Consider the following 57104-nt stretch of genomic DNA (forward strand, 5'->3'; position numbering starts at 1 on the left):
ACGCCGCCGCCCGAGAAAGAGCGTTTGCAATCGCCGGTCGAACGCGATGAGCTCGATGGCTTGTACGAGTGCATTCTGTGCGCAAGCTGCTCGACGTCGTGCCCGAGCTTCTGGTGGAACCCGGACAAGTTCGTGGGACCGGCGGGCTTGCTGCAAGCGTATCGCTTCATTGCGGATAGCCGCGACGAAGCGACAGGCGAGCGACTGGACAACCTGGAAGATCCGTATCGTCTGTTCCGTTGCCATACGATCATGAATTGCGTCGACGTGTGCCCGAAGGGGCTCAATCCGACCAAGGCGATCGGCAAGATCAAGGAATTGATGGTGCGCCGGGCGGTTTAATTTTCGCCCTTAACGAAAAAATGGCGCAGTCTCGAAAGGGACTGCGCCATTTTTTTGTGCTGTGATGAAGTGATTGCATAGCTAAGTGCCGTCCTGTCGATCCGACATTTCAATCTTGTAATGAGACTGTTGTCTCACTAGAATGAAACTGGCAGGCATGACGCAAGGAGGCAATCATGACGCTGACCCCTGTGGAGATGGACCGAAAGATCGATGAGCATTTCGGCTTCGAGCGCCGCGACGATGTCGAAGGCGTGCTCGCCACGCTGACGGAAGATGTGGAGCACGATATCGTCGGCTGGCCCGCCGGCCCCGCGCATGGACGCGAGCGCGTGCGGCCGTTTTACGAAGCGTTGTTCGCGGATTTGTCGGAGAGCCGTGTCGAATGTCTGCGGCGTCTCTATGGCGATGGCTTCGTCATCGACGAATCGATGTGGCAGGGCAAGGCGCCTGGCACGCCGTTCGGACTCGAAGGGCGCGGACGTCCGCTGCAATTTCGCATGCTGCATATCGTCGAATTCAGCGAGAGCGGGCAGATCAGTCGCGAGAACGTGTGGGTCGATCTTGCGGCGATCATCGGTCAGTTGCCGCAGGCCTGATATGGCCGTTTCCGTCACGACAACGCGCGGCAATCAGAAGCAGCGCACGCGCAAGGATCTGCTGCAGGCAGCATCGCGGCTCATGAAGCAGGGGCACAAACCGAGTCTCGAAGAGATCGCCGGTGAAGCGCTCGTGTCGCGCGCGACGGCGTACCGGCATTTCCCGAGCATCGATACGCTATTGCTGGAAGCGTCGCTCGATGTCGATACGCCGGATGCCGGCACGCTCTTTTCCGCGCGTGCATCGGACGATCCTGTCGCGCGATTGCTGCGTGTCGATGCCGCGCTCCACGACATGATTCTCGCGAACGAAGCGCCGCTGCGCATGATGCTCGCGCATTCGCTCGAACGCGTGGCGAAGGGCGAACCGGAAGACGAAGTGCCGCTGCGGCAGAACCGGCGCACGCCGTTGATCGAAGCGGCACTCGCGCCCGCGCGCGATCGGTTCAAGCCCGCCGCGTTCGATACGTTGACTCAGGCGCTGGCGCTCGTCATCGGCACGGAGGCGATGATCGTCTGCAAGGACGTGCTGCAACTCGACGAAGCGCGTGCGCGCAAGGTCCGGCGCTGGGCGATTCGGGCGCTGGTGGATGCGGCGAGGCGAGCCGGAATGGACGAAGCAGATAACTAGGTATGGGATAATCCCAAAATTCGCGCCGCTTCGACCCAAGTCCGACCCAAAAGGTCGCTCAGACGCGCGCGCAAGGGCCGTTACCCTCGTGGCCCGTGTCTATCCCGCGATATTCCAACAGCAACCACGATGCCCACATACCGTTCCAAAACCTCCACCGCCGGCCGCAACATGGCGGGCGCGCGCTCGCTCTGGCGCGCGACCGGCATGAAAGACGAAGATTTCTCGAAGCCGATCATCGCCGTCGTCAATTCGTTCACCCAGTTCGTTCCGGGCCACGTCCATCTGAAGGACCTCGGTCAGCTCGTCGCGCGCGAGATCGAAGCCGCGGGCGGCGTTGCGAAAGAGTTCAACACGATCGCCGTCGATGACGGCATCGCGATGGGTCACGACGGCATGCTGTATTCGCTGCCGAGCCGCGACATCATCGCGGATTCGGTCGAATACATGGTCAACGCGCACTGCGCCGACGCCATGGTCTGCATCTCGAACTGCGACAAGATCACGCCCGGCATGCTGATGGCCGCGATGCGCCTGAACATCCCCGTGATCTTCGTCTCGGGCGGTCCGATGGAAGCGGGCAAGACGCGCCTCGCGAATCCCGTCACGAAGGCGATGGAGTTCAAGAAGCTCGATCTCGTCGACGCCATGGTGATCGCCGCGGACCAGAAGTATTCCGACGCCGAAGTGGCCGAAGTGGAACGCTCCGCGTGCCCGACATGCGGCTCGTGCTCGGGCATGTTCACGGCCAACTCGATGAACTGCCTCACCGAAGCGCTCGGCCTCTCGCTGCCCGGCAACGGCACCGTCGTCGCGACGCACGCGGATCGCGAGCAGCTCTTCAAGCGCGCGGGACGCGGCATCGTCGAGCTGGCGCGACGTTACTACGAGCAGGAAGAGGCGCGCGTGCTGCCGCGCTCGGTCGGCTTCAAGGCGTTCGAAAATGCGATGACGCTCGATATCGCGATGGGCGGCTCGACCAACACGATCCTGCACTTGCTCGCGATCGCGCGCGAAGCGGAGATCGACTTCACGATGAAGGACATCGATCGTCTTTCGCGCACCGTGCCGCAACTGTGCAAGGTCGCGCCAAACACGAACAAGTATCACATCGAGGACGTGCATCGCGCGGGCGGCATCATGGCGATCCTCGGCGAGCTGGATCGCGCGGGCAAGCTGCACACGGATGCGCCGACCGTGCATGCGCCCACGCTGAAGGACGCGCTCGCGCAGTGGGACGTCAAGCTCACCGACGACGAAGCCGTGAAGACCTTCTACATGGCCGGTCCCGCCGGCGTGCCGACGCAAGTCGCGTTCAGCCAGAACACGCGCTGGCCGAGCCTCGACACGGACCGCGCCGAAGGCTGCATCCGTTCCTACGAGCATGCGTTCTCGAAGGAAGGCGGCCTTGCGGTGCTGACGGGCAACATCGCGCTGGACGGCTGCGTGGTGAAGACCGCGGGCGTCGATGAGAGCATTCTCGTGTTCGAAGGCACCGCGCACGTCACCGAGTCGCAGGACGAAGCGGTCGAGAACATCCTCAACGACAAGGTGAAGGCGGGCGATGTCGTCATCGTCCGGTACGAAGGTCCGAAGGGCGGCCCTGGCATGCAGGAAATGCTGTATCCGACGAGCTATATCAAGTCGAAGGGTCTCGGCAAGGCGTGCGCGCTGCTGACGGACGGCCGCTTCTCGGGTGGCACGTCGGGACTGTCGATTGGCCACTGCTCGCCGGAAGCGGCGGCGGGCGGCGCGATCGGTCTCGTGCGCGACGGCGACAAGATCCGCATCGACATTCCGAATCGCACGATCGACGTGCTGCTGTCCGACGAGGAACTCGCACGCCGTCGCGAGGAGCAGAACGCGAAGGGCTGGAAGCCGGCGAAGGCGCGTCCGCGCAAGGTGTCGGCGGCGCTGAAGGCGTACGCGAAGCTGGTGATGTCAGCGGACAAGGGCGCGGTGCGCGACCTTTCCTTGCTCGACGACTGAAGCCGCGTTCACAGCGCGACTCGAAAGCCGCTCTTCGGAGCGGCTTTTTTTATCGCGACGTCAATCGCCCAGCAAATTCGGCAGTTCCAGGAGCGTCCGATGCGCACCGCCTTGCTCGACCGCGCCCGCATACGTCGCTTGCACGGCGGCGGCGATCGCATCGACGGCGTTCGTGTCGCCGGCCATCGTCACGTAATAGCCGAGGTCTTTCAGCGCGTTGGACATGTGAAACGGCATGCCCGACGGATCGCCATCCACGAGCGACGGACGCAGCCGCTCAAGCGCCGCACCGCCGCCACCGCCTTTCGCGAGCACATCGACGAACGTCTGCGCATCGACGCCCGCGCGTTTCGCGCAGGCCGCCGCTTCGGAGATCAGCGCGATCGTTCCGAGCGACACGAAGTTGTGCAGCAGCTTCATGCTGTGCCCCGCGCCCGTGCCGCCGACCAGCGTCACGTTCTCCGCATACGTGCGCAACAGCGGCTCGATGCGCGCGAACAGTTCGGCTGATGCGCCGACCAGCAGGTTCAGGCGTCCTTCGTACGCTTCCTTCGCGGTGCGCGTCATCGGCGCATCGACGAAAAGGCCGCCCGCCTCCGTGACGAGCGCGGCCATGCGCTGCGTCGATGCGGGCACCGCCGTCGAGCAATCGATCACGATCGCGCCCGGCTGCAAGCCCGCGAGCACACCATCGGGCGCGGTCAACACGGCTTCGACTTCGGGCGAACCCGTCACGCACAGAATGACGATGTCCGACTCGCGCGCGAGTGCCTCGCCGTTCGCGGCGGTCGCAACACCGCCCACGCGCAGTTCGTCGAGCGGCTGATTGCCGGGATGCTCGACCACCGTCAGCGGATAGCCGTGCTTCATGATATTGCGTGCGATGCCATGTCCCATCAGGCCGATGCCGATCATGCCGATACGCTCTTTCATGCTTTGTCTCTTCCTTTTTATGCGGTAAAAAGCTCAGCGGTTCACGAGCCGCTTAGGCAGCAGCATCGTCAGAACGATGCCGAGCACGAGGCAGCCGACCATCGAGAAAATCGGCAGCGTCATGCCGCCCGACGTCTGCTTCAGAAAGCCGACCGCATACGGGCCGAAGAAGCCGCCGAGATTGCCGAACGCGCTGATCCATGCGATGCCGACCGCAGCCGCCGCCTGGCCGAGCACGGCCGTGGGCATGCTCCAGAACAGCGGCGGAAACGACAGCAAGCCCGCATTCGCGATGCACAGCGCGAACATGCCGAGCCACAGATTGTCATGCCAGAGCACGGAGAGCGACAAGCCGACCGCGCCCATCAGCAGCAGCGCCGCGACGTGCAGGCGCCGCTCGCCGCGCTTGTCCGCGCTGCGGCCGAACAGCACCATCACGACGACCGCGACCGCGTTGGGCAAGGCCGCGAGCGCGCCGATCGCGAAGTCGCCGGTGATGCCCATCGACTTGATCATCGTCGGGGCCCAGAACGTGTAGCCGTAGATGGCGAAGACATCGAGAAAATAGATGAAGCAGAACGCCCACACGAGCAAGCTCGAGAACAGGCCCTTGTGATTCGATTGCGCCGTCACCGCGCGATCTTCGGCCAGCACGCGCGCGAGGAACGCGCGATCGGCTTCGCTGTAGCGCGGGCTTTTCGTGACGTCGTCGTCGAGGCCCTTCCAGGTGTAGAACGCCGCGAGAAACGCGGGCAATGCCTCGACGATGAAGATCCACTTCCAGCCGGGCAACTGCATGAGGCCGTCGAAGTACTGCATGATGAAGCCGGTCAGCGGCGAGCCGATCAGCCCGGCAAGCGCGAGCGCCGCATAGAACATGCTCAGGATGCGCGCGCGACGGTCACGCGGAAACGACCGGCCGATATAGAACACGATCGCCGGAATGAAGCCGGCTTCCGCGACGCCGAGCAGGCAGCGCATCACGTAGAACTGCATCGGCGTGGAGACGAAAGCCGTCAGCCCGGACACGATGCCCCACGACAGAATGATCCGCGTGATCCAGCGCCGCGCGCCGACGCGTTGCAGGATCATGTTGCTCGGCACTTCGAAAATCACATAGCCGAGAAAGAAGATGCCCGCGCCGAAGCCGAACACGGCATCGGAAAAGCCGAGCTGCTGCGCCATCTGCAACTTCGCGAAGCTCACGTTCACGCGATCGATGTACGACGTGACGTACGCGAACATCAATATCGGCAGGATGTGCAGCGCGAGACGGCGGAAGAGGCGGTCGGCGGTGGCCGCATCGTGTGACGGGGCGGGCGATGCCGCGCCTCCGGCCAAACTGGTCGCATCGATTTCCACGTCTGTCTCCATGTCTGTTTTTTGGCCTCTGCTCGCAAAAGACGCGGCGGGACAGGGGAAATGTAGCGGCTGCTGAGCGCAGGTGATATGCGAAATCCGTGAAGCGGGCTTTCGAATAGTTCGAATGCCTTGCGTGCACGCGGATCAGGGTTTTCCTGTACCGCCCCCTGAAGCAGCGCGCCCGAGCCAATGCCATACTGCGCGGCATGATCTTTTTCGGAGCGTTGCGTTTTGTTCGATCTCACGTCGCTGGCTCTTTTTCTGCGCGCCGTCGAAATGGGCAGCCTGTCCAAGGCGGCGCAGCAATCGCATATGTCGCTGTCGACGGCGAGCCGGCGCATCGCGCTACTGGAACATCACTTTCGCGTCGGCTTGCTGAACCGCACGTCCGCGGGCGTCGAGCCCACGCCGGCGGGGGAAGCGCTCGCGCGTCATGCCACCGAACTGCTGCTCAAGACCGACGCCATCTACAGCGAGCTCTCCGATTACACCAAAGGCTCGGTCGGCCGCGTGCGCGTGTTCGCCAACATCTCCGCGATCAGCCAGGACTTGCCCGATCATCTGCGCGCGTTCTCGCAGCGTTATCAGGACATCAAGCTGCATATCAGCGAACTGCGCAGCATGGACATTCTTCAGGCGCTGCGCGAAGGGCGCGCGGATGTCGGCGTGGTGACGTCGCAGGTCGGGATGGAAGGCATTCGCCTCGCGCCGTATTGCACGGACCGCATCAGCGTCGTCGTGCCGGAAGACCACGTTTTGCAAGGCGATGAGATCGAGTTCAAGGCGCTGCTGGAACACGATATCGTCGGCCTCGACGATAAAGCCGAGGTCACGCGCATGCTCGTCAAGGAAGCGGCGCTCGCGGGCCGCACGATCCGCTTTCGCGTGCAGGTGCAAAGCTTCGAGGCGATGTGCCGTCTGATCGCGGCAGGGCAGGGCATCGGCGTATTGCCGGAGGGCGCGGTGCGGCTTTTTCGCGAGCCGATGCATCTGCGCTTCATCCGCCTGACCAATCCGTGGGCCGAGCGCGTGATGTCGGTCGGGATTCGCTCAGGCGCCGCCCCGCTGCCCGCGCGCAGGCTCTTCGATTTTCTGACCGCCTTCGCGCCTGCGTCGCTCGTCGCGCCCGGCGCCGAACGTCCGGCCGGCTGAGCCCTTGCGGATATTCGAAGACTCCCGTTCCCGGATTCGCACTTCCTTCACGCGAAAGCGTCCGCTAGATTTCCCTCCTGTATGACGGGCGGTTCCACGTCGAATAACAGGAGACAAAGCGCAATGGCAACAACGCATCACATCGCCGTCATTCCGGGCGACGGCATCGGCAAGGAAGTCATGGTCGAAGGCCTGCGCGTGCTGAAGGCCGCCGCCGCGCGTTACGACATCGCGCTCGATTTCGACGAATTCGCGTCATGGTGCACCGAGCACTACGTGCAGCACGGCACGATGATGCCCGCCGACTGGGACAAGCAGATCGGCAGGCACGACGCGATTTTCTTCGGCGCGGTCGGCACGCCCGACGTCGTACCGGATCACACGGCCGTGTGGGAATCGATCATCCGGATTCGCCGCGAGTTCGATCAGTACGTGAACCTGCGCCCCGTGCGCCTGATGCCCGGCGTTCCTTCGCCGCTCGCGAACCGCAAGCCCGGCGAGATCGACTTTCTCGTCGTGCGCGAGAACACCGAAGGCGAATACTCGTCGGTCGGCGGACGCATGTTTGAAGGCACCGAGCGCGAGTTCGCGACGCAGCAGTCCGTGTTCACGCGCACGGGCGTCGACCGCATTCTCGACTTCGCATTCCAGCTCGCGCAAGGCCGCCCGAAAAAGCAGCTCACGGCGGCGACGAAATCGAACGGCATCTCGATCACGATGCCTTACTGGGACGAACGTCTGGCCGAAGCGGCGAAGCGCTATCCGGAGATCGCGACGAACAAGTTCCACATCGACATTCTGTGCGCTCATTTCGTGCAGCATCCGGATCGCTTCGATGTGGTCGTCGCGTCGAATCTCTTCGGCGACATTCTTTCGGATCTCGGGCCGGCATGCACCGGCACCATCGGCATCGCGCCTTCGGCGAACCTGAATCCGGAGCGGCGCTTTCCGTCGCTCTTCGAGCCGGTGCACGGCTCGGCGCCGGATATCGCGGGCAAGGGCATCGCGAATCCGATCGGGCAGATCTGGTCGGCCGCGCTGATGCTGCAGCATCTCGGCCGTGGCGAAGCGCGCTACGAAGCGGCCGCGAAGACCATCGTTGCCGCCATCGAATCCGTGCTCGAAAACGGCCCGCGCACGCCGGACATGGGCGGCGCGGCGAACACCATCGAAGTCGGCACGGCGATCGCCGCAGCCGTCACGGAACACGCACTGATTACGGAGTAAGCATGGAATATCGTCATTTCATCGGCAACGCGTGGAAAGCGGCGGATAACGGCGAATCGCTCGATGTCATCGATCCGGGCAACGGCGAGCCGTTCGCAGCGATCGCACGCGGCAATGCCGCCGATATCGACGTCGCCGTGACGGCCGCACGCGGCGCGATGGGCGAAGCGCTCGACGGCCCGTGGGCGAAGCTCTCGCCGGTCGAGCGCGCGAACCTGCTGTTCGCGTATGCCGCAGCCGTGCTCGAAAACGCCGACGAGCTCGCGCAACTCGAAGCGCGCGACACCGGCAAGGCGCTCAAGACCGCGCGCACCGACGCCGCCGTGCTCGCGCGTTACCTCCAGTACTACGCCGGCTGCGTCGACAAGCTGCACGGCGAGACGCTGCCCTATACGACGGGCTTCACGGTGATGACGGTGCGCGAGCCGATCGGCGTGACGGGGCACATCATCCCGTGGAATTACCCGATGCAGATTTACGGGCGCAGCGTCGGCGCGTCGCTGGCGGCGGGCAATGCGTGCGTCGTGAAGCCTGCGGAGGACGCGAGCCTGTCGATTCTGCGGCTCGCCGAAATCGCCGCCGACGTCGGCTTTCCGGCGGGCGCGATCAACGTCGTCACCGGCCTGGGAAGCGAAGCGGGCGCGGCGTTGTCGGCGAACGAGGGCATCGGCCATATTTCTTTCACCGGCTCGACGGCGACCGGCGCGCTCGTCGGTCGCACGGCTGCGGAACGTCATTGCCCGAGCGTGCTGGAACTCGGCGGCAAGTCGCCGCAACTCGTCTTCGATGACGCCGATCTCGACGAAGCGCTGCCCGTCATCCTCAACGCGATCGTGCAGAACGCCGGACAGACGTGCTCCGCGGGCAGCCGTCTGCTGGTTCAGCGCGGCATCTACGAAACGGTGATCGAGCGTCTGACCGAACGCTTCGAAGCGCTGCGCACCGGGCCTTCATCGATGGATCTCGACATGGGACCGCTCGTCAACGCGAAGCAGCACGCGCGTGTACGCGGCATCGTCGAGCAGGCGGAAGGCGAGGGCATTCGCGTCGCGGCGCGCGGCAAGATCGCGGTGGAAGCATCGCGCAACGGCTTCTTCCAGGAGGCCGTGCTGTTCCGCGACGTGCCGCCGCAAAGCAAGCTCGCACAGGAAGAAGTCTTCGGCCCAGTGCTCGCCGTGATGCCGTTCGATGACGAAGCGCAAGCCGTGAAGCTCGCGAACGGCACGAACTACGGTCTGGTCGCGGGCGTGTGGACGCGCGACGGCTCGCGCGGCCTGCGTCTTGCGCGCAAGCTGCAGGCGGGTCAGGTCTTCGTGAACAACTATGGCGCGGGCGGCGGCGTCGAGTTGCCTTTCGGCGGCGTGAAGGCGAGCGGCCACGGACGCGAAAAAGGCTTCGAAGCGCTGTACGGCTTCACGAGCCTGAAGACCATCGCGATCAAGCACGGCTGATGGCGATTCTCAACATCATCGGCGCGGGGCGCGTGGGCGCGACGCTCGGCAATCTGATCGTCGCGAACCGCGTGCTCGAAATCGGCGACGTGTGCGATACGGATCTCGCACACGCGCGCGATGCGGTCGATTTCATCGGCGCGGGCCGCGCGCTCGACGATATCGCCGCGATGCGTCCCGCCGATATCTGGCTGCTGTCGGTGCCCGACATGCGCATCGCCGACGTGGCGCAGGCGCTCGCGTCTCATCGCAAGGACGAAGCGCCCGCGGTCGCCGTGCATTGCAGCGGCGCGCTCGATACGGACACGCTCGCGCCCTTGCGCGCGATCGGCTGGAGCGTCGCGAGCGCGCATCCGATGCTGAGCTTCGCGAATCCCGGCACGGCCGTGTTCCAGTTCGAAGGCACGCCGTGCGGGCTCGAAGGCGACGGCGCCGCGCGCGATGCGTGGAGCGAGGTGCTCGCGGCCATCGGCGCGCGCTGCTTCGATATCGAGCCGGGCAGCAAGCAGCTCTATCACGCGGCGGCGGTCGTCGCGTCGAACTTTCTGCCGGTGCTCGCGGCGATGTCGGTCGAGATGTGGCAGGCGGCGGGCATTCCGCACCCGCTCATCGACGACATGATGCACACGCTGTCGCGCAATGCCGTCGATAACGTGCTCGCGCTCGGCCCGAAGGATGCGCTGACTGGTCCCGCCGCGCGCGGCGACCGCGCGGTGGTCGAGTCGCAGGCGCAGGCGATCGGCGCATGGGATGCGGTATCGCGCGAGGCCTACGACGCGCTCTCGGCGCTCGCGACGCGCCTCGCGCTCACGGGCAAAGTGCGCGACGCGTGACGCGCACGCCCGTTCAGCTCGCGAAGTCCGTCGAGCTGGCCAACGCTTTCCAGCTTTCCGTTTCCGCTGCGACATACGCGTTTTTCTCCGCGATCGCCTTCAGCGTGTCCGTACCGAGCGGCAGGCGCACCGGCGGCGTGGGCGCATCGGCGAGTGCGACGAGCGCGGTCGCGAGCTTGTCCGGATCGCCCGGCTGATTGTGATTCATGCCGACCGCGATGCGCCGCACGTTGCCCGAGGTCGCATCGTAATCGCCGATGATCTCCTCGCTGACCACGAGCGACGACGCATCCAGAAAGTCCGTGCGGAAATAGCCCGGCTCGACGACCGTCGCGTGAATGCCGAGCGGCTTCAGCTCGTCGTGCAGCGCCTCGGTGATGCCTTCGACGGCGAATTTCGTCGAGCAGTAGACGCCGAATCCCGCCGCCGAGCGATACCCGCCGACCGACGACATGTTCACGACATGACCGCTCTTGTGCTTGCGCATGACGGGCAGCACGGCGCGCGTCACGTTGAGCAGGCCGAAGACGTTGGTGTCGTACATGCGGCGCACGTCGGCGTCGCTGGATTCCTCGACCGCCGCGAGCAGGCCGAAACCCGCGTTGTTGACCAGCACGTCGATGCGGCCGAACTTCGCGACGGCGGCTTCGACCGCCGCTTTGGCCTGCGCTTCGTTCGTGACGTCGAGCGCTACGGCCAAGAGCGCCGGCGATTCGCCGAGACGCTCGACGATCGCCGCCGCGTTGCGGCCCGCGGCCACGACGGCGTTGCCGTCGGCGAGCGCCGCGCGGGCGATCAGTGCGCCGAGGCCGCGCGATGCGCCCGTGATGAACCAGACGCGCTTGAATTGCTGTTGGGTGACGTTGCTCATGATGTGCTCCGTTTGTTTCGGTGGTGAAGGTGAAACGAAGCTTAGGCCGTCCGATTCGCATGAACTAGCCGTCGAACGCTAGACTGATAATCAACCTTTATTTGCGAATCGGAGCGCTTCATGAACGAAGTCCGCGCGATTTCGATCTTCGTGCGCGCCGCCACGCTCGGCAATCTGCGGCGTGCGGCCATTGATCAGGGGATTTCGCCGCAGGCCGCGAGTCATGCGGTCATGCAGCTCGAAAAGGCCCTCGGCGTGCGCCTCTTTCATCGCACGACGCGCAAGCTGAGCCTCACCGAAGAAGGGCAGCGGCTGTTGCAGAACGTCGAGCCGGCGCTCGCGATGCTGTCGTCGGCCATTGCGGATGCGAAGAGCGCGAAGGAGCACATCGCGGGTCCGTTGCGCGTCAGCGCGCCGAAAGCGCTGCGGCGCGCGCTGTGGCCGGCGGTGCTGGAGTTCGCCGCGCTGTATCCCGATGTCATGCTCGATGTGCGTTTCGACGACCATTTCACCGATCTCGTCGAGGAACGCGCCGATGTCGGCCTGCGTGGCGGATCGCCGCCCGCGGGCGGCGCGATCGCGCGGCGGCTCGTGCCGATCCAGCTGATCGTGTGCGCGTCGCCGGGTTACATCGAACGATACGGCGCGCCGCAAACTGTCGACGATCTCGCGTCGCACCGCTGCACCGGCTACCGGCGCGCGAACACCGGCAAGGAAGCGCCGTGGGAATTCATGATCGGCGACGAAATCGTGTACCGCGAGATCTCGGCGGCGCTCTGCACGAACGATATCGACGCCGAAGCCGACGCGGTGCTCGCCGGTCTCGCGATCGGCCAGCTCGGGAGCTTCTCCGCGGCCGCGGCCATCCGCGAGGGACGGCTCGTGCCTTTGCTGACGCGACATCTGACGCAGCGCGAATCGGTTTATATCTACTACCGGCATCGGACGGAGCAGCCGCTGCGCGTACGAACGTTCATTGATTTCATGATCGGAAAGCTCGCGGACAACGGCGATTTCTTCCTTTCGGCGGCGGAATTGCGCGCTTTTGCCGCCGCGTGAATCGTGTGGCTCTCCTGATGAATGAAACTATCCCTTGGATGTGGCGCATCGCCGACTAGAATTCATCGTGCCGTTGTGACCTTCAAGCCACCCTGGAGCCAAGCGATGAAAACGATCAATGCGCTCAAACTCGCCGCCGTCGCGTCGGCGGTCGTGTTTTCCGTCAACGTGTGGCCGCAAACCACCGATGCGGCGTCCGACACGACCGCGCCGTCCGCGAGTGCCAAGCCCTCGAAATCCCAGATCCGCAAGGCCAACCGTGCGCTCAGCAAGAAGGTGCAGCAGGCGCTGCAAAAGGGCGGCGTCGAGACGGCCGGCATGAACGTGATCGCGAAGAACGGCGCCATCACGCTCGCCGGGCACACCGCCGACGCGACGCAGATCGACAAGGCCGCGCAGATCGCGAAGGGCGTCGACGGCGTCACGTCCGTGAAGAATGTCCTGACGATTCAGGAAGGCGGGCAGTAAGCGCGCGACGCGGGCGCGTCGATCACGTGCTCGCGCGCGGCGGGAGCACGGCATGAGTGCGTTCATCGACGTTCACGATCCCGAGCGGCAACGCCTGCCGTTTCGCGAATCGCTGCTCGCGATGCTTGGCATCGCCCTCGTGACGATGCTGGTCGCGCTCGACCAGACCATCGTCGGCACGGCGATGCCGCGCATCGTCGCGGAGCTGAAAGGCTTCGACCTGTATGCGTGGGTCGCGACGTCGTACATGCTCGCGTCGGTCATCACGATTCCGATTTTCGGACGCCTGGGCGACCTGTACGGGCGCAAGCCGTTTCTGCTGGCCGCCGTCGTGTTGTTCACGTCGGCTTCCGTGCTGTGCGGGCTCGCGAACGGCATGCTGTTTCTCGTCATTGCGCGCGGCGTGCAGGGCATTGGCGGCGGCATTCTGCTGGGCACGGTGTTCGCGACCGTCGCCGATCTTTTCCCCGATCCAAAGCTGCGCCTGCGCTGGCTCGTGATCGTCACGTCGACGTTCGGCATCGCGAACGTGATCGGCCCGACGCTCGGCGGCATGCTCACGCAGATGCACGGCTGGCGGCTCGTGTTCTTCATCAACGTGCCGATCGGCCTCGTCTCGCTGATGTTCGTGCAACTGTTCGTGCCGAACCTGCATCGTCTGAAACGGCGCGAGCGGATTCAGCTCGACTGGCTCGGCGCATGCGTTGTCGCGGTGACGCTGGGCGCGCTGCAACTGCTGATCGAAATGCTGCCGAAGGAAGGCCTGAGCGCCACGACGATCGTGCTTTCGCTTGTCACGCTCGTGTTCGGCGCGACGCTGTATTTCTGGGAAAAGCGCATGGGCTATCCCGTCGTGCCCGTCGACGTGCTGCTCGACCGCAAGCTTGCCGCGCTGTTCGCGATCTCGGTGCTCGGCGGCTTCGCGCTCTTCTCGATGGCCTTCTACATTCCGCTGCTGTTTCAGGGCGGCTACGGCATGTCGCCGCACGATTCCGGCATGCTGATCACGCCGCTGCTGCTCGGCACGACGGTCGGCAGCATGCTCAACAATCGCATCGTCACGCGCATCCGCCGCGCGAACATGCTGCTGTACGCAGGCTTCGCGCTATGCGTGGCGGGCTGTCTCGCGCTCGTATCGCTGAATGGCCATGAGCCGCATGCCGTCTGGATGGCTTGCATGGGCGCGAGCGGCCTCGGCCTCGGGCTCGTCGCGACGAATCTCACCATCTGCTCGCAGCAGATCGTCGCGCGCGAGCAACTCGGCGCGGTCACCGCCTTGCTGCAATCGCTGCGCATTTTCGGGGGCATGCTGGGCACGGCGATCACGGGCGCGCTGCTCGGGCATCTCTATGCGAACAACGTGCATCGTCCGCTCGATGCGTATCAGGCGACGCAATGGCTCAAATCGTTCGCGAGCCCGGATTTGCTGATCGATCGTGCGGAACAGTCCGCGCTGATCGAGCGTCTCGTCGCCGCAGGCCAGTCGCACGACGCGATGACGATGATGCACTCGGCGCGCATGGCGCTCGTCGAGTCGATTCATATCGGGCTCGCCGTGGCCGCGCTTGCTGCGTTTGTCGGCTTGTGTCTCGCGTGGTTTGTGCCCGCGGTGCGCGTCGTGTATGGCGATGCGCAGGAGCAGCGCGCGTGACGGCTGACTGAATCTCAACGCTTGCCGCGATTTCCGTTGAGCGCTTTGACGATCAGCTTGGTCGGTTCGCTGGCGGCAAGACGCGGGATATCCGAAACGTGAACCCAGCGGCATCGGTCGATTTCGCTGCTGGCGCGCGGCTTCGCGCTCTTCGGGACATCGCAGACGAACACGTGATGATGCTTCTGTCTTCCGCGATGCTGAAACAGAAACTTCGCCGACTTGCCGGAAAGACGCGTTTCCTCCTTGAGTTCGCGCAGCGCAGCGTCGGACAGTTGTTCGCCACGCTTGAGCATGCCGCCGGGCAGCGCCCATTTGGTGCGCCGCCGCGCGACCAGCAGTATGTGGTTCCCTCGTCGACAGATGACCGTAGCTCGCTTTTTCAAACCGACTCCGATAGCTCTTTTGGTTCGTCTTCGATGTGCAGGGGCGTCCTGCGGGCGGGTGAATTCTATCGAACGCGCATATCGCTGTGGGGCACGCACAAATAGTGGCATTTCCGGTGTTGCGCATTGCGCAAAACCTGTTCCTCGGTCCAGAAAATGCGGTGCACGTCGTCGCCGGGCAGGTACGCATGTTGCATTACAAAGGGCATTCACGAGGAGGACGATCATGACCCTGAACGACGACAGACGCGAGGGTAGCCGCGACGACAAGCGCGCCAGGCCCGAAACGGCGCAATCGAGATTCGGCGATCTGGCTTCACCGCTGATCGACGAAGCGACGCACCAAGCGGCCGCGCTCAACGCGAATTCGAACCCGGAAGAACTGCACAAGCTGCGGGTCGCGCTGCGCCGGTTGCGAACGTTGTTCTGGGCATACCGGCCCTTGCTGGACGAGGAATTCGACACGCGCCAGCGCGCAGTCTTCAAATATCTGGCGACCTCGGCGGGCAGCGCGCGCGACTGGGACATTCTGCTCGAATTGATGAAGGAGCTCGACGTCGAAGGGCTCGACGAGCCGGCAAAAGAGCGTCGTGCGGCGGTGCTCGCGACGAGCATCGAGACCATCGCGAATGCCGACGTCAAGCATGTGTTGTGGACGGGGCTCAAGGAAGCGAATCAGGAGCTCAACACGGGACGCAAGCGCGTGGCGGTCGAACGGTTCGCGAAGAAGCGCATCGACGCGGCGCGCAGTCAGTTGAAGAGGCGCATCAAGCGGGCGCTGCATGCGAAGCAGTCGGACTATGCGGCTTATCACGAAGTGCGCAAGGCCGGTAAGAAGGTGCGTTATCTGCTCGAATTCTTCGATCCGGATATCAAGCCGAAACTGCGCTCGAAGGTGAAGAGCCTGAAGCGCCTTCAAAAGCGCTTCGGCGCATTGAACGATGTCGTCGCGAGCCACGATCTGCTATTGCAAGGCACGCTTCCCATCGGCGACAACGTGACGAAGCATGCGTTGCGCGCGCTCGACGCCGAACAGAAGCAGCGCATCAAGGCTGCGAGAAAGGCCATTCGCTGATAAAGGCATGGCTGCGGGCTTCATCACGCGTCGAACGGAAGGATGTCACACTTGCCGCATCAAATGATCGCTCACTTCACGGAGCAGCATCATGGCGCGCAACGAATACGTTTGTTTCAAAGGCAAGGTGAGGCTCGGCGTTCCCTTTCTCGAAGGTTACAAGGGCGACCCGCACTATGTGATCGTCAGTGACGACGCGAACGGCAAGGAATTCCGTATCGTCACCAATGTGAAATCGGATAGCTCGCTGACGGGGCCGGCGGGCTATCTCGTGCTCTATCTGTGGAACCAGTACTTCGATCATCCGATGATCGCCGATCTCGCGAAGCTGCCCGCGGGCGTTTCGATGTCGGGATTCCCGAAGCTCGATTACGTGCACGACACGCGTCTCGTCGATCTGAGCGCGATGCGTCCGATCCCGCTCGACACCGAGCACGAGCAGAACGATATCAACGCGCTGCTCGACGAGATGCTGCAACTCGACATGTCCGTCGATGGCGTCGACTTCGTTTATCCGACGCCGAATTACAAGGACCATCGCCTCGGCTGGAAGCCCACGAAGGACGTGACCGTGTACGGCTTCGGCTTTCTCTTCGAACCGGGAAAGGACGGGCTTCACGAAACGCATATGAACCAGGGCAATCCGAAGCCGGGAAAAGGCAGCCCCGTGAAGGATCATTCGAACGAAAACGGTGTGTTCCAGGACGGCGCGGTGATGATCGAAGTCGACGGCAAGTTTCAGGCGCTCTTCGTCGCGTTTCAGACGCAGCTCGTTCCGACCGATAATCGCGGACGTCCGATACCGGGGCAATCGGATCCCATTCTGGATGGCAAGGCATGATCGTCACACGGGCAGCCTGATCACTGCGCGCAACGTGGCCTTTCCGGCGATGCGCGCGTTCGACAGGCACAATACGATGATTCCGCCATCCGGGCCGGCCCGAAGACGCAGCCGCGCCCCGCTCAGTCATCGTTGTCATGAACCACGCTCCTGCGAAGAATTCCCCGCGTTTCCTGCTGTTTCTGGTGTGCCTGTTCGCTTCGGCGGGACAGCTCGCCATCGACATCTACGTGCCGGCGCTGCCCGCGATGGCGCGTTATTTCGCGACGTCACCGCAGGCGATCCAGTCGAGCGTCTCCGGTTACATGGCGGCGTATGCGATCGGCCAGCTCGTGCTGGGCCCCGTCGCCGATGCGTACGGCCGCAAACGGGTGCTGGCGTTCGGGCTCGTCGTGTTCACGCTGGGCTGCCTGCTCTCGCTGGCCGCGACGAGCCTCGAAACCTTTCTGCTCGCGCGCTGCCTGCAAGGCTTCGGCATCGCCGCGACGAACCTGCTCGCGAAGACCATCATCACGGATTCGTTCTCGGGTCAGGCGCTGATGCACGTGTTCACCTACATGTCGATCGCGTGGGGACTTGCGCCAATCGTCGCGCCCGTCATCGGCGCGCATTTGCAGACGTGGTTCGGCTGGAAGGCCTGTCTGGTGTTCCTCCTGATCTATGCGATCGTCATGTCGACGTTCGTGTGGCGCTATCGCGAGACCTTGCAGAAGCCCGTGCATCTCGCGCCGCGCACGCTGATCTCGAACGCGGGCAAGGTGTTGTCGAGCCGTGTGTTTCAGAGCTGCTTTCTCGCGCAAGGCCTGTGCTACAGCATTCTGCTAGTGTTCAACATCGTCGGCCCGTTCATGGTGCAGAACACGCTGCACAAGCCGCCGACTTACTTTGGCTATCTCGCGCTCGCCATCGGCATGATGTACTTCCTCGGCGGCTTGTCGAACCGCGTGCAGGGCTCGCGTCTGCCGGGCGCCGAGCAACGGCTGCGCATCGGCGCGCGCGTGATGGCGGGCGCGTCGGTCGTCATGCTGCTGCTGTCGCTGACGATCGGCCTCACCGTCTGGACGCTCTGCGCGCCCGTTCTCGTGATGGGCTTCTGCGCGGGCGCGATGTACCCGACGTTTATGGCGAAGGGCAATTCGCTGTTTCCGCATATCGCGGGGCTGACGGCGGCGATCCTCGGCTGCGCGCTGTTGCTCGTTTCGTCGGCGATGATGGGCCTGGCGGGCTTCGTCTCGGTGCAGATTCTCACGCCGCTAGCGGTGTTCTTCGTGATTCTCGCGTTCACCGTCGTTGCGATGGTGACGCTGCTTCTGCGGCATCTGGAGCAGGCGCAGGCCGGGCGCGCGGTGCGGGGCGAAGCCGACGCGGCCTGATCGCGGTTCTATTTGCGAAACAGCTAGTTTGCGTTGGAGCAACTTGACTTCGGAGACCTCCTAGAAAGCCATCCAACGTAAGAACCTATACTCGGACGCTTCAGACTCCCTTTGGCCGGACAGCGCCGCAATCGTCCGGGCCTCTTCATGCCCGAGATAGCCTTGTCATCCTCTCCTCTCGTCACTGTCGTCATTCCGGCCTTCAACGCCGAATCATTCATCGGCGAAGCGATCGCCTCGATCCAGCATCAGACGCTCGATGACTGGCAGCTCATCGTCGTGAACGACGGCTCGACCGACCAGACCCTGGCTGCCGCCCGGCAGGCCGCCGGCGAAGACCCGCGCATCCGTCTCATACACTTCGACCGCAACCAGGGCATCAGCATTGCGTCGAACGCCGGCTTCGATGCGGCTCGCGGCGAGTTTATCGCGCGTCTCGACTCCGACGATATCGCGCTCCCGCAAAGGCTCGCCGTCCAGATCGCCGCGTTCAGGGACAACGACCGCCTGGCCGCCGCGGGATCGCACGCGCGCGTGTTCGGCGATGTTCCCGATGGCATCGCGTATTGCGCGCTCGGCGACGGCGACATCAAGGCGCACTTGTTCGACGGCCTCAACACGATAAGCGGCGGCACGCTGATGGTGCGAGGTTCGTTCGTCCGGAGGCATCGCATCCGCTTCGACGAGTGTGCCGCAAGCGCCGAAGATCTCGATTATCTGACCTCGGTCATGGCCGCCGGCGGCAAGCTCGCCAATGTCGACGAAGTGCTCACCGAACACAGGTCGCATGGGGGCAGCTTCACCAACAGCCGGCACGACGTGGCCCGCGAGTACCTGCAAATCGCCCGGCGCCGCCTTCTGGCGCTGTGGTATCCCGGTCTCGATCCAAAAGACATCGAGCGCATAGTAGCCATGTACTCCAGCCTTCTCGAGGCTCATGCGGACGCCTTCATCAACACCGTGCGCGCGGTCGACAGACTCGTCACGGCCAATGCGCGGGACTATGGGCAAGACACGTCCATCGTTCACCGCATCGTGCTCGATCGACTGGTGAAAGTAGCGGGCGTCTATCGCGACAACAACTTCCTCGATGACTCGCACGTGCAGGCGATGCGCTGCTTCGTTTCGCCGGCCGTCAGCGCCGTCTTCGACCGGATCGAGTTCGGCGCGCACGCAGCCTGATGCCTCACGGCGGCGCGGCCTGCAATGCATTTCAGAAAAGCTTGTTTGTCCAGGCGTTCTTTACGACCTAGATTTGAGCTATTCATGCATTCGGAGCCGATCCATGCCGCACTTTCTGACTCGATACGTGCGTAAGCACTTCACGAAAGACGACGCGGCGCAGACCGCGCCAACGCAGAACGACACCACGCGCGCGGAACAGCTCGAGCACATCTCCGCCTACGCGCGCGCGGGATATTTCAACATGGGCTATACCGTCGACGCATTCCAGTTGCCGGGCGAGTCGGCGCTGCACTGAAACGGAAAGCTGCGCGCGATGCGCAGCATCATCGTTCGACATTCAATCCTGCGCAAGCGCGACGCGTCGTTCCACCGCGTGATGTTCGTCCGCGCGCGCCGCGCCGAACGCGAGCGCAAAGGTCGAAGCCTGCCGCCCCACGGTGCGAAGCTGCTCGACCACTTTCGGATCGGAACACGTATCGGCGGATTGGAAGCGCGTTTCCAGCGTATTGACCGCGGCGCCGAAAGGCGTCGGCCATCCGCGCAGCGCGTGCACGATCGAGCGCAATGACGTGAGCACCGTGCCCGCCGCCTGCCATCCATATGCCGTGACGATGCTGCCGACCGCGCGGCCGTCGAGATAGGGACGTTCGTCGAGACGCAGCTCTTCCAGCGTATCCAGCGCGTTTTTGACGAGCCCCGAGATGCCGCCGTGATAACCGGGCGTCGCGATGACGAGCGCATCCGCCGCGCGCACCGCTTCGATGAGTTCATGCTGCTCGTCGGTGAGCTCGCGCGTTTCCGGCGCATAGTGCGGCAGGCTGTGCAGGAACGCGCCGCCGAAGAGCTGCACGCTCGCACCGGCTTCCTGCGCGCCGCGCAGCGCAAAAGCGAGCGCCCGTTCGGTCGATGATTGCGGCCGCGTCGTGCCGCCGATGCCGACGACGCGTGGCCGCCGCGATGAAATGGATCGAGACAAGTTCGATACTCCCCTGGATGTCGAGTCAGACGAACGCGCCGTTGCGCAAGGCCATGTACGCGTTATGATTTAAAGACGTCATCCATCTACGTTATGGGAGTAGATCGCATTCGCCAACGAAGCGAATCTGCTAAGCAATGCACGCAGACGGCTTTTGCGACGATGACCCCGATGACGCGTGATGCGCAGGGCATCTCGCGGTAGGCGCAGCACGTGCCGGCCGTCGAGAAGATCTAACTGGAGAAGATGAGGCAGAGTCCGGCGCGGGCGAAGTTCTCAGCCGGGAATGGAGTGTGTCGATGAGGCAGCTCGTGAATGAAGGCCGCGCGATATGGTTTGCAGCCATATCGCGCTTCATCACCGTGCGCCGTTCACGCGTTACTGCGGATTTCTCGCACTTAGATAGCCCAGCGGGTCCACCGGTGATCGATCTATTCGTACTTCGAAGAGAAATGATGGCTTGCCATCAGCCTGAGCGCCCATTTCTGCAATCGCCTGTCCTTGCTTCACAGACGCGCCTGCGCGCACGAGTGCGCGATGAACATTGCCATAGGCCGTGATGAGATGCTCGTCGTGTTTGACCACGACCAGGTTTCCGTATCCCTCGATTTTGCTGCCCACATAGACAACACGTCCGTTCCGAACCGATTTGATCGATTCACCGGTGGCGCCGCCCACTGTGATTCCCTTCGAACCCGATGCTCCAAAGGCTGCGATGAGCGGGCCAGTTGCGGGCCAAGGGAATCGGTCGGCGGCTTGTTTTCCCAAAGCGGGCTGGACGGCTTCGGACTGAGTCGGGCGGGACGATGAAGCCGCAGGTGGACCGACTCGCAACCGCTGGCCCACGCTTAACGCACCGTCAGCGGGGATCGCGTTCCAGGAGGCGAGCTCCGTGACGCTGCGTCCGTAAGCGTTCGCTATCGAGGCCAGCGTGTCGCCTGGCGCGGCGACGTAGTAGCCCGCGGGCAGCGCCGTAGCGGGAGTGGGTGCGATGAGCGAACCGGATATGACGGGTTGCGCTTCCGGTTTGGATGCATTGCTCGCGCAACCGGCCGCGATAAACGGGATGCACATGAGGCCGGTCCTGACCGTGTTCCGGAGCAGGACGCTACGCCCGTTGGTAAGACTGAATCGATACGACATCTTTTGAATTCGTTGACCTTCTGATGACTTTACTTGGGCCGCTACCAACCCTTTCCGGAACCGTTTCTTAATGCTGAGTTGCCTCAGTGGCAAACGGTTCATGATCCGTGCTGGGTTCTTTGCTGTCATGTCCACGTGCCCGGGCCTTAGACGTGCTGCGATGCTTTCCCCAGTAGTTGCGATCGGGCGCTCTCACGACGGCCTCGGTAGCCGGTATGGAGTTCGATCCGTCGACGCCACCTTGCGCTCCGGCTCTCTTGTCACGAACCGTGACAGAGTGAGCGATGCAGCACACCGCTACGCTTGCCGCGACGATGAGAAACGGGATCAGAGGCTTCATGAAGTGGCCATCGAATGCTGATTTCAACGAGACAAACCAGAGGTTCGCGAGCCGGAACTCTGCTGTTGCCCTAGGTAATGAAAGCGTTCGGGACAGTAGAGCAATCAACCGTGTTCAACCATAAGAGTAATCCGAGTCGATATCGACATGGCTCCTCGAATCGGAAAGCAACGCTCGGGCGAATTTCACTGAACGCGCCGCATGTTTGTCAAAGATTTTGATTGCAGGACCGTCTGGTCAACTTCCCGAAACGTACGGCGTTACTGCCTGACATTCCGAATCCCGTCAGGCCTTCGGACCTTCTCATGATTCAAGGAGAGAAGCCGTGTCGTATCGAGTGTTGTCATGGACTGCCTGTCTGCTGTTCGCGGGTTGTGCCGGACAAGTAAAAAATCCGTCGGCGGAAGAAAGCCGTTCGGCAGATATTAAAATTGCAACGCAGTCCGAATCGTCTCCGGATTCTGCTGCTTCCAGCGTGAATGTCCCATCGGCCATTGGACTTCAGAGTGCGCCGCTCTTACTGAAGCCGCCTGCGCAAGCGAGCACGGATTTCGTGCAGGCTGGCAGGGCGTCATGGTACGGCAAGAAGTTTCAGGGGCGTCGTACGGCGAGCGGCGAGCGTTTCGACATGCATGCTTTGACGGCGGCACATCGAACGCTGCCGTTTGGAACCTACGTTCGTGTCAGCAATGGATCGAAGACGAGATCGGTGATCGTCCGCATCAACGATCGAGGACCGTACATCAAAGGACGCGTCATTGATTTGTCGTTGGCGGCGGCGAGGATGCTTGGATTGCGTGAAATTCAGGCAGGGCCTGTAATCCTGGAGAGGGTTGGCGAACGCAACCGGCTTACACCGTCCTATACGGCTGCGCATAAGTAAGCGGAATCGCAAGCGAGGCCGTTCAACTCATACTGCCCGACCGCGTGATACTTCCATCGCACGCTAAGCAAACGGCTTGATTTCGCCATCGCTCTCGCACGATCGTTCTCCGCATTGCCACACGTCGTCGCCGACGCGTGTGGTATAAGCACCGCATGCGCGCGCCAAGCCTCGCGGCGCGCAACGAACGTGACAGGAGCGTGCAGTGAGAAGGACCGCCGAAAACAAGTTGAAGGTGGTCGCAGTGCGGGTCGATCCACAATTCGAGCAACGGCTGCGACTACTGGCTGAAGTGACGGGGCGCAAGCAATCGTTCTTTCTTCAGCAGATGATCGAGAACGGCATCAGCGCAATGGAGGAGACCTGGCTGCCGCCGGAGCTTCTCGAACAAGTGAAGAGCGGCACCTTGCCTGCATTACAGCAGGATCGCGTCGCGACCGCGGATCTTTTCGGCGACCCGTCCGCCGAAGAGCCGGATCAGGTTTCATGATCGCGTCCCGCTTCGTCCGTATCGACGAGACGTGCGAAAGCGGCGTGCTTGCACGCATCGTTTTCGGCGATACGAGCGGGCGGCCAAGCATCGAGAACGGCGTGCCGACGCTGCACCTCGACATGTACGACGACGCGCGCAATGGCTTCGCCGAAATCTGGCCAGCCGCCGCGCCGATTCGCAGCGGAACCTTCAACGACCTCGTCTTCGCTCACGACGACGAGTTTCTGTTTTGCGCAGGCTTCATCCCGTCTTCCGATCGATACACCGACGCCACGCGCCAAGCCTATGGCGATGCGTTTGCGCTCGTGCGCGAACTGGGCTTTCCGAAGATTTTCCGCATGTGGAACTTCATCCCGCATATCAACGACGAAAATCGGGAAGGGCTGGAGGTGTATCGCGATTTCTGCCGCGGACGCGCCGTCGCATTCGAAGAGGACTACGCGTCGGCCTCGGGCATGCCGGCGGCGACGGGCATCGGCACATGGGGCGATGGCGTCGGCTTCTATTTTCTGGCGTGCCGCGAGAGCGCGGTCAGGCACATCGAGAATTCGCGTCAGACGCCCGCATACGAATATCCGCAGCGCTACGGTCCGAAAGCGCCGAGCTTCGCGCGCGGCACGCAATTGGGCGATGCGCTATTCGTATCGGGCACGGCCAGCATTCTCGGGCACGAGACGATGCATGCGGGCGATCTGCACAAGCAGTGGGGCGTCGCTGTCGACAACATCGCGCATCTGATCGGCTCGCAACACTACGCGCTGCGCGATATCGACCAGATCAAGGTCTATTATCGGCACGCGACCGACCTGCCATCGGTAACGAAACTCGCAAAGAGCGCGTTTCATCCCGATGCAAACATCCGCTATCTGAAGGTCGATATCTGCCGCGCCGATCTACTGGTGGAGATCGAAGGCATCGCGTCACGCCTGCATCGATCAGATTGACGTCGATTGCCTGAGCGTCTTCACGAGCAGGCTTTGCAGGCTATCGACCGCTTTCGAACCGCGTGAATCGCGGCTTCGATATACCGCGACTTCCATCGGCTCCAATGGCCCGAGACCTTCGTCGCTGCCGAGAATGCGCAAATGCTCCGGCGCGCTGCATTGCGTAAGCACCGCGACGGCCAGACCGCTTTCGACGGCCGCAATCTGCCCGGCGAGACTGGAACTGTTGTAGACCACTTTGTAGCGGCGCCCTTGCAGCGCGAGCGAATTGATTGCGCCGCGCCGCGCAAGGCTCGTGCTCTCGTAGACGGCGATCGGCAACGGATCGCGCCGCCATGACTCGAACTGCGCCGCACCGACCCAGACCATCGGCTCATGAAAGAGCAGCGTGCCGCGCCGGCCGTGATCGCGCGACACCAGCGCGATATCGAGCTCGCCGTTCGCGACACGCGGAATCAGCGAAGTCGATTGCTCGCAGATCAGTTCGATCTCGACGCCGCTGTGTTTCGTTGCAAAGCGTTTGAGCACGGGCGTCAGATACTTCGCCGCGTAGTCGTCAGGCACGCCGAGGCGCACGCGGCCGCTCAGTTGCTCGCCTTGCAGCGCGACGTGGGCTTCGGCGTGCAGATCGAGAATGCGCCGCGCGTAGCCGAGCAGCGTCTGGCCGTCGTGGGTCAGTTCGAGCGTACGCGAATTCCGCTCGATGAGCCGCATTCCCAGCGCGCTTTCCAGCTTCTTCAACTGCATGCTCACCGCCGATTGCGAGCGATGCACTTCGCTGGCCGCGCTCGACAGCGAACCCGCGTCGACGACCGCGACGAAGCATTTGAGCCAGTCGGTTTGCAGATCGTGTTGTTTCATGGTCTCTGCGATGCTTTCGAAAATCGAATGAATGACGTTCGAATTATGCGCTTTTCGTTCGCATCATCGGGGCACACACTGCGGGCATGGATACCCTTCACACGACAATGCGCTTTGCGGAGCGCCGCGCGCCAGGCGCCTGGCCTTTTTTGCTCGGCTGCGTGCTGCTTGGCACCATCGGCGTTTTCCTGCATGAGGCCCACGCCGATCCATTGACCGCGACGTGGTTTCGCTGCGCATTCGGGCTGCTCGGCATGAGCGCGTGGGTGATCCTGCGCGGGCAAACGCGTTTTCTGCGCCTGACGCGACGCACTGGGCCGTGGGTGCTCGCCGCCGGCATGCTGATGGTGCTGAACTGGGCGCTCTTCTTCAGCGCGGTCGAGCGCATTTCGGCGGGCGTCGCGATCGTGCTGTTCCATGTTCAGCCGATGTGGGTGCTGGTGCTCGCATCGTTGTTGCTCAAAGAGGCGATCGGCAGACGGCGCATCGTTGCGGTGGCGGTCGCGATGTTCGGACTGGTGCTTGCGACCGGCATCGCAGAGCATGCGACGGGCGGCACGCTGAACGCCGGCTATTGGATCGGCGTTGCGGCATGCATCGCGGGTTCGTTCTGTCTGGCGTGCGTGACCATCATCGCGAGACGGCTGCGTGAGATGCCGGCCGGCGTCCTCGCGTGGTGGCAATGCGCGGTTGGCACGCTGGTGCTGTGCATCTGGCCGATGGAGCACGGATGGCCCGCGTGGGGCGTATCGTGGGCGTGGCTCGCGGGGCTCGGGTTGATCCACACGGGGCTGGCTTATACGCTCATTTACATCGGCATGGCGCGTATGAATACGGGGCGCATCGCGGTGCTGCAGTTCGTTTATCCGGCGGTGGCCATCGTCATCGACTGGTGGTATTTCGATCAGCGATTGAGCAGCGTGCAGCTTGCGGGGATTGCGGTGATGTCGGTGGCGATGTGGTTTGCAGAGGGGGAGCGACGCGTCAATGCCGCCCCCGTCCCGCCTTCTGCGCCCGATCGAGCATGAACTCGATGAAAGCCAGCGTCGCGCGCGTGTGATGCCGGTTCGGCATATACAGCATGTACATGTGCGTGCCGAAGATGCTGAGACGCCATTCATCGAGCGCGGTGACCACATCGCCGCGCCGCATGTCTTCCATCACGACATAATCCGGCACGATCCCGACGCCCAGCCCCGCGAGAATCGAATCGCGCAGAAAGAGAAAGTTCTCCGATATCACGCTCGGCTCCAGCAGCACTTCATGACGTTCGTCGCCGAGATAGGCGGCCACCCGCGTCTGCTTGCCGACCACCGACGCGGTGATCACCGGCGCCACGCGCAGTTCTTCGAGCCGCGTCGGCATGCCGTGCGCCTGCGCATACGCCGACGACGCGCACGCGACATAACGCACCGGCCCCATATCGCGCGCGACGAGGCTCGGCGGCGGCTCGGGCATCACGCGTACGGCGATATCGACTTCATCGCGCATCAGATCTTCGACGCGATTCTCGAACATCACGTCGAGCACGATATCCGGATACTCCCGCTTGAACGCGATCAGCCATTCCGACATCACGAGCTGCCCGTAACCGCTCGGCACCGATAGCCGCACGCGTCCCTGTAGCCGTTGCCCGAGCGTCGACACCGATTCCTGCGCCGCGAGCAGCGCGTTGCGGATCGACAGGCCATGCTCATACAGTTTCAGGCCGAGTTCGGTCGGCTCGACGCGGCGCGTCGTGCGCCGCACGAGTTGCAGGCCGACCGACTTTTCGAGCTGGTTCAGGTGATAGCTGACATTGGCGCGGCTCATCTTGAGGCGGCGCGCGGCTTCGCTCAGATTGCCCGCATCGAGGATTTCGACCAGCAGCGTGAGTTCGTTGACATCCATGGCGATATTGATTGTCAAAAGCGATTTGACAGTCTGTCAATCGTCGCTGTAATTGTCAAGGATGCCTTTCCCCGCGAGAATGCATCCACGCCATTCCGAAAAAAATCCAATCAGGAGACTCGATCCATGACGCTCTCGAGCGCGCCCGAAACCGCGGCCGTCCAACACGAATTGCGCGGCAGCGTCCTCGTCGTGACGATCGATCATGCGCCCGTCAACGCGATCAACGCCGCCGTGCGGCGCGGCCTCATCGACGCGATCGACGCCGCCGATGCGAACGCGTCCGCGCGCGCGGTGCTGATCGTGGGCGCGGGCCGCGGCTTCATCGCCGGCGCGGATATCCGCGAGTTCGGCAAGCCGGCAGTGCCGCCGTCGCTGCCCGACGCGTGCAACCGTATCGAAGCGTGCAGCAAGCCGGTCGTCGCGGCGATCCACGGCGCGGCGCTCGGCGGCGGGCTGGAAATCGCGCTGGCGTCGCATTACCGGATCGCCGTCGAGGGTGCGAAGCTCGGCCTGCCGGAAGTGCTGCTGGGTCTTTTGCCCGGCGCGGGCGGCACGCAGCGCTCGGCGCGTCTGATCGGCGCCGAGGCCGCGTTGTCGCTGATGCTGAGCGGCCGTCACGTCGGCGCGCAGGAAGCGCTGCGTCTCGGTCTCGTCGATCGCGTCGGCCAGAGCGATGACGTGTTCGCCGAAGGGCTCGCCTACACGCACGAACTCATCGCGACGCAGGCCGCTCCGCGTCGCACGAAAAACGCGCGCGGTCTCGCGGACAAGGACGCGAGCAACGCCGCGATCGCGGCCGCGCGCGCGCAAACGCAGAAGAAATCGCGTGGGCTGCTGTCGCCGCTGAAGATCGTCGATTGCGTGGAAGCGGCGCTGAATCTTCCCTTCGATGAAGGTCTGCGCTTCGAGCGCGAACGATTCCTCGAATGCCGCGAAAGTCCGCAGCGCGCGGGGCTCGTGCATGCGTTCTTCGCCGAGCGCGAGGTGCAGAAGTCGCCGGAAACGCGCGACGCCAGGCCGCGCGAGATTCGCTCGGTGGGCGTCGTCGGCGGCGGAACGATGGGCGCGGGCATCGCCGTCGCGCTGCTCGATGCGGGCCGCGCGGTGACGATGATCGAACGCGACGATGCATCGCTCGAACGCGGCCGCGCGCACGTCGAAAACGTGTACGACGCGCTGATCGGGAAAGGGCGCATCCCGCAGGAAACGAAGGTGCGCGCACTGCAGCGCTTCGAAGGCGCCACGCGCTACGACGCACTCGCCGACGCCGATCTCGTGATCGAAGCCGTCTTCGAGGATATGGCCGTGAAGAAAGCCGTGTTTGCCGAGCTCGATCGCGTGTGCAAGCCGGGCGCGGTGCTCGCGACCAACACGTCGTATCTCGACATCGACGAGATCGCGGCGAGCATCTCGCGTCCGCAAGACGTGCTCGGGCTGCACTTCTTCTCGCCGGCGAACATCATGAAGCTGCTCGAAGTGCTCGTGCCCGCGCGCGCCGCCGCCGATGTCGTCGCGACCGGCTTCGAGCTCGCGAAGAAGCTGAAGAAAGTGGCGGTGCGCGCGGGCGTGTGCGATGGCTTCATCGGCAATCGCATGCTCGCGGTGTATCGCGCAGCGGCGGACCATTTGCTGGAAGACGGCGCATCGCCGTATCAGATCGATCAAGCTGTGCGCGACTTCGGCTTTCCGATGGGCCCGTATCAGGTCATCGATCTCGCCGGCGGCGATATCGGCTGGGCCGCGAGAAAGCGCCGCGCCGCGACGCGCGATCCGAACGCGCGCTATGTGCGTATCGGCGATGAATTATGCGAGCGCGGCTGGTTCGGCCAGAAGACGGGACGCGGTTTCTATCGCTACGAAGATGGCGCGCGCATCGGCAAGCCGGATGCGGAAGTCGAGGCGATCATCGACGCAGAGCGCGCGCGTGCTGGCATCACGCCGCGCATGTTCAGCGACGACGAGATCGTGCGCCGCTACATGGCCGCGATGATCAACGAAGGCGCGAACATCGTGCATGAAGGCATTGCGCAGCGCCCGCTCGATGTCGACGCCACGCTGATGCACGGCTTCGGTTTTCCGCGTCATCGCGGCGGTCCGATGCACTACGCGGACACTATCGGCCTTGCCAGCGTGCTCGCCGATATCCGCGCATTCGCGAAGGACGATCCGCTGTTCTGGCGCGCATCGCCATTGATCGTCGATCTCGTCGAGCGTGGCAAGAATTTCGCGAGCCTGAATCAATCTTCATAGGGATCAGCCGTCATGGACCTGAAATTCACCGCAGAGGAAGAGTCGTTCCGTGCCGAAGTGCTCGAATTCCTGCGCACGTCGTTGCCGGAGCGCATCGCGCAAAAAGTACGCACGGGCAAGCGCCTGACACGCGACGACATGGCCCAATGGCACGGCATTCTCGACTCGAAAGGCTGGCTCGCGAATCACTGGCCCAAGGAATACGGCGGACCCGGTTGGACCGCGGTGCAGAAGTTCATCTTCGAGAACGAATGCGCGATTGCGGGCGCGCCGCGCATCGTGCCCTTCGGCGTGAACATGCTCGGGCCGGTGCTCATCAAGTACGGCAGCGAGGCGCAGAAGCGCTACTGGCTGCCGCGCATTCTCGATGGCTCCGACTGGTGGTGTCAGGGTTATTCGGAGCCGGGCGCGGGCTCTGATCTCGCGGCGGTGCGCACATCGGCGGTGCGCGGTATCGATGATCAGGGCGAGCACTACATCGTCAACGGACAGAAGACGTGGACCACGCTCGCGCACTACGCGAACATGATCTTCTGCCTCGTGCGCACCTCGCAGGATGCACGCAAGCAGGAAGGCATCAGCTTTCTGCTGATCGACATGAACACGCCGGGCGTGGAAGTGCGTCCGATCATCACGCTCGACGGCGAGCATGAAGTCAACGAAGTCTTCTTCACCGATGTCCGCGTGCCCGCCGCGAATCTCGTCGGCGAGGAGAACATGGGCTGGACGTATGCGAAGTATCTGCTGACCTACGAGCGCACGAATATTGCGGGCGTGGGCTTTTCGGTTGCAGCGCTGGGCCGCCTGAAAGCGGCTGCGGGCAAGATGCAGAGCAATGGCCGTGCGCTGATCGACGATCCCTTGTTCGCCGCGCGACTCGCGCGTGTGGAGATCGATCTCGAGAACATGAAAACGACGAACCTGCGTGTGCTCGCGGCGGTTGCGGGCGGCGGCGCGCCGGGCGCGGAAAGCTCGATGCTCAAGATTCGCGGAACCGAAATTCGCCAGGAGATCTCGTCGTTGATGCGCCGCGCGATGGGGCCGTATGCGCAGCCGTTCATCGAAGAAGCATTCGAAGATGATACGGATGCCGAAGCATCGACGGCAGCCGCGCAGTACTTCAACAATCGAAAGCTGTCGATCTTCGGCGGCTCCAACGAAATTCAGAAGAACATCATCGCGAAGATGATGCTCGGGCTTTAAAGGAATCGCGCGATGAATTTCCAGCACACCGAAGACCGGCGGATGCTCGCGGATTCGCTGAACCGCTTCATCGTCGAGCAATATGGGTTCGAAATGCGCGACCGCATTGCGCGCTCGGACGAAGGCTTCAGCCGCGACATGTGGCAGCGCTTTTGCGAGCTCGGCATCATCGGCGCGTTCTTCGATGAAGCGGCGGGCGGCTTCGGCGGCGATGGATTCGATGTCGCCGTCGTGTTCGAAGCGCTCGGGCGCGGGCTCGTCGTCGAGCCGTTTCTCGATGCGCTGATCGTCGGGCGCGCGCTTGCACATGCGGGCAACGAGGCGCAGCGCGAGATCATCGCGAAGATGATCGATGGCTCAACCATCGCGGCATTCGCGCACGATGAACCGGGCTCGCACTACGAGCGCGCACGCGTGACGACGCGCGCCACGCGGCGGGGCGATCAATGGGTGCTGAAGGGCGCGAAGGGCGTCGTGCAGCAGGGCGAGCATGCCGACGTGCTGCTCGTGTCGGCGCGCACGTCCGGCGGCGATTTCGAACGAGCGGGCATAGCGCTTTTCTTGGTGCCGCGTGAGCATCGGGGCGTGGGTGTCCGTGGCTATCGAAAGATCGATGGCGGACGCGCAGCGGAAGTCGTGCTCGACGATGTAACGCTCGATGCCGATGCTGTCATCGGTCATGAAGGCGATGGCTACGCGACGCTCGAACATGCGGTGGGTTATGGACTCGTCGCGCTGGCATCGGAAGCGGTCGGCGCGATGGACGTCGCGAAAGAGCACACGCTCGAGTATCTGCGCACGCGAAAGCAGTTCGGCGTGCCGATCGGCGCGTTTCAGGCGCTGCAGCATCGCATGGCCGACGTGCTGCTCGACATCGAACAGGCGCGCTCGGCTGCGATCAACGCGGCGGCGGCGGTCAGTGAATCGGGTGTCGCGCGTGAGCGTGCGTTGTCGGCGGCGAAGTATTCGGTCGGACGCATCGGCGCGCGCGTCGCGGAGGAGTCGATTCAACTGCACGGCGGCATCGGCATGACGTGGGAGCTGCCGCTTTCTCACTACGCGAAGCGCCTCGTGATGATCGATCATCAACTCGGCGACGAGGATCATCATCTTGCCCGCTACATCGAGCTTGGACGCGCTTTGGCTGCTTGAGCGCGTGCCTTGCAAATGAACTAGCCTGAGGCCCGAAGACCATGCTTGCGATCATCAACGACACCGTCCGAAGCGACGCGGCCAAGCTCGCCGACAAGGAAGATGCCACGCTCTGGCGCTGGTTTTCCGGACTCTACGACGAAGGACGAATCCGCTGGTGCCGGTCCGCGCAAGGATGGCTCGTCAGCGTGGACCACAAGCATCTCGCGACCGAGCCGGACTTCGATGCGGCGATTCGCGTATCGCGTGAACGGTACTACAGCGGCAGGCTGAAACGCGCGGAACTTCGTCGCTGAAGCAAGCTTGTGTATCGCAATGTATCCGGACCATGCACCGATACATTGCGATTCAACTTAACGCGCATTCGACATGAGCCGGATACGTCAGCCGGTTCCAATATCCCCAAGCCAACACGCACAACAAGGGGAAATGCCATGTCGGATCAGATCAATACACGCCGCCGCCGTTTGCTGGGCACGACCGTTGCCGGCATCGGCCTTCTCGAACTCGGCCTGAGCGGGCTCGCGAAAGCGCAGCAGGCGAGCACGTCGCGCAGCGTGTCCGCGCCGCCCGCTTCGTTCACGAATCTCCGCCATGTCGAGACGCCGACGCTTCGCATCGGCTATGCGGAAGCCGGGCCGCACAATGGTCCCGTCGTCATACTCGTACACGGCTGGCCTTACGACATCCATAGCTTCGCCGAAGTCACGCCGATGCTCACAGCAGCGGGTTATCGCGTGCTCGTTCCGTATCTGCGAGGCTATGGCCCGACGCGCATTCTTTCCGCCGATACGCCGCGCAACGGACAGCAGGCGGCAATTGCGCATGACATCATCGAATTCATGGATGCCTTGAAGATCGACAAGGCGATTCTCGGCGGCTTCGACTGGGGCGCGCGCACGGTCAATATCATCGCGGCGCTGTGGCCGGAGCGCTGCAAGGCGATGGTGTCGGTGAGCGGCTATCTCATCGGCAATCAGAAGGCCGGCGAGAAGCCGTTGCCGCCGAAGGCGGAACTGCAATGGTGGTATCAGTTCTACTTCGCGACGGAGCGCGGCCGCGCGGGTTACGAAGCGAACCGTCACGACTTCAACAAGCTGATCTGGCGTCTCGCATCGCCGCAATGGCAGTTCGACGATACCGCTTATGAAATTTCGGCCGCTTCGTTCGATAATCCGGATCACGTGGAAATCGTGATTCACAACTATCGCTGGCGTCTGGGACTCGCGCAGGGCGAGCCGCAATTCGATGCGCTCGAAGCGCGCCTCGCCACCGCGCCGACGATCGCCGTGCCGACCATCACGATGGAAGGCGATGCGAACGGCGCGCCGCATCCCGAGCCGTCCGCGTATGCGAAGAAGTTCACCGGCAAGTATGAGCATCGGAATATCGGCGGCGGTGTCGGGCATAACTTGCCGCAGGAAGCGCCGCGCGCTTTCGCCGATGCGATCATCGATGTCGCGCGCTTTTGAAGCCATAAGAAAAGGAGTCGAGCGAAATGCTGCGAAGGACCATCGTTTGCTTGTCGTTGCTTTTGTCGCCGGTTGCGCATCACGCGCTGGCGGAGCCGTCGAAAGCTGCGGCCTCGCCGATTTATGGCGTCACCATTCCCGAGGGTTATCGCAAGTGGGAGCTGATCGCGCCCGCGGAAGAGGCCGCACCGCTCGATGAACTGCGCGTCGTGCTGGGCAATCCTGTCGCGATCAAAGCGATCGAGCACGCGACGCAGCCTTATCCCGATGGCACCATCCTCGTGAAGCTCGCATACAAGCGCAAGCAATCGCCCGACTTCGAACCCGCGACGGTGCCCGGACAGCCGACGACCGTGCAGGTGATGGTGAAGGACTCGCGCCGGTACGCGTCGACGGGAGGCTGGGGCTTCGGGCGCTTCGTGAACGGACAGCCCGTGGATGCGGCACAGCATCAGACGTGCTTCGCGTGTCATGCGGCGCGCGTGAAGGATCGGGATTACGTGTTCACGCGATTTGCGCCGTGAGCCCAAATTCCCCGCTCCCCACCCAAATCCGCCAAATAAGAGAGAATATCGGCCGAGCTCGCTAACCAGGGATCATGCAGAGCAAAGATAAACTCGCGAGCCAGTATCCGGGATCTCCAAATAGTGGCCACCGAAAAACTCTCCGACCCGAGTCTGAACCCGCCGGCGCCTGCGCGCCGCCGACTCTCTGCGCCGAATGTCATCGTGTTGTGCGGCACCGTCATCGCGCTCGCGATGGCATCGCTATGCGCGCTGGTGCTGTATCAGGGCAGAATCGATGCGCTCGATCGCGCACGCGATACGTCGCGCAATCTGGCGCTGCTCGCCGAGCGCGATATCGAGCGTAATTTCGAACTGTACGAACTCTCCTTGCAGGCCGTCGTCGAAGGCGTGCAACGCGCCGATGTCATGGCCCTGCCGCCACGCCTGCGCAGCGACGTGCTGTTCGATCGCGCTGCGACCGCCCGCGATTTGGGATCGATCCTCGTGCTCGATGCGAACGGCAGGATCGTCATCGATTCCGGCAGTCTCGCGCCGCGGCCCGGCGACTTCTCGGACCGCCCCTACTTCACGGCGCAGCGCGATCATCCCGACACCGGGCTTTTCATCAGCGGCCCGTATGCGTCGCGTCTGCGCGGCGGCGCGCCCAGCATCGCGCTGAGCCGAAGGCTTTCGCATCCCGACGGATCGTTCGCGGGCGTCGCGATGATCGCCATCAACCTCGAATACTTTCGCAATCTTTTCGCAGGCCTTTCGCTCGGGCCGCACGGCGCCGTGTCGCTGATCGCCCGCGACGGCCTGATGATCATGCGTCAGCCCTTCGACGCGAAAGTGATCGGCCGCGACATCAGCAACGCCGATACGTTCAAACGTTTTCGCACCGCCGATCAAGGCAGCTTCGGCGAGAAATCGTCCATCGATGGCAGGCGGCGCCTCTACTACTTCCGCAATTTTCCGACGCTGCCGCTCATCATCATGGTCGCCGAGGGTGAAGAGGATATCTATGCGGCGTGGCATCGGCGCGCGATCATCATCGGCTCGTCGATGGGCGTGCTCGCGATCGGCTTCATCACCTTGTCGTTCGTGCTCGCCGCGCAATTCAGACGGCGCATGCGCGCGGAATCCGAGCTGCAATTGCTCGCCCGCACCGATGGCCTGACGGGTCTTCACAATCGCCGCACGCTCGGCGAGATTCTCGATCAGGAATGGCGCCGCGCGCGCCGCACGCGCAGTCTGTTTTCACTGCTGTTCGTCGATATCGACCGCTTCAAGGCGTTCAACGACGCTTACGGTCATCAGGCCGGCGACGATGCGCTCGCGGCCGTCGCGCGCTGCATCGGCGACAACATCCGGCGGCCCGCCGATACCGCCGCGCGCTATGGCGGCGAAGAGTTCATCGTCGTGTTGCCGGATACGTCCGCAGACGGCGCGGCGTGCATCGCGGAGAAGATTCGCGCGGCCATCAGCGATCTTTCGATCGAGCATGCGGGCAGCGAGTTCGGCCGCGTGACGGCGAGCATCGGTCTCGCGAGCTGGCAGCCCGAACGCGACGACGACGTGAGCGCGCTCATCCGCGCCGCCGACGAAGCGCTCTACGACGCGAAAGCATCCGGGCGTAACCGCGTGATGCAGTCGAGTCCCGCGTGATTTCCCCGAAAATCCGCTGAACGCGTTGGACGAAAGTTCGTCGTTTATCGCAAACATTGTTGTGGCGTGACCGTGTGCTACGTTTGACGTAAGCTCTCGTCGCCGTGCCTTGCACACGCGCTCAACAAGAATCCACCGATGAACGATGCACCCGATTTCGACGCCGCCCGCTCGTCCGCTCTTGCGCGTTACCGCGCGTTGTTCGATACGATCGACGACGGTTTCTGCATCATCGAATTCTTCGACGGTCCGCACGGGCCGCTCAGCGATTACGTTCATATCGAAGCCAATTCGGGTTACGAACGGCACACGGGCATTCGCGATGTCGTCGGCAAGACGCTGCGCGACATCGATCCGACCGAGGCCGATCGTTGGCTCGATCTCTACGGCGCGGTGTTGCGCACTGGCACACCCGCGCGTTTCGAGCGGTACTTCCTGACGGCGCGGCGGCATATCGAAGTGTCGGCGGCGCGCGTCGAACCGCAGAGCTTGCGCCAGGTGTCCGTGCTCTTTCGCGATATTTCCGCGCGCAGAAAAGCGGAGGAGGAGCGCGATCGCGCGGCGGCATCGTTGCGCGCGCTCAACGAGACGCTGGAGCAGCGTGTCGCCGAGCGCACCGCCGAACTTATGCGCGCGGAAGAGCAGTTGCGGCAGGCGCAGAAGATGGAAGCGGTCGGCCAGCTCACCGGCGGCCTCGCGCATGACTTCAACAATCTGCTGGCGGGCGTGTCGGGCTCGCTGCAATTGCTGAGCATCCGGTTGAGTCAGGGGCGCATCGCCGATGTCGACAAATACGTCGTCGCGGCTCAAGGAGCGGTGCGCCGCGCGGCGGGACTGACGCATCGGCTGCTCGCGTTCTCGCGCCGTCAGACGCTCGATCCGCGTCCCACCGATGTGAACGCGCTCGTCAACGGCATGACCGATCTGATTCAGCGCACGGTCGGCCCCGGCATCAGGGTCGAGGCGGTTGGCGCGACGGGTTCGTGGCCCGCGCTCGTCGATTCGGGGCAACTCGAAAACGCGCTCTTGAACCTGTGCATCAACGCGCGCGACGCGATGCCCGACGGCGGGCGCATCACGATCGAGACGGCCAACAAGTGGATCGACCGGTACGCGGCCCGGACCCTCGACATGCCCGAAGGCCAGTTCCTGTCGCTGTGCGTGACGGATACCGGCACCGGCATGACGCGCGATGTCATGGCGAAGGCGTTCGACCCGTTCTTCACCACGAAGCCGATCGGCATGGGCACCGGTCTCGGCCTCTCGATGATCTACGGCTTCGCGAAGCAGTCCGGCGGGCAAGTGCGGATCTACTCCGAAGTCGGGCAGGGCACGACGGTGTGCATCTATCTGCCGCGCTTCTACGGCGATGCCGATGGCGAAGCGGCCCATCACGCCTCGCCGCCCATTTCGAGCACCGAAGCGGGCGAGACCGTGCTGATCGTCGACGATGAACCGAGCGTGCGCATGCTCGTCACCGATGTGCTCGAAGAAGCCGGCTACGCGGTGATCGAAGCCGCCGACAGTATCGCTGGCCTCAAGCTGCTGCAATCCAACGTGCGGATCGATCTGCTGATCAGCGATGTCGGCCTTCCCGGCGGCATGAACGGCCGCCAGATGGCCGACGCGGCGCGGCAGGCGCGTCCCGGCCTGAAGGTGCTGTTCATCACCGGCTATGCGGAAAATTCGGTGATCGGCCACGGGCAGCTCGAACCCGGCATGCAGGTGCTGACCAAACCGTTCGCGATCGAAACGCTCGCCGCGCGCGTGCGGCAGCTCATCCAGGGCTAGCGCTTCATTGGGGCTTCACTGAGGCTTCACTGAGACTCCCCGCCCGCCATCGTTTCGATGATGCTTTCGAGCTGCGCGCTCATCGGCATGTCGAGGCTTTTGCCGGACGGCAGACGCTGCAGGAACCAGCGCTTGTATTGCCGCTCGATTTCGCCATCCGCGGCGAGCTGCTGAAACGTGTCCCTCACGACTTGCGCGAGTTGCGGATCGTTCTTGCGATACATGATGCCGTACGGGTCATACGACAGATAATCGCCGATCACCTGATACGCGCCGCCCTTGGCCGCATTCTCGGCGATGAGGCCGTACAGCAGCACGTCGTCGGTGGCGAATGCATCGGCCTGACCGTTCGCGACGCGCGCGAAGCCTTCCGCATGATCCGGCACGATCTGCAAGTGCATGCCGAGTGCGAATTTCCGGTCGAGATCGCGCAGGGCCTTCTCGTTCGTCGTGCCCGCCGTCACCGCGACGTTCTTGCCCGCGAGATCGCGGAACGAGCGGATCGGCGATCCTTTCTTGACCATCACCTTGGTGCCGGCGACGAAGAAGATCGGCGAGAAAGCCACGCGTTTTTGCCGCTCTACGTTACTCGTGGTCGAGCCGCATTCCAGATCGACGCGGCCATCGACGACCGCATCGATGCGCGTTTCCGGCGTGACCGGCACCCACTGGATGTTCAGGTTCTTGTGGACCGCGTTGCCGATCGCGGCGACGAGCGCCTTGCACAATTCGATCGAATAGCCGATGGGCTGCTTGCGCGCATCGAGATAGGAGAACGGCACGGACGCATCGCGATAACCGATCGCGATGGCGCCCGTGTCGCGCGCCTTCGCCAGCGTGCCGGTCAGCGCGGCGGGCGCGAAAGCGTCGTTGTCGGGGGCGGGCGTATGCACGTCTTCGGCCCGCGCGCTGCCGGCAATGGCGACGAGGCTCGCCATCGCCAGCGCCGCCCAGAAGCGCTGCGTCTTCATGGCTCGCCTCCGTCAGACTTGCGCCGGATGCGCGAGCGAGGCGTCCTGTTCGGCCTCGATGCGCGCCGCATTCGCCGCCGCGTCCGGCTCAGACAGCAACTCGCCTTCCCACTTCGCGACCACCGCGCTCGCGATCGAATTGCCCACCGCGTTCGTCGCCGAACGGCCCATGTCGAGGAACGTGTCGACGCCGAGAATCAGCAGCAGGCCCGCCTCGGGAATGTTGAAGTGATTGAGCGTGGCCGCGATGACGACGAGCGACGCGCGCGGCACGCCCGCCATGCCCTTCGACGTCAGCATCAGAATCAGGAGCATCGTGATCTGCGTGCTGAGCGGCAAATGGATGTTGTACGCCTGCGCGATGAACAGCGTCGCGAAGGTGCAGTACATCATCGAGCCGTCGAGGTTGAAGGAATAGCCCATCGGCATCACGAAGCTGGAGATCTTGCGCTTCACGCCGAAGCGGTCGAGCGCATCGAGAATCTTCGGATACGCGGCTTCGGAGCTGGCGGTCGCGAACGACAGCATGAACGCTTCCTTGATGAGCGACAGCAGCCTGAAGACGCGTCGCCTGAGAAACAGGAAGCCCGCGAACACGAGCAGTCCCCACAGCAGGAACAGGCTGAGATAGAAGTCGGCCATGAAGACGGCGAACTTGAGCAGGATCGTGAGGCCATTGACGGCGACGGTCGCGGCCATCGCGGCGAACACGGCCAGCGGCGCGAGCTTCATCACGTAGCCGGTTATCTTGAGCATGACGTGCGAGAGCTGATCGATCGCGGCGAGCAGGATCTTGCCCTTGTCGCCGAGCGCGGCGAGCGCGACGCCAAAGAACATCGAAAACACGACGATCTGAAGGATCTCGTTGTTGGTCATCGCTTCGGCGAACGAGCGCGGCACCATGTGGCTGACGAAGTCCTTCAGCGTGAACTTCGATGTCGCCAGATTCGCCGACGCGCCGATGTCGGGCAGCGGCAGCCCGAGGTTGTCGCCGGGTTTCAGCAGATTCGACATCACCAGCCCGAGCAGCAGCGAAATGAGCGAGGCGGTGACGAACCAGCCCAGCGCCTTGGCGAACACGCGCCCGACCGACGCCGCGTCGCCCATGTGCGCAATGCCGACGACCAGCGTGGAAAACACGAGCGGCCCGATCAGCATCTTGATGAGCCGCAGAAAGACGTCCGACACGAGCGAGATGTAGCCCGCGATTTCGGTGGCGGACTTCTTGTCGGGAAAACTCGTGAAGATCATGTAGCCCACGCCGATGCCGATGACCATCGCCACCAGAATCCAGATGGCTGCGGAATTCTTCTTGTTCATCTCCAGGCCTCCATTGACTGCATATCGGACGACTGCATTTCAAATTTCGGAACAGGCGATGCGGGACGGCGTGCGTCCGTAAACGATTAAATGTTAGCCGCGCTCTTCGATTTTTGCTGGAAGTCGCGCAATTGCGATGTTGCGGCCGGTCCGCGAGGCCCGTAGGTGTTCAAGCGCACGGATTGCCTACACTGAATCGAGAGGCCCGGAGCCGCGCAGACGAATGAAGCGATCCGTTCAATGCGACGGCTTCGACGCACATGCGCCCGATTCCGCCATCATGATCGAACTCGACCGACTCGCCCGTCTGCGCATCTTCGCCGATCTTCCGCCCGACCGGCTGGAATGGTTGAGCGGACGCATGACCGAGTTTTCCATCGCCGCGGGCGACGTGTTCCTGCGCGAAGGCGAGATGGCCGCCTGCCTCACGATCCTCCTCGACGGCGAAGTGAACGCGACGCGCGACGACGGCGGCCTGCACGATGTCGAATGCTACGTCGCGCCGGAGGCGTTCGGCACGCCTTGCGTGATGGCGTCGATACCGTACCCGGTGACGCTCACCGCGATGAGCGAGTGCCGGCTCGCGCTGCTGCCGGAAGCCGCTTTCCGGGAGCTGTTCGTTTCCTGCGGCTCGTTCAGCCAGGCCGTCGCGCGCGTGATGAGCGACTGGCTCACCGCGCTCGAAACGGCGGCGCTCAATCGCAGCCGCCTCGCCGCATTGGGCAAGCTGGCGGCGGGACTCGCGCACGAACTGAACAATCCGGCATCGGCGCTGACGAGCGGACTCGAATATTTGCGCAAGGAACTCGACGCGCTCGAAGGCTCGGCGCTCGCGCTTGGCCGTCACGCGGTATCGAAAGAAACGCTCGATGGGCTCGGCGCGCTCGGGCACGCGGGCGCGCAGTCCTCGTTTCACCAGAGCGATTGCGAAGCGCGTCTGGCCGACTGGCTCGCCGCGCGCCGCGTCGCGAAGCCGTGGCGCATCGCGCCGGTGCTCGCGGCGCGTCACATCACGCCGGACGATCTCGCGCCGTTCGCCGACGCGCTGAGCCCCGAACAGCTCGATGCGGCCATCGGCTGGAGCGCGCGCGTGCTGGATCTGCGCGCGGTCGTCGATGACGCGGCGCGAGGCGCGCAGCGCATCTTCGACATCGTGGCGGCGATGAAATCGTATTCGTTCATGGATCAGGGCCCGCAACAGGAGATCGATCTCCACGACGCCATCGACAACACGCTCATGGTGATGACGCACGAGACGAAGCGCGGCATCGTGGTCACGCGCGAATACGATCGCGCGCTTCCGCGCCTTCAGGCGTATGGCAGCGAGCTCAATCAGGTGTGGACGAGCATCGTCGAAAATGCGATTGAGGCGATGAACGGGCAGGGCCGCATCGTCATCCGCACGCAGCGCGACGGCGACGAAGCGATCGTCGAAATCGCCGATGACGGACCGGGCATCGCGCCTGATGCGCTCGCGCACGTGTTCGAGCCGTTCTACACGTCGAAGTACGCGCTCCATGCGCACGGTCCGAGTCTCGGGCTCGGCCTGCATATCGCGTACCGCATCGTGGTGAACCGGCATGGCGGGACGATCGGCGTGCGATCGGACGCGAGCGGAACGGTCTTTCGCGTCGCGCTGCCGCTCGCGGGGCGGCGCGGCGACACGCACGCCGGCGAGCGACTCGCAGGCTCGGTGCTGTAACGCATGCAAGCTGCGCGAAACCTTCGCCGTCATAGCGCCTACAATGTCAGCAATCCAATGCCGTGGCGCATGAACGCTCATGGACAAGCCCGTGATCCTCGCCGTGGACGACGACCCCATCGTGGCCGGCGCGGTCGCGCGCGACCTGCAGGTCGCTTATGGCGAGCACTATCAGATCGTGCGCATGGATTCGGGTCCGGCGGCGCTCGAAGCAGCGCAGCATTTGCGCCTGCAGAATCGCTCCGTGGCGCTTTTCATCGCGGATCAGCGCATGCCGAAGATGAGCGGCATCGAGTTCCTCGAACAGGCCATCGAACTGTTTCCCGAGGCCAAGCGCGTGCTGCTGACCGCTTACGCCGACACCGATGCCGCCATCCGCGCGATCAACACGGTGCATCTCGATCAATATCTGCTCAAGCCGTGGCATCCGCCCGAGCAGAATTTCTATCCCGCGCTCGACGATCTGCTCGCCGACTGGCACGCGTCCTCGCGCTCGGCGTTTCAGGGCATCCGGATTCTCGATCATCGCTGGTCGCCGCAAGGACATCAGTTGCGCGATTTCATGGCGCGCAATCACATTCCGTTCCGCTGGTTCGATGTCGAGCGCCACGCCGAGGCCGATCCGCTGCTGAATGCGCTCGCCCCGGGCCAGCGTCAGTTGCCCGTCGTCGTGTTCGAGGACGGCTCTGTGCAAAGCCGTCCGACGATCGCGCAAATCGCCGAAAAAGTCGGGCTGCACACGCGCTCGACGACGCCTTTCTACGATCTCGTCATCGTTGGCGGCGGGCCGGCGGGACTGGCGGCGGCCGTGTATGGCGCATCGGAAGGGCTGCATGTCGCGATCATCGAATGCGATGCGCCCGGCGGGCAGGCGGGCACGAGCTCGCATATCGACAACTATCTCGGCTTTCCATCCGGCGTGAGCGGCGCGGATCTTTCGAGGCGCGCGCTCGCGCAGGCGCGGCGCTTCGGCGCCGAGATGATCCTGACGCAACACGCGGTGGGACTGCGCATCGAGGCGCCGTACAAGTTCGTCAAGCTTTCCGATGGCTCCGAGGTGAGCTGTCTCGCGCTGATGGTCGCGAGCGGCGTGTCGTATCGCAAGCTGGAAGCGCGCGGTATGCACGAGCTCACCGGCGCGGGCGTGTATTACGGCGCGGCGCTGGTGGAAGCGGTCGCGTGTTCGAATCAGGATCTGTATATCGTGGGCGGCGCGAATTCGGCCGGGCAGGGCGCGATGTTTCTGTCGAAGTACGCGCGCTCAGTGACGGTCCTGTGCCGCGGGCCATCTTTGAGCGTGGGCATGTCGCATTACCTCGTCGAGCAGATTCACGAGACGGAGAACATCCACGTGCGGCCGCATACGGAAGTCGAAAGCGTGAGCGGCGATGGCCATCTCGCGGAGATCACGTTGCGCGACCTGCAGACCGGGCGTTCGGAAACCGTGCCGGCGAGCGGGCTTTTCGTGTTCATCGGCGCGGCGCCGTGCACCGAATGGCTGCGCGGCGTGGTGGAGCGCGACGAGCACGGCTTTCTGCTGACGGGCCGCGCGCTCGTGAAAGGCGGGCGCGTGCCCGCGGGATGGGAGCCCGGCCGCGACCCGTTCCTGCTCGAAACGAGCGTGCCAGGCGTCTTCGCGGCGGGCGACGTGCGCGCCGATTCGGTCAAGCGCGTCGCGGCGGCGGTCGGCGAAGGATCGATCGCGGTGCACTTCATTCATCAATATCTCGCGAATCCATGAGCGATCCATCGATGCTCTTCGAGATGCCGCTCTTCGCGGGACTGTCCGCCGAGCGCAGGGAATGGCTGCGCGCGAATCTGAGCGAGCATCGGCTGAAGAAGGGCGACATTCTGATGCGCGAAGGGCAGACCGTCACGCATCAGTTCATCCTGCTCGAAGGCGAGCTGCTGACGGAGAAGTGCGTCGCGGGCCGTCAGGTGATCGACGACACGCGCGCCGCGCCGGTATCGGTCGCGGAGGCCTCGCTGCTCGCGGGCATGCCCTTGCCGCTCACCTTCACCGCGAACACGGATTGCTATCTCGTCGCACTGACCGAGAGCGTCGTGCGCACGCTGTTGAGCGAATGCGAGTCCTTCGGCAAGCAGGTCTTCCGTTCGATGTACGGCCGCATCAGCGCCTACGACATGTTCATTCTCAGCGGCGAAAAGCTCGCCGCGCTGGGACGGCTGTCGGCGGGGCTCGCGCACGAGCTGAACAATCCGGCGGCGGCGGTGTCGCGCGCGGCGGACGGCATGCGCGATGCGCTCGACAGCCTGCATCGTGCGACGCGCGCGCTCGTCCTGAGCGCGATGCCCGCCGACATCATGAACACGCTCGACACCTGGGCGAGCCGCCCGCCACCCGCCATCGACGCGACGCCGCAGGGCGCATTGCGGCAGAGCGAAGCGGAAGACCGTTTCGCGCAGTGGCTTTCATCGCATGGATTCGAGAAACCCTGGCTCATCGCGCCGCGGCTCGTGGCGGCGGGCTTCGTGCCGGACGAGTTCGATTCCGTGGCGCAGCGCGTGAGCCGCGAGCAGTTCTGCGCGGGCGTGCGCTGGCTCGCGGCGACCTTCGAGATGCGCTTTCTGTCGGAGCAGACGTGGCTCGGCGCCGGGCGCATCTCCGAGATCGTGAAGGCGATGAAGTCGTATTCCTACATGGATCAGGCGCCGCTGCAGGAAGTCGACATTCACGGCGGCATCGAGGATACGTTGACGATCATGCAGCATCGCCTGAAGCATGGCGTCGTCGTGAAGCGGGACTACGATCGCGCGCTGCCGCTCGTGCCGGTGTACGGCAGCGAGATGAATCAGGTGTGGACCAATCTGATCGATAACGCCATCGACGCAATGGACGAAAGCGGCGAGCTCACGATCCGCTCGCATCAGGAAGGCAACTGCGCGGTGATCGAGATTTCGGACACGGGCCACGGCATTCCCGCCGATATCCTGCCACGCCTCTTCGAGCCGTTTTTCACGACGAAGCCGCCGGGCAAGGGCAACGGCCTCGGGCTGCACATCGCGTACCGGACGGTGGTGCTGCGCCACGATGGAAGGCTCAACGTCGTGGGCAACGACGGCGGAACCACGTTTCAGGTGCGCCTGCCGCTCGTGCACCGGCACGCGGCGGCGCGCTGAGCGCGTCAGCCCGGCGTGCGCTCGGAGACCGTCACGTGATGGGCGTCGTAGGACGGCGCGTTTTCATCGGCGGGCAATGACGAGCCTTGCGCCGCCGACAGGAGACTTTCGACCGACGGACCCATCGCGTCCGTGAATGTCTTCGGATGCACGCCGATCGCGAGCACCAGCACGGCCATCGCGCCGAACAGCGCGAACTCGCGCTTGCCCAGATCGCGCAGCATCGCCACGCGGTCGTTCTTCACCGCGCCGAAGATCACGCGCTTGACCATCCACAGCGTATAGGCCGCGCTCAGAATCAGCGACGATGCCGCCGCTGCGCCGATCCAGAAGTTCACGCGGATCGCGCCCATCAGCACCAGAAACTCGCCGACGAAACCTGACGTGCCCGGCAAGCCGACATTTGCCATCGCGAACAGCATCGCGTATGCGGCGAAGCGCGGCATCGTGTTGGCGACGCCGCCGTAGGCATCGATCGAACCGTTGTTCGTGCGCTCGACCAGCACACCCGTGCACAGCAGCATCGCGCCGGACACGATGCCGTACGACAGCATCTGCACGACCGCGCCTTCGGTGCCCATGCGGTCGAAGGTGAAGAGGCCGAGCGTGACGAGACCCATGTGCGCGACCGCCGAGTATGCGAGCAGCTTGCGCATGTCCGTCTGTGCGAGCGCGACGAGACTGCCATAGATGACCGCGACGAGCGCCAGCGCGATCATCGCCGGTGCGAAGAAATGCGCGGCGTCGGGCACGATCGGCAGCACGTAGCGCAGCATCCCGTAGCCACCGATCTTCAGCATGCCGAGCAGCACCGCCGCGCCGGTCGGGCCTTCGGCGTTGACGTCGGGCAGCCAGGTGTGGACCGGCCACATCGGCACCTTGACGGAGAAGGCCGCGAGGAAGCACACGAAGATCGCGATCTGCGGCGCGAAGCCGAGTTCGAGATGGCGCCATGCGTCGATGTCGAAGGTATGCGCCTGCGACCACAGATAGATCAGCGCGGCGAGCATTGCGAGCGAGCCGAGCAGCGAGAAAAAGAAGTAACGGATGGCCGCATAGACGCGCCGCTCGCCGCCGCCCCACGTGCCGATGAGCAGATACAGCGGAATCAGCGAAGCCTCGAAGAAGACGAAGAACAGCATGCCGTCGAGCGATGCGAACACGCCCTGCATGCAGCCCGAGAGCACGAGAAACGCGCCGTAGTACTGCGCGACCTGCTTTGTGACCGACTGCCACGACGCGATGAAGACGATCAGCGTCGTCACTGCCGTCAGCACGGTGAACCATAGCGAAATGCCATCGACGCCGAGGTGATACGCGATGCCGAACTGCGGCAGCCAGTCGATGCGCTCGACGAACTGCATCGCGCCCGAGGCTGCGTCGAAGTGCGCGACGAGCGGCATGAGCGGCAGCGCGCCGAGCACCGCGCCGAACAGGGCGGCCGCGCGCGCGAGCGTCGCCGACGGGCTGAACGTCAGCACGAAAATGCCTGACACCACGGGAATCCAGATGAGAAAGCTGAGGACTGACGGCAGATGCATGGGTTCGGTTGAAATCGAAAGCAAAGCGCGGCCGGCACGCGAAGGGCGTGCTTGCGAAAACATTGCGCGGTGACAGTGGAATGTAAGGCAGGACGGCCGCGCGAATAGTCTTAGACCGGGCGCAACCTAAGGGTTAACGAGAATAACTCAAAGAAAAGATTTTGGGGGAATTGCGGCGTATCAAATTCATTGTGCCGGGCGGGATTGACATTTTTACCGGTTTGGCTGGGCGAAGGACTCGGAGTGAATAAAACCGTTCGTTCGCTCCGGGCTTGCCCTGATTTGCGCCGAGCCGTCTGCCCCGTAGCGTAGAGCGCAAGGAGACAAGCATGCAGAAGATATTCAAGGTCACCGTTCTGGCGCTCGTCGCTTACCTCGTCGCCGATCGCGCGATGCTCCACGCTCAGGGAAGCGAAGTCGCGGCGGCGTCGTGCGTCGAGCGCGCCGCGCAGGTCGAATTCGACGCGCTCGCCAAGGGCTTCAGTCACGCCGCCGCGAGCAGCCAGCGCGACGCGTCCCGGTCGCAATGTCTCGTGTCGGGACGCGCGCGCTCCTGAACCGCCGTCAGTTCAGTTTCACCGTGGGGCGCACGCGTTCGCGCAGCCATTGGCTCGCCGCGTACATTGCCGCGCGCTTGACGCCGGTCAGCCCCATGATGTGCCTGCGATAAAGATGCCGGTAGGCCGACGCCGCGATCCATCCGTCGATGAAGAGCGGCCGGCGCAACAGCTCGCTCATCAGCGCGCCTGCCGCGCCCGCGCGTCCGAACGAAATGAGCGTGCCCTGATCGCGATACGAGAAGTCCTGCACGGCGCGACCGTCGAGACGACGCGTGAGGGCATCGGCGAGATAGACCGCTTGCTGACATGCGGCCTGCGCGCGCGGCGGCACAAGCGCGTCGCTCTTCGATGCCGCGCACGCGGCGCAATCGCCCATCGCGTAGATGCCTGAATCGGGCGCGATCTGCAGATTTCCATCGACGATGACCTGTCCGAGCCGGTTCAGCGGCAAGCCTTCGAGCGTACGCAAGACCGCCGGCCCCTCCACGCCCGCCGCCCAGATCGTGATGTCGCTCGCGAGCGTTTCGCCATCTGCGGTGACGACGGCGTTCGCTTCCACCGATTGCACGCGGCAGCCCAGCCGCACGTCGACGCCGAGTCCGCCGAGCACGTCTTTCGCGCGCGTCGAGATGCGCTCGGGCAGAGCGGGCAGCACGCGCGGCGCGCCTTCGAGCAGGCGGATGCGGATATCGTCGGACGGATCGAGCGACGCGAGGTGATAGTCGCGCAGCATTTCCGCGGACCCCCGCAGCGCGGCGGCCAGCTCGACGCCGGTCGCGCCGCCGCCGATCACCGTCACCGAAACGGGCGTTTTGGCGGCGTCGTGGCCCGAACGCAGCAGGCTCGACAACAGACGCCGCCTGAATGTCTCCGCCTGATCCACGGTTTCGAGCGTGAGCGCATGCTCGTTCGCGCCCGGAATCGAAAAGAAATTGGTGACGCTGCCGAGCGCGAGCACGAGCGTATCGAATGCGAGCGTCCGGCGCGGCAAAACCGGGCGGCCGTCGATATCGGTGGTTTCGTCGATGACGATCTCGCGGCGGCCCCGATCGATACCCGACAGCGCGCCCTGCTCGAAGCGGAAGTGGTTCCATTTCGCGTGCGCGGCGTAGTCGATCTGATGGCTGGCCGCATCGATCTGACCTGAAGCGACTTCATGCAGGAGCGGCTTCCAGAAATGCGTCGGAAAGCGGTCGATGAGGATGACTTCGGCCCGGCGCCGCTTGCCCGGACCATTGCCGAGCCGCGTCGCGAGTTCGAGCCCGGCCGCGCCGCCGCCCACGATGACGATGCGGTGGGGCGTATCGACCTGGTGTCGCGCATAAGTGTTCAACATCATCGTTCTCCCGTCGATTGAATGCGTGCGTGTCGCCGCGGGTCTCGCTTGACGACCTCATGAGAAAAAATATAAGGTCGTGAAAACATTTGCGCTATTTAGTATTTATCGCCGACTCATAAGTTTTCACTAATGTTAAAGACGACGACCTTCCGCCAGTTACGCACTTTGCAGACCGTTGCGCGCGTGGGCAGCATATCGGGCGCGGCCGAGGAATTGCATCTGACGCAGCCGGCGGTATCCCTGCAGATTTCGCTTCTGGGCGAGGCGGCGGGCACGCCGCTGTTGCGCCGCGCGGGACGTGAGATTCAGTTGACGGCCGCGGGCGAAGTCATGGCGCGCTACGCGAACGAGATCCTGAGTCTCTGGAACGAGGCGGGCGAAGAAGTCGCGGCGCTGCGCGGAGAGCTGGGCGGCACGTTGCGCATCGGCGCGATCACGACGGCGGAGTATCTCGTGCCGCCGTTGCTCGTGAGATTCACGAAAGAGAGGCCGGGCGTGAAGCTGCAGTTTCGCATCGGCAATCGCGATGACATCGTGCGGATGCTCGCGACGAACGAGATCGATCTCGCGATCATGGGACGGCAACCGCGCGAGTTGCGCACGAGCGCCGCCGCATTCGCCAAGCATCCGATGGCGTTCGTCGCTGCCCCATCGCATCCGCTCATGCGCGCGAAGCGCATTTCGCTGACCGATCTCGAAGCGGCCAATCTGCTCGTCAGGGAGCGCGGCTCGGGCACGCGTGTCGCGATCGAAGCGCTGTTCAAGGAAGCGGGATTGAAGCTGCATGCGGCGTCGGAGCTATCGAGCAACGAGGCGATCAAGCAGTTGGTCGAGGCGGGGCTCGGCGTCGCGTTTCTTTCGCTGCACGCGTGCGCGCTGGAGATGCAGGCGGGACTGCTCACGACGCTGCGCGTGCCATCGACGCCGATCGAGCGGTTCTGGCATGTCGTGCATATGTCGGAACGGAGGTTGCCTCAGGTGGCGAATGCGTTTCGGGAGTTTTTGGTGCAGTCGGGGGCGGGGGTGGGTGAGTCGGCTGCGGCGGGGGAGAAGAGGAAGGTGGGTGTGCGAAGGAAGGCGGGGTGAGGCGCGCCGCCGCTTTGCTCGCTTACCGGTACTCGTCGATTTCGATAGTTCCGCCGAGCGCTTCGATCATCGCGCGGATGTCATCCGGTACATCGGGCACGCGGGTGCCGGATGAGTTGACCCAGTAACAGAAGAAACGAACTGCTGCCCTTTGTTCCTCGATCAGCCTGCGAAGATCAGCGCGCGGTAATTGCAGCCGCTCAATCAAGAAACGCAGATGCGGCTCCAGTAACTCGCTCTCAACTTTCCCTTTACTTCTTATTCCCCATACGCCAGTGCGTCGCCTCAACTCTCGCCCTTGCCCGGTCGGATCGTTGATCGAATCACCTTTCGCGATCGCGATGTCTGGCTCGAAGCAAAAATATTGGTTCCAGTCCCGAGGGCTGACCGCGTCACCGGTGATGGTGAACGACGCATAGGCGAGTAGCCGAGGTGACCGGTCAGTAGTTGTGCATGTTGTCAAGATGAAACCCCTTGTAGTACACGTCGCTCTACAAGAGAGGGCGGCGGACAAAATTGCCGCCCATCGCTTAACGATACTCGTCAATTTCGATAGTTCCGCCGATCGCATCCATCATCGCGCGGATGTCATCGGGTACATCGGGCACGCGGTCGCCGGATGAGTTGTCCCAATAGCAGAAGAAACGCATCCCTGCGTTTTGCTGCACAAGCAGTTCCCGCAATCCGTTGCGAGGAAGCTGGAGGCGTGCAATCAGATACCGGAGATGAGGTTCCAGCGTATCGCTCCGTATCGCGCCTTTGCTGCGCAAGCCCCATAAACCGATGCGTCCAGGGTGGCGGCTCTGTTTGCCGGAGGAGGTAACGAACGACTGACCTTTGACGATTGCACAATCGGGATGGACGCCGAAATATGAAGTCCAGTACGCGGGGTCCAAGGCATCGCCGGTTATCGAGAATGACGCGTGGGCAAATTGATGTGTGATCATCGCATACTCTCAGTTTGCGTAGTCGTGCATGTTGCCGATGATCCTTCTCCTGAACTCAACGTCACCGCTGTCATGCCAGATGACGTTGTCATCGCCTCTCAGGTCAAGGTTGTATTTCATCGCGTGAATCATGTCGCCGAACGTGTCGCGGTCGTATCCAAGCATCTTGGCCGCGTAGTCCGGGTTGTTCGTTTTCGCCGCCAGTTCGAGCACTTCATTGCCTGGCGCGTCCGGCACGTACTCGAATGGCTTCGCGTCACCGTCTCCGAAGCTTTTTAGCAGGGGATTGCTGTAGCCGTCACGGTAGGAACGTGAACCGCCAAGGAGCGCGCCTGCGGCTGCTTCCGCTGGGCCGAGCCAATCAAAGCCACCGCCACCGCCACCGCCTCCCCCTTCTAATCGCGCGGCTTTCAAGAGCGCCTCCTGTTTTGACGGGTCATACGGACCTGACAGGATCGGCTCGCTGCCGAAAGTGCCCGATAACGGCGCAAACCAGTCAACAGATTCGGCCATCAGGCCGTGCGAGACAGAGGGCGCTCGAGGCGCAAGCGCGGGCGTGGGACCGCCGCACCAATCGTCCGTCCGGTCAATCACGGGAATGATGAGGTCATCCTCGACGGCCTCCTTGATCGCATCCTCAACCTCCTTATAAAGGTGTCTCGAACGAGCGTCATGCAGCTGGTTCTCTCTGGCAAATTCGTGCAACTGGTCAAGCTCTTCAGATCCGACCTCTCCGGCGAGGCCGCCGGCCAACGGGCTGAGCCAGAACCATTCAAGAAAGTCCTGTTTATCCCGCTCGCGCTGCTTGCGCCTTTCTTCATTGGATAATTCAGAGATGCGCGGCATGCTCAGATAGTCTGCCTCGTAGGCAGAAAGCTCGTAGAGGGTGCAGCGCATCTCAGTGCTCTCTTCGAGTTCTACACTTTCCATACGCCGCTTCCGTCGCTATTGCTCGCCTTCGTCAGCATTCCGCCTCCTTTGCACTGAAAGACCGAATAAATAGCATGACGAATCGAATGATCGCTTGCCTGATTTGGTAATTTTTTGCCTTCCATAAAAATGGCGGGGTAGGGAATAAACTCAAAGGGCACCCAATCGTAGCGACGAAAAATCGCGCAACATGAAGCCCCTCAACGCTTCACCGACTAAGCTATGCCCACCCCACTACAATACCCCCCATAGCAAGCGCCATTGCCCATTCGCCTGAATAATCCCACCGCTTCGCCCATAGCAGGAGCGTCCATGTTCGGCAATTTGCTGCGTATCGAAAGAGGACCCGACTGGACATTTGCTTTCTACACGGAAAGCTACGCCATCGGCACGCTGATCGTGGCGTTCATGCTTCTGGCAATCGTTCTGGCGAGCGTCATCTGCTACTACCTGACGCGCTGGATCATGCTGATGATCGTCAGCCGGCTCGCGCGCAAGGAAGGGCGCAAGTGGCTCGTCGCCGCCGAGCGGCATCACGTGTTTCACCGGCTCGCGCCGCTCGTGCCCGCGGCCATCATCTACGCATCGGCGCCGATGCTATCCGGCCTCACGTTTCCGGTCATTCCTGCGCTCGGACGGCCTCTGGCCATACTCGCGGCCTGCTACATGGTCTACACGCTGGTGCGCGCATTGCTCGCGCTGCGTGACAGCATCGAGGAACGATACAGCCACGTCCCGACGGCGAGCGAAAGGCCGATCAAGAGCTTTCTGCAAATCGCCACCATCGTGCTGTATCTGGTCGCGCTGATCGCTGTGGTGTCGTTGCTGCTCGAACGTTCGCCGCTCTACTTGCTCACTGGTCTTTCGGCGATCACGGCGCTGCTCATCATCATCTTTCGCGACTCGCTGCTCGGCTTCGTCGCCAGCATTCAGCTCACGGCCTACGACATGCTGCGCGTGGGCGACTGGATCGAAGTGCCCGGCTTCGTCGCCGATGGCACCGTGATCGACATCTCGCTCAACACGATCAAGGTGCGCAATTTCGATAACACCATCGTGATGCTGCCGAGCCAGCTTCTCCTGACCAACAGCGTGAAGAATTGGCGCGGCATGACCGAAGCGCGCTGCCGGCGTCTGCGGCATGCGATTCACATCGATGTCGACACGATACGTTACCCCGACGACACCCTGCTCGCGCGCATACAGGAAGCGATCCAGCGCCCGCTCGCCGTGCCCGACGACGAGCGGCGCACGAACCTCGGCTGGTATCGGCTCTATCTCGGCGGATACTTCAGGCAGCACGCCGCCGTGCGCCGCGACATGCCGCTCGTGATCCGTCACGTGCAGTCCGCGGCGCCCATCGTCGCCGTGGAGATCGTGCTTTATATCGACGAGATTCGCTGGGAGCGCTACGAGAACCTGCAATCCGACATGCTCGATCACGCCTATGGCATCGTGCCGCTATTCGGCCTGCGTTGCTTTCAGCGCGATCGATCCTCATCCACGTCATGACACCGGCGCAGATTCGGCGCGCTTCTTCGGCACTGCCTTCAGCAAGGCGAGAATGCGTCGCGCCTGATCGACTTCCTTCCTCATTTCATCGATGAGCCATTGCGCTACCGCGCGCGTGCTCTCAGAAGGGTTCGACGAACGATGCTCCAGCACGTAGTTGCAGCCCGTTTCGATATAGCGGTTCCATGCGGGAATCACTTTGCCTTCGTTGAGCGGCGCCGCGATCGCCAGCAGCCAGCCCAGCACGACGCCCTGTCCGAGCATCGCGCATTGCACGGCGAGTCCCGGATCGGTGTGATGCACCGCCTCGCCGATGCCCTTGTCCGACAGACCCGTCGCACGATGAAAGTCGGCCCATGAATGCGTGGTCACGTCTAGATGAATGTAGGCGTGACCATCGGCGCGCTTCGGCGCATCGAGCGGACCGAACGCATCGAGATAGTTAGGGCTGCAAACAGGAACGATGATCTCCGGACACAGCAGAAGCGGATCGTCGTCCGATCCGGGTCCGTGAAGACGGATGCCGAGATCGGCATCTTCGAGCGGCCCATATAGCCGGCCCGCCATGACCTGCAAGCGCAGATTGATGGAAGGGAACGTCTTGCGGAATTCGGCATAGCGCGGCAGCAGCCACAGCGCGGCGAATCCGCTCGCCAGCGAGAGCGTGACGATCTCGCCCTGCGCATGATCGCGCTTGAGTTCGTCGATGGTGTCGCCGATCTGCCCGAAGCCGGACGCGACCGCGCGCTGCAATGTTGCGCCGCGATCAGTCAGGGTTAGCCCTAGCTTCGTGCGCTCGAATAGTTTGAAGCCGAGCGCATCTTCCAGCCGCGCGACCATCCGGCTCACCGCCACGGGCGTCACGTTGAGCTCGCCCGCCGCCTTGGTGAAGCTCAAAAGCCGCGCGGAGGTTTCGAAGACGAGCAGCGCCTGAAGCGAGGGAAGTCGAAGACTCATACAACACCATGTTATGGGGCATGCATCGATTTGTAATTTGACGGCGCAAATTGGCCTCCTTACCTTGAGCCCGACGTCCACTCCATTCGCAGGCCATGACCACTGCTTCGTCGGACCCGTTGCTGCAGCCGTTCACCCTCAAGCATCTCGTGCTCAAGAACCGCGTGATGAGCACGAGCCACGCAAGCCGCCTGACGCGCGACGAATTTCCGCAAGAGGTCTATCAACGGTATCACGAGGAAAAAGCGAAAGGGGGTCTCGCCCTGACGATGTTCGGCGGCTCGTCGAACGTCAGCCTCGACAGTCCGAACACGTTCCAGCAGATCAACGTATCGACGGATGCGGTGGTGCCGCATCTGCGGCGCTTCTCCGACCGCGTCCACACGCACGGCGCGGCGCTGATGTGCCAGATCACGCATCTCGGGCGGCGCGGCGACGCCTACACGGAACCGTGGCTGCCGATGATCGCGCCATCGCCGGTGCGCGAAACGCTGCACCGCGCCATGCCGCAGGCGATCCACGATGCCGACATCAAACGCGTGATCCGCGATTTCGGCCTCGCCGCGAAGCGCTGCCGCGATGGCGGGCTCGACGGCATCGAAACGCATGCGGGCGGTCATCTCATCGGCCAGTTCATGGACCCGACCGTGAACCTGCGCACCGACAAATACGGCGGCTCGACGGCCAATCGCGTGCGCTTCGCGATCGAGGTTCATGAGGAGATCCGCAAGCAGGTCGGCGATGATTTCATCGTGGGCTTTCGCTTCGCGCTCGAAGACGGATGCAGCTTCGAGGAAGGGCTGGAGATGTCGCGCATCCTGCAGGGCACCGGTCTCTTCGATTTCTTCAACGTCACGTTCGGGCGCATGGACACGAAGATGGCGCTCGCGCTCAATTCGATGCCCGCCATGTTCGTGAAGTCCGCGCCGTGGCTGCCGAAAGCCGCCGCGTTCAAGCGCGCGGTCGATCTGCCGGTCTTTCATGCCGCGAAGATCGCCGATCTCGCCACCGCGCGTTATGCGATCCGCGAAGGCCTGCTCGACATGGTCGGCATGACGCGCGCGCATATCGCCGAGCCGCATCTTGTGAAGCTCGTCGAAGCGGGGAAAGAGGACGAAGCGCGGCCGTGCGTCGGCGCATCGTTCTGCCGCAACTTCCGCGCGACATGCATCCATAATCCGGCGAGCTCGCGCGAAACGTACCTCACGCACGACATACCGCAGGCCGCGCAAAAGAAGCGCGTGCTGATCGTCGGCGCGGGACCGGCGGGCCTCGAAGCCGCGCGCATCTGTGCGACGCGCGGCCACGACGTCACCGTGCTCGAAGCGAACTCGACGGCGGGCGGGCAAATGCTGCTCGCGGCGACGGGAAGCTGGCGGCGCGATCTCATCGGCATCGTCGACTGGCGTGTGTCCGCGCTCGAAAGATTGAGCGTCGATGTGCGCTACAACCATTACGCCGAATTGAGCGACGTGCTCGATCATGGCGCGGACGTCGTCATCATCGCGACGGGCGGCCTGCCGAATCTCGATGCGCTGCCGGGAGCCGAGCATTGCAAGAGCGTGTTCGATGCGCTCACGGAAACGCCGCCGCGCGAAGGCAGCGCGATCGTGTACGACGGCACCGGCCGCCACAACGCGTATCTGTGCGCGGAACGTTATGTCGATGCGGGCCTAGACGTATCGCTCGCGCTCATCGACAGCATGCCCGCGCAAGAAACCGGCGGACGCGGCGACGATCAGGTCTGGATGCGCAACATCGCGCGCTGGGACGTGCCCGTTCGCACGAACATCGAGCTGATCGAAGTGCATGCGTCATCGAACGGCAAGCGACGCGCCGTATTCCGTCATCATCTGACGAATGATCTCGTCGAAGTGGAAGCGGATCATGTCGTCGTCGAGCGCGGCATGCTTGCTGTGGAAGATCTCTTCGAGGCGGCGCGCATGTACTCGGCCAACGACGGCTATACCGATCTCGAAGCATTCGCGACAGGCAAGCCGCAACCCGAAACGCAGGCTGAAGAAGGTCAGTTCCATCTGTACCGCATCGGCGACGCGAGCGCGTCGCGCGACATTCATACGGCCATCTACGACGCATACAGGCTATGCCTTGCGCTGTGAAGGCACCTGCCATCGATTCGCAATAAAGACCAGACCCAAGCGAGGCTGACCATGACATTGCCGAAGGAACTCGTTGTCGCCGATCCTGGCCGCCGCAAGGCGATCAAAACGCTTGCCGCGGCGACGATCATCTTGCCGGGCGCATCGCACCTTGCATTCGCTGCGACGGACGCGGCGCCGCAACGCGGCGGACGCATTCGCGTTGCGCTTGCGAATCAATCGCTGACGGATTCGCTCGATCCGGCGAAAGGCACGCATACCGGCGACTACTCGCGCGCCTATATGTTCTATAGCGGCCTCACCGAGCTCGACGCCGACTTCAAGACGCAGAACGCGCTCGCGGAGAAGCTCGAATCCGACGACTTCACGAAGTGGACCATCACGCTTCGGCCCAACGTGCATTTCCACGACGGCAAGCCGTTCACATCCGACGATGTCGTGTTCTCGCTGATGCGCCACAAGGACCCCGCCACGGGCTCGAAAGCGAAGTCGATCGCGGACGGTATCGCATCGGTCAAGGCGGCGGGGCCGCTCAAGGTCGAGATCACGCTGACCGAGCCGAACGTCGATCTTCCCGCGCTGCTCGCGATTCCGCACCTCGTGATCGTCGCGGCGAACACGACGGACTTCTCCAAGGGCAACGGCACGGGTCCGTTCGTGGTCAAGGAGTTCACGCCCGCGCAACGCTGCATCGGCGCACGCAATCCGAACTTCTGGAAGGCGGGGCGTCCGTATCTCGACGAAGTGGAGATCATCGGCATCGGCGACGATGCGGCGCGCACCAATGCGCTGCTGGCCGGCGATGTGCAACTGATCTCGCCGCTGCCCGCGCGCGATGTCGAGCGCGTGAAGCAGACCGGCAAGGTGACGATCCTCGAAAGCCCGTCGCAGTTGTATTCGGATCTGGCGCTGCGTCAGGACATGCTGCCGACGAAGAGCGCGGACTTCAACGAAGGCATCAAGTATCTGCATGACCGTCAGCGCATCGTGAAGGTGATGCTGCAAGGCCACGGCACGCTCGCGAACGATCATCCGGTGCCCGAGTGGCATCCGTACTACATGAAGGGCTTGCCGCAGCGCGCGTACGATCCCGACAAGGCGGCGTTCCACTTCAAGAAGGCCGGCACGCCGGGCGCGCGCGCGGAGATCATCGCGCCGCCGTCGGTGGAAACCGCGCTCGATTCGGCCATGATGATCCAGCAGGCCGCGAGACAGGCGGGCGTCGATATCAACGTGCGCCGCGTGCCCGCCGATGGCTACTGGACGACGTACTGGATGAAGTACCCGATGACCTACGGTTCGATCCTGCCGCGCCCGACGCTCGATCTGTTGTACACGCAGTTCTTCCGCTCGAATGCGAACTGGAACGAATCGGGCTGGAAGAACGAGCAGTTCGATCAGCTGTTGGTGCAGGCGCGCCGCGAGCGCGATGAAGCGAAGCGCAAGCAGATGTACGGCGACATGCAGACCATCATCTACGAGAAGAACAGCCTCGTGATTCCCGCGTTCATCAACTTCATCGATGCGCAGAGCTCGACGCTGCGCGGCCTGAAGGGAAGCCCGTCGGGCCGCGTGATGGGTTATCGGTTCGCGGAATTCGCGTGGCTGCAAAAGGCGTGAATTACCACAGCGCCTGACTCGTCAACGCGAACTGCGCGAGCGTTTCATCGGCGGATGGCGTGCCGTTCAGCGCCATCTGCTCGATGGTGTCGACGAGCGGCAGACCGAGCCCTTCGAGCCACGTCGAAAGCCCGTAGCGCAGCGGTGTATCGACGCGCACGAACATGCCCGCGTTCAGCGCCAGCCAATAGCTGATCAACGCCTTCGCGCGGCTCTGGTCCGGCGATTCGGGCGCGATCACCGGGCCGATCACATGGCCGTCGCCGAAACGCCGGAACAGCGCGAAGCCGATCAGTTCGCCATCGCGATCGAGTGCGATGCCGCTCGCCGTATCGAGCAATTCGGGCAGCAGCGCGGA

The 57104-nt window shown here is 63.3% G+C and carries 53 protein-coding genes (1 of these 53 running past the window's edge); 36 read left to right on the forward strand and 17 right to left on the reverse strand.

Features of this window, described 5'->3' with window-relative positions; genetic code table 11:
- The 4 genes from AWB74_RS19860 to ilvD form a co-directional block, all read left to right on the forward strand.
- On the forward strand, positions 1–342 hold a 342-nt coding region (locus AWB74_RS19860), incomplete at its 5' end, for a 4Fe-4S dicluster domain-containing protein (RefSeq protein ID WP_143749285.1).
- 176 nt (positions 343–518) lie between these two features.
- Positions 519–941 carry a nuclear transport factor 2 family protein gene (locus AWB74_RS19865; protein WP_061148452.1) on the forward strand — a complete coding sequence of 141 codons (423 nt, stop codon included), beginning with the start codon at positions 519–521 and terminating at the stop codon, positions 939–941.
- A gap of 1 nt (position 942) precedes the next feature.
- Positions 943–1572, forward strand: coding sequence for a TetR/AcrR family transcriptional regulator (locus tag AWB74_RS19870; RefSeq protein ID WP_061148453.1), 630 nt, complete (start codon positions 943–945; stop codon positions 1570–1572).
- Between the two features lie 129 nt (positions 1573–1701).
- On the forward strand, positions 1702–3561 hold the full coding sequence (gene ilvD / locus AWB74_RS19875) for a dihydroxy-acid dehydratase (protein WP_061148454.1): 1860 nt from the start codon (positions 1702–1704) through the stop codon (positions 3559–3561).
- Between the two features lie 60 nt (positions 3562–3621).
- Here ilvD and AWB74_RS19880 read toward each other — a convergent pair whose 3' ends face one another.
- Positions 3622–4494, reverse strand: a complete 873-nt coding sequence (locus tag AWB74_RS19880; protein ID WP_061148455.1) for an NAD(P)-dependent oxidoreductase — start codon at positions 4492–4494, stop codon at positions 3622–3624.
- 33 nt (positions 4495–4527) lie between these two features.
- Positions 4528–5856, reverse strand: coding sequence for an MFS transporter (locus AWB74_RS19885; RefSeq protein ID WP_061148555.1), 1329 nt, complete (start codon positions 5854–5856; stop codon positions 4528–4530).
- A 231-nt stretch (positions 5857–6087) separates the two neighbouring features.
- Here AWB74_RS19885 and AWB74_RS19890 point away from each other — a divergent pair, with 231 nt between their 5' ends.
- The 4 genes from AWB74_RS19890 to AWB74_RS19905 all read left to right on the forward strand — a co-directional run bounded on the left by AWB74_RS19890 (position 6088) and on the right by AWB74_RS19905 (position 10519).
- Positions 6088–7008 carry a LysR family transcriptional regulator gene (locus tag AWB74_RS19890; RefSeq protein ID WP_061148456.1) on the forward strand — a complete coding sequence of 307 codons (921 nt, stop codon included), beginning with the start codon at positions 6088–6090 and terminating at the stop codon, positions 7006–7008.
- A 123-nt stretch (positions 7009–7131) separates the two neighbouring features.
- Entirely contained in the window at positions 7132–8235 is a 1104-nt protein-coding gene (locus AWB74_RS19895) for a tartrate dehydrogenase (protein WP_061148457.1), read from the forward strand.
- A 2-nt stretch (positions 8236–8237) separates the two neighbouring features.
- Positions 8238–9686 carry an aldehyde dehydrogenase family protein gene (locus tag AWB74_RS19900; protein WP_061148458.1) on the forward strand — a complete coding sequence of 483 codons (1449 nt, stop codon included), beginning with the start codon at positions 8238–8240 and terminating at the stop codon, positions 9684–9686.
- Positions 9686–10519 (forward strand): Rossmann-like and DUF2520 domain-containing protein, encoded by an 834-nt coding sequence (locus AWB74_RS19905; RefSeq protein ID WP_061148459.1) that lies wholly within the window; start codon positions 9686–9688, stop codon positions 10517–10519. Before AWB74_RS19900 ends, AWB74_RS19905 begins: the two co-directional genes overlap by 1 nt.
- Before the next feature lie 13 nt (positions 10520–10532).
- Here AWB74_RS19905 and AWB74_RS19910 read toward each other — a convergent pair whose 3' ends face one another.
- Positions 10533–11390 (reverse strand): oxidoreductase, encoded by an 858-nt coding sequence (locus tag AWB74_RS19910; protein WP_061148460.1) that lies wholly within the window; start codon positions 11388–11390, stop codon positions 10533–10535.
- A gap of 120 nt (positions 11391–11510) precedes the next feature.
- On the opposite strand from AWB74_RS19910, the gene AWB74_RS19915 reads away from it, so the two are divergent.
- The 3 genes from AWB74_RS19915 (at position 11511) to AWB74_RS19925 (ending at position 14568) form a co-directional block, all read left to right on the forward strand.
- Positions 11511–12449, forward strand: a complete 939-nt coding sequence (locus tag AWB74_RS19915; RefSeq protein WP_061148461.1) for a LysR family transcriptional regulator — start codon at positions 11511–11513, stop codon at positions 12447–12449.
- 105 nt (positions 12450–12554) lie between these two features.
- On the forward strand, positions 12555–12917 hold the full coding sequence (locus AWB74_RS19920; RefSeq protein ID WP_061148462.1) for a BON domain-containing protein: 363 nt from the start codon (positions 12555–12557) through the stop codon (positions 12915–12917).
- A 52-nt stretch (positions 12918–12969) separates the two neighbouring features.
- Positions 12970–14568, forward strand: coding sequence for an MFS transporter (locus AWB74_RS19925; protein WP_061148463.1), 1599 nt, complete (start codon positions 12970–12972; stop codon positions 14566–14568).
- Between the two features lie 14 nt (positions 14569–14582).
- Here AWB74_RS19925 and AWB74_RS19930 read toward each other — a convergent pair whose 3' ends face one another.
- Positions 14583–14954, reverse strand: a complete 372-nt coding sequence (locus AWB74_RS19930) for an NUDIX hydrolase (protein WP_061148464.1) — start codon at positions 14952–14954, stop codon at positions 14583–14585.
- Between the two features lie 226 nt (positions 14955–15180).
- Here AWB74_RS19930 and AWB74_RS19935 point away from each other — a divergent pair, with 226 nt between their 5' ends.
- The 5 genes from AWB74_RS19935 (at position 15181) to AWB74_RS19955 (ending at position 19723) form a co-directional block, all read left to right on the forward strand.
- The gene (locus AWB74_RS19935; protein WP_087039111.1) at positions 15181–16029 is read left to right on the forward strand and encodes a CHAD domain-containing protein; all 849 of its coding nucleotides are present in this window, start codon (positions 15181–15183) and stop codon (positions 16027–16029) included.
- A 91-nt stretch (positions 16030–16120) separates the two neighbouring features.
- Complete coding sequence (locus AWB74_RS19940) at positions 16121–16870, forward strand: DUF2278 family protein (protein WP_061148465.1); 750 nt, start codon at positions 16121–16123, stop codon at positions 16868–16870.
- Between the two features lie 137 nt (positions 16871–17007).
- The gene (locus AWB74_RS19945) at positions 17008–18243 is read left to right on the forward strand and encodes a multidrug effflux MFS transporter (RefSeq protein WP_061148466.1); all 1236 of its coding nucleotides are present in this window, start codon (positions 17008–17010) and stop codon (positions 18241–18243) included.
- Positions 18244–18390: 147 nt separating this feature from the next.
- On the forward strand, positions 18391–19425 hold the full coding sequence (locus AWB74_RS19950) for a glycosyltransferase family 2 protein (protein ID WP_235024628.1): 1035 nt from the start codon (positions 18391–18393) through the stop codon (positions 19423–19425).
- Between the two features lie 103 nt (positions 19426–19528).
- Positions 19529–19723, forward strand: coding sequence for a hypothetical protein (locus AWB74_RS19955; RefSeq protein WP_061148467.1), 195 nt, complete (start codon positions 19529–19531; stop codon positions 19721–19723).
- 42 nt (positions 19724–19765) lie between these two features.
- Here AWB74_RS19955 and AWB74_RS19960 read toward each other — a convergent pair whose 3' ends face one another.
- The gene (locus AWB74_RS19960) at positions 19766–20404 is read right to left on the reverse strand and encodes an NADPH-dependent FMN reductase (protein ID WP_061148468.1); all 639 of its coding nucleotides are present in this window, start codon (positions 20402–20404) and stop codon (positions 19766–19768) included.
- Positions 20405–20782: 378 nt separating this feature from the next.
- Positions 20783–21478 (reverse strand): peptidoglycan DD-metalloendopeptidase family protein, encoded by a 696-nt coding sequence (locus AWB74_RS19965; protein WP_160110288.1) that lies wholly within the window; start codon positions 21476–21478, stop codon positions 20783–20785.
- A 734-nt stretch (positions 21479–22212) separates the two neighbouring features.
- Here AWB74_RS19965 and AWB74_RS19970 point away from each other — a divergent pair.
- The 3 genes from AWB74_RS19970 (at position 22213) to AWB74_RS19980 (ending at position 24207) form a co-directional block, all read left to right on the forward strand.
- Positions 22213–22770, forward strand: a complete 558-nt coding sequence (locus tag AWB74_RS19970) for a septal ring lytic transglycosylase RlpA family protein (RefSeq protein ID WP_087039113.1) — start codon at positions 22213–22215, stop codon at positions 22768–22770.
- 205 nt (positions 22771–22975) lie between these two features.
- Entirely contained in the window at positions 22976–23260 is a 285-nt protein-coding gene (locus tag AWB74_RS19975; RefSeq protein ID WP_061148470.1) for a hypothetical protein, read from the forward strand.
- Positions 23257–24207, forward strand: a complete 951-nt coding sequence (locus tag AWB74_RS19980; RefSeq protein ID WP_061148471.1) for an FkbO/Hyg5 family chorismatase — start codon at positions 23257–23259, stop codon at positions 24205–24207. The genes AWB74_RS19975 and AWB74_RS19980 overlap by 4 nt, the downstream gene beginning before the upstream one ends.
- Here the strand turns inward: AWB74_RS19980 and AWB74_RS19985 are convergent.
- Positions 24199–25068, reverse strand: a complete 870-nt coding sequence (locus AWB74_RS19985; RefSeq protein WP_061148472.1) for a LysR family transcriptional regulator — start codon at positions 25066–25068, stop codon at positions 24199–24201. The two genes, AWB74_RS19980 and AWB74_RS19985, sit on opposite strands and share 9 nt — an antisense overlap.
- Positions 25069–25154: 86 nt before the next feature.
- On the opposite strand from AWB74_RS19985, the gene AWB74_RS19990 reads away from it, so the two are divergent.
- Positions 25155–26096 carry a DMT family transporter gene (locus AWB74_RS19990; protein ID WP_235024629.1) on the forward strand — a complete coding sequence of 314 codons (942 nt, stop codon included), beginning with the start codon at positions 25155–25157 and terminating at the stop codon, positions 26094–26096.
- Here AWB74_RS19990 and AWB74_RS19995 read toward each other — a convergent pair.
- Positions 26053–26958 carry a LysR family transcriptional regulator gene (locus tag AWB74_RS19995; protein ID WP_061148473.1) on the reverse strand — a complete coding sequence of 302 codons (906 nt, stop codon included), beginning with the start codon at positions 26956–26958 and terminating at the stop codon, positions 26053–26055. The genes AWB74_RS19990 and AWB74_RS19995 overlap by 44 nt on opposite strands.
- Before the next feature lie 126 nt (positions 26959–27084).
- On the opposite strand from AWB74_RS19995, the gene AWB74_RS20000 reads away from it, so the two are divergent.
- The 8 genes from AWB74_RS20000 to AWB74_RS20035 all read left to right on the forward strand — a co-directional run bounded on the left by AWB74_RS20000 (position 27085) and on the right by AWB74_RS20035 (position 37000).
- Positions 27085–29211 (forward strand): 3-hydroxyacyl-CoA dehydrogenase NAD-binding domain-containing protein, encoded by a 2127-nt coding sequence (locus tag AWB74_RS20000; RefSeq protein WP_061148474.1) that lies wholly within the window; start codon positions 27085–27087, stop codon positions 29209–29211.
- 12 nt (positions 29212–29223) lie between these two features.
- On the forward strand, positions 29224–30414 hold the full coding sequence (locus AWB74_RS20005; RefSeq protein ID WP_061148475.1) for an acyl-CoA dehydrogenase family protein: 1191 nt from the start codon (positions 29224–29226) through the stop codon (positions 30412–30414).
- 12 nt (positions 30415–30426) lie between these two features.
- The gene (locus AWB74_RS20010; RefSeq protein ID WP_061148476.1) at positions 30427–31566 is read left to right on the forward strand and encodes an acyl-CoA dehydrogenase family protein; all 1140 of its coding nucleotides are present in this window, start codon (positions 30427–30429) and stop codon (positions 31564–31566) included.
- A gap of 41 nt (positions 31567–31607) precedes the next feature.
- Positions 31608–31862, forward strand: a complete 255-nt coding sequence (locus AWB74_RS20015; RefSeq protein ID WP_061148477.1) for a hypothetical protein — start codon at positions 31608–31610, stop codon at positions 31860–31862.
- 138 nt (positions 31863–32000) lie between these two features.
- Positions 32001–33038 carry an alpha/beta fold hydrolase gene (locus tag AWB74_RS20020; protein WP_061148478.1) on the forward strand — a complete coding sequence of 346 codons (1038 nt, stop codon included), beginning with the start codon at positions 32001–32003 and terminating at the stop codon, positions 33036–33038.
- A 26-nt stretch (positions 33039–33064) separates the two neighbouring features.
- Positions 33065–33562: a cytochrome P460 family protein gene (locus tag AWB74_RS20025; RefSeq protein WP_061148479.1), complete on the forward strand. Its 498-nt coding sequence runs from the start codon at positions 33065–33067 to the stop codon at positions 33560–33562.
- Positions 33563–33685: 123 nt separating this feature from the next.
- Positions 33686–35209: a sensor domain-containing diguanylate cyclase gene (locus tag AWB74_RS20030; protein WP_087039114.1), complete on the forward strand. Its 1524-nt coding sequence runs from the start codon at positions 33686–33688 to the stop codon at positions 35207–35209.
- A gap of 138 nt (positions 35210–35347) precedes the next feature.
- Positions 35348–37000, forward strand: a complete 1653-nt coding sequence (locus AWB74_RS20035) for a response regulator (protein WP_061148480.1) — start codon at positions 35348–35350, stop codon at positions 36998–37000.
- 26 nt (positions 37001–37026) lie between these two features.
- Here the strand turns inward: AWB74_RS20035 and AWB74_RS20040 are convergent, their stop codons facing one another.
- Positions 37027–37971 (reverse strand): amino acid ABC transporter substrate-binding protein, encoded by a 945-nt coding sequence (locus AWB74_RS20040; RefSeq protein ID WP_061148481.1) that lies wholly within the window; start codon positions 37969–37971, stop codon positions 37027–37029.
- A gap of 12 nt (positions 37972–37983) precedes the next feature.
- A complete protein-coding gene (locus AWB74_RS20045; RefSeq protein WP_061148482.1) occupies positions 37984–39291 on the reverse strand; it encodes a dicarboxylate/amino acid:cation symporter in 1308 nt (435 codons plus the stop codon).
- Between the two features lie 223 nt (positions 39292–39514).
- Between AWB74_RS20045 and AWB74_RS20050 the strand changes: the two genes are divergently transcribed.
- The 3 genes from AWB74_RS20050 (at position 39515) to AWB74_RS20060 (ending at position 44134) form a co-directional block, all read left to right on the forward strand.
- Complete coding sequence (locus AWB74_RS20050) at positions 39515–40993, forward strand: ATP-binding protein (protein WP_235024630.1); 1479 nt, start codon at positions 39515–39517, stop codon at positions 40991–40993.
- A 79-nt stretch (positions 40994–41072) separates the two neighbouring features.
- Positions 41073–42734 (forward strand): FAD-dependent oxidoreductase, encoded by a 1662-nt coding sequence (locus AWB74_RS20055; protein ID WP_061148483.1) that lies wholly within the window; start codon positions 41073–41075, stop codon positions 42732–42734.
- Positions 42731–44134 (forward strand): ATP-binding protein, encoded by a 1404-nt coding sequence (locus AWB74_RS20060; protein ID WP_061148484.1) that lies wholly within the window; start codon positions 42731–42733, stop codon positions 44132–44134. Before AWB74_RS20055 ends, AWB74_RS20060 begins: the two co-directional genes overlap by 4 nt.
- A gap of 5 nt (positions 44135–44139) precedes the next feature.
- Here AWB74_RS20060 and AWB74_RS20065 read toward each other — a convergent pair whose 3' ends face one another.
- Positions 44140–45675 carry a complex I subunit 4 family protein gene (locus AWB74_RS20065; RefSeq protein ID WP_061148562.1) on the reverse strand — a complete coding sequence of 512 codons (1536 nt, stop codon included), beginning with the start codon at positions 45673–45675 and terminating at the stop codon, positions 44140–44142.
- Between the two features lie 329 nt (positions 45676–46004).
- Between AWB74_RS20065 and AWB74_RS20070 the strand changes: the two genes are divergently transcribed.
- Positions 46005–46232: a hypothetical protein gene (locus tag AWB74_RS20070; RefSeq protein ID WP_061148485.1), complete on the forward strand. Its 228-nt coding sequence runs from the start codon at positions 46005–46007 to the stop codon at positions 46230–46232.
- Between the two features lie 7 nt (positions 46233–46239).
- On the opposite strand, the gene AWB74_RS20075 is transcribed toward AWB74_RS20070, so the two are convergent.
- Positions 46240–47574, reverse strand: a complete 1335-nt coding sequence (locus tag AWB74_RS20075) for an NAD(P)/FAD-dependent oxidoreductase (RefSeq protein WP_061148486.1) — start codon at positions 47572–47574, stop codon at positions 46240–46242.
- Positions 47575–47703: 129 nt separating this feature from the next.
- On the opposite strand from AWB74_RS20075, the gene AWB74_RS20080 reads away from it, so the two are divergent.
- Positions 47704–48660: a LysR family transcriptional regulator gene (locus tag AWB74_RS20080; protein ID WP_061148487.1), complete on the forward strand. Its 957-nt coding sequence runs from the start codon at positions 47704–47706 to the stop codon at positions 48658–48660.
- A gap of 22 nt (positions 48661–48682) precedes the next feature.
- Here AWB74_RS20080 and AWB74_RS20085 read toward each other — a convergent pair whose 3' ends face one another.
- From AWB74_RS20085 to AWB74_RS47350, 3 genes are all read right to left on the reverse strand, one after another.
- On the reverse strand, positions 48683–49123 hold the full coding sequence (locus AWB74_RS20085) for a DUF4279 domain-containing protein (protein ID WP_061148488.1): 441 nt from the start codon (positions 49121–49123) through the stop codon (positions 48683–48685).
- 67 nt (positions 49124–49190) lie between these two features.
- Entirely contained in the window at positions 49191–49607 is a 417-nt protein-coding gene (locus AWB74_RS20090; protein WP_061148489.1) for a DUF4279 domain-containing protein, read from the reverse strand.
- A gap of 9 nt (positions 49608–49616) precedes the next feature.
- The gene (locus tag AWB74_RS47350; RefSeq protein WP_235024631.1) at positions 49617–50537 is read right to left on the reverse strand and encodes a hypothetical protein; all 921 of its coding nucleotides are present in this window, start codon (positions 50535–50537) and stop codon (positions 49617–49619) included.
- Between the two features lie 312 nt (positions 50538–50849).
- On the opposite strand from AWB74_RS47350, the gene AWB74_RS20100 reads away from it, so the two are divergent.
- Positions 50850–52049, forward strand: a complete 1200-nt coding sequence (locus AWB74_RS20100) for a mechanosensitive ion channel family protein (protein ID WP_061148490.1) — start codon at positions 50850–50852, stop codon at positions 52047–52049.
- On the opposite strand, the gene AWB74_RS20105 is transcribed toward AWB74_RS20100, so the two are convergent.
- Positions 52044–53006: a LysR family transcriptional regulator gene (locus AWB74_RS20105; protein ID WP_061148491.1), complete on the reverse strand. Its 963-nt coding sequence runs from the start codon at positions 53004–53006 to the stop codon at positions 52044–52046. The two genes, AWB74_RS20100 and AWB74_RS20105, sit on opposite strands and share 6 nt — an antisense overlap.
- 95 nt (positions 53007–53101) lie before the next feature.
- Here AWB74_RS20105 and AWB74_RS20110 point away from each other — a divergent pair, with 95 nt between their 5' ends.
- Together AWB74_RS20110 and AWB74_RS20115 are read left to right on the forward strand one after the other, a co-directional pair.
- The gene (locus AWB74_RS20110) at positions 53102–55126 is read left to right on the forward strand and encodes an oxidoreductase (protein WP_061148492.1); all 2025 of its coding nucleotides are present in this window, start codon (positions 53102–53104) and stop codon (positions 55124–55126) included.
- Between the two features lie 51 nt (positions 55127–55177).
- Entirely contained in the window at positions 55178–56746 is a 1569-nt protein-coding gene (locus tag AWB74_RS20115; protein ID WP_061148493.1) for an ABC transporter substrate-binding protein, read from the forward strand.
- A 1-nt stretch (position 56747) separates the two neighbouring features.
- Here the strand turns inward: AWB74_RS20115 and AWB74_RS20120 are convergent, their stop codons facing one another.
- A protein-coding gene (locus AWB74_RS20120; protein WP_061148564.1) for a GNAT family N-acetyltransferase crosses the window boundary here: on the reverse strand, positions 56748–57104 show its final stretch. 516 nt of this gene lie beyond the right edge of the window; only the last 357 of its 873 coding nucleotides appear in the window; the start codon falls outside the window, past its right edge; it ends in the stop codon at positions 56748–56750.

The sequence above is a fragment of the Caballeronia arvi genome (genome assembly GCF_001544695.2).
Lineage (GTDB): Bacteria > Pseudomonadota > Gammaproteobacteria > Burkholderiales > Burkholderiaceae > Caballeronia > Caballeronia arvi.

Excerpts from the sequence above, each read along its gene's own strand:
- AWB74_RS19870 (WP_061148453.1), top strand. The coding sequence starts at position 943 with ATGGCCGTTTCCGTCACGACAACGCGCGGCAATCAGAAGCAGCGCACG.
- AWB74_RS19900 (WP_061148458.1), top strand. The coding sequence starts at position 8,238 with ATGGAATATCGTCATTTCATCGGCAACGCGTGGAAAGCGGCGGATAAC.
- AWB74_RS20045 (WP_061148482.1), bottom strand. The coding sequence starts at position 39,291 with ATGAACAAGAAGAATTCCGCAGCCATCTGGATTCTGGTGGCGATGGTC.
- AWB74_RS19950 (WP_235024628.1), top strand. The coding sequence starts at position 18,391 with ATGCCCGAGATAGCCTTGTCATCCTCTCCTCTCGTCACTGTCGTCATT.
- AWB74_RS19980 (WP_061148471.1), top strand. The coding sequence starts at position 23,257 with ATGATCGCGTCCCGCTTCGTCCGTATCGACGAGACGTGCGAAAGCGGC.
- AWB74_RS20060 (WP_061148484.1), top strand. The coding sequence starts at position 42,731 with ATGAGCGATCCATCGATGCTCTTCGAGATGCCGCTCTTCGCGGGACTG.
- AWB74_RS20050 (WP_235024630.1), top strand. The coding sequence starts at position 39,515 with ATGAAGCGATCCGTTCAATGCGACGGCTTCGACGCACATGCGCCCGAT.
- AWB74_RS20105 (WP_061148491.1), bottom strand. The coding sequence starts at position 53,006 with ATGAGTCTTCGACTTCCCTCGCTTCAGGCGCTGCTCGTCTTCGAAACC.
- AWB74_RS19905 (WP_061148459.1), top strand. The coding sequence starts at position 9,686 with ATGGCGATTCTCAACATCATCGGCGCGGGGCGCGTGGGCGCGACGCTC.
- AWB74_RS19935 (WP_087039111.1), top strand. The coding sequence starts at position 15,181 with ATGACCCTGAACGACGACAGACGCGAGGGTAGCCGCGACGACAAGCGC.
- AWB74_RS19985 (WP_061148472.1), bottom strand. The coding sequence starts at position 25,068 with ATGAAACAACACGATCTGCAAACCGACTGGCTCAAATGCTTCGTCGCG.
- AWB74_RS19955 (WP_061148467.1), top strand. The coding sequence starts at position 19,529 with ATGCCGCACTTTCTGACTCGATACGTGCGTAAGCACTTCACGAAAGAC.
- AWB74_RS20025 (WP_061148479.1), top strand. The coding sequence starts at position 33,065 with ATGCTGCGAAGGACCATCGTTTGCTTGTCGTTGCTTTTGTCGCCGGTT.
- AWB74_RS19945 (WP_061148466.1), top strand. The coding sequence starts at position 17,008 with ATGAACCACGCTCCTGCGAAGAATTCCCCGCGTTTCCTGCTGTTTCTG.
- AWB74_RS20110 (WP_061148492.1), top strand. The coding sequence starts at position 53,102 with ATGACCACTGCTTCGTCGGACCCGTTGCTGCAGCCGTTCACCCTCAAG.
- AWB74_RS20040 (WP_061148481.1), bottom strand. The coding sequence starts at position 37,971 with ATGAAGACGCAGCGCTTCTGGGCGGCGCTGGCGATGGCGAGCCTCGTC.
- AWB74_RS20115 (WP_061148493.1), top strand. The coding sequence starts at position 55,178 with ATGACATTGCCGAAGGAACTCGTTGTCGCCGATCCTGGCCGCCGCAAG.
- AWB74_RS20010 (WP_061148476.1), top strand. The coding sequence starts at position 30,427 with ATGAATTTCCAGCACACCGAAGACCGGCGGATGCTCGCGGATTCGCTG.
- AWB74_RS19940 (WP_061148465.1), top strand. The coding sequence starts at position 16,121 with ATGGCGCGCAACGAATACGTTTGTTTCAAAGGCAAGGTGAGGCTCGGC.
- AWB74_RS19925 (WP_061148463.1), top strand. The coding sequence starts at position 12,970 with ATGAGTGCGTTCATCGACGTTCACGATCCCGAGCGGCAACGCCTGCCG.
- AWB74_RS20070 (WP_061148485.1), top strand. The coding sequence starts at position 46,005 with ATGCAGAAGATATTCAAGGTCACCGTTCTGGCGCTCGTCGCTTACCTC.
- AWB74_RS20090 (WP_061148489.1), bottom strand. The coding sequence starts at position 49,607 with ATGATCACACATCAATTTGCCCACGCGTCATTCTCGATAACCGGCGAT.
- AWB74_RS20075 (WP_061148486.1), bottom strand. The coding sequence starts at position 47,574 with ATGATGTTGAACACTTATGCGCGACACCAGGTCGATACGCCCCACCGC.
- AWB74_RS20015 (WP_061148477.1), top strand. The coding sequence starts at position 31,608 with ATGCTTGCGATCATCAACGACACCGTCCGAAGCGACGCGGCCAAGCTC.
- AWB74_RS19990 (WP_235024629.1), top strand. The coding sequence starts at position 25,155 with ATGGATACCCTTCACACGACAATGCGCTTTGCGGAGCGCCGCGCGCCA.
- AWB74_RS20065 (WP_061148562.1), bottom strand. The coding sequence starts at position 45,675 with ATGCATCTGCCGTCAGTCCTCAGCTTTCTCATCTGGATTCCCGTGGTG.
- AWB74_RS20035 (WP_061148480.1), top strand. The coding sequence starts at position 35,348 with ATGAACGATGCACCCGATTTCGACGCCGCCCGCTCGTCCGCTCTTGCG.
- AWB74_RS20055 (WP_061148483.1), top strand. The coding sequence starts at position 41,073 with ATGGACAAGCCCGTGATCCTCGCCGTGGACGACGACCCCATCGTGGCC.
- AWB74_RS19880 (WP_061148455.1), bottom strand. The coding sequence starts at position 4,494 with ATGAAAGAGCGTATCGGCATGATCGGCATCGGCCTGATGGGACATGGC.
- AWB74_RS20005 (WP_061148475.1), top strand. The coding sequence starts at position 29,224 with ATGGACCTGAAATTCACCGCAGAGGAAGAGTCGTTCCGTGCCGAAGTG.
- AWB74_RS20020 (WP_061148478.1), top strand. The coding sequence starts at position 32,001 with ATGTCGGATCAGATCAATACACGCCGCCGCCGTTTGCTGGGCACGACC.
- AWB74_RS19865 (WP_061148452.1), top strand. The coding sequence starts at position 519 with ATGACGCTGACCCCTGTGGAGATGGACCGAAAGATCGATGAGCATTTC.
- AWB74_RS20100 (WP_061148490.1), top strand. The coding sequence starts at position 50,850 with ATGTTCGGCAATTTGCTGCGTATCGAAAGAGGACCCGACTGGACATTT.
- AWB74_RS19915 (WP_061148461.1), top strand. The coding sequence starts at position 11,511 with ATGAACGAAGTCCGCGCGATTTCGATCTTCGTGCGCGCCGCCACGCTC.
- AWB74_RS19965 (WP_160110288.1), bottom strand. The coding sequence starts at position 21,478 with ATGTGCATCCCGTTTATCGCGGCCGGTTGCGCGAGCAATGCATCCAAA.
- AWB74_RS20080 (WP_061148487.1), top strand. The coding sequence starts at position 47,704 with ATGTTAAAGACGACGACCTTCCGCCAGTTACGCACTTTGCAGACCGTT.
- AWB74_RS19920 (WP_061148462.1), top strand. The coding sequence starts at position 12,555 with ATGAAAACGATCAATGCGCTCAAACTCGCCGCCGTCGCGTCGGCGGTC.
- AWB74_RS19995 (WP_061148473.1), bottom strand. The coding sequence starts at position 26,958 with ATGGATGTCAACGAACTCACGCTGCTGGTCGAAATCCTCGATGCGGGC.
- AWB74_RS19895 (WP_061148457.1), top strand. The coding sequence starts at position 7,132 with ATGGCAACAACGCATCACATCGCCGTCATTCCGGGCGACGGCATCGGC.
- AWB74_RS19910 (WP_061148460.1), bottom strand. The coding sequence starts at position 11,390 with ATGAGCAACGTCACCCAACAGCAATTCAAGCGCGTCTGGTTCATCACG.
- AWB74_RS47350 (WP_235024631.1), bottom strand. The coding sequence starts at position 50,537 with ATGGAAAGTGTAGAACTCGAAGAGAGCACTGAGATGCGCTGCACCCTC.
- AWB74_RS20000 (WP_061148474.1), top strand. The coding sequence starts at position 27,085 with ATGACGCTCTCGAGCGCGCCCGAAACCGCGGCCGTCCAACACGAATTG.
- ilvD (WP_061148454.1), top strand. The coding sequence starts at position 1,702 with ATGCCCACATACCGTTCCAAAACCTCCACCGCCGGCCGCAACATGGCG.